The following is a 55,660-nucleotide window of genomic DNA, read 5'->3' on the forward strand; positions in this document are numbered from 1 at the left end:
CGCCGACTGGCCCTCGCCATCCTGCGCCAGGACACCGCCAAGGGCTCCCTGCACACCAAGCGACAGCTCGCCGGATGGGATGACGACTTCCTCGCCGACCTCATCACCCAAATGCGATAGCCCTGCCGCAAGGGGGAGGGGAAAGCGCGCCGCTCAGACCCCGCGCGCGATCTCCAGTTCCCGCACGATCGCGTCGCCCATCTGCGCCGTGCTGATCGTCGCCTGACCCTCGCTGGCGATGTCGCGGGTGCGGGCGCCGGAGGCGAGCGCCTTGGTGATCGCGCCCTCCACGAGGTCGGCGGCCTCGCCCAGCCCGAACGAGTAGCGCAGGCACATGGCGAGCGAGCCGATCATCGCGATCGGGTTCGCATAACCCTTGCCGGCGATGTCCGGGGCCGAGCCGTGGACCGGCTCGTAGAGCGCCTTGCGGGTGCCGCGGGCATCGACCGCGCCGAGGGAGGCCGAGGGCAGCATCCCGAGCGAGCCGGTCAGCATCGCGGCGACATCCGAGAGCACGTCGCCGAACAGGTTGTCGGTCACGAGCACGTCGAACTGCTTCGGGCGCCGCACGAGCTGCATGGCGCAGTTGTCGGCCAGCACGTGCTCCAGTTCCACCTCGGCGTAATGCTCGGCATGGACCTTGGTGACGACCTCCTTCCACAGGACGCCGGTCTTCATCACGTTGTTCTTCTCGGCCGAGGCCACCCGGCCCGAGCGCTTGCGGGCCAGATCGAAGGCGACGTGGGCGATCCGCTCGATCTCGGCCGTGGTGTAGACCTGGGTGTCGACGGCGCGCTTCGAGCCGTCGGGGAGCGTGGTGATCTCCTTCGGCTCGCCGAAATAGACGCCGCCGGTGAGTTCGCGCACGATCATGATGTCGAGGCCCTCGACCAGCTCGCGCTTGAGCGCCGAGGCCTCGGCGAGCGCCGGGTAGCAGATCGCCGGGCGGAGGTTCGCGAACAGGCCGAGATCCTTGCGCAGGCGTAAGAGGCCGGCCTCGGGGCGCAGATCGTAGGCGATGCCGTTCCATTTCGGGCCGCCGACCGCGCCGAGCAGGATCGCGTCCGCGGCGTCGGCCCGGGCCAGGGTCTCGTCGGAGAGCGGCTTGCCGTGGGCGTCGATGGCGGAGCCGCCGACATGGCCGTGCTCGGTCTCGAACGAGGCCAGGCCCGCACGTCCCAACCACGCCACCACCTTCTCGACCTCGGCCATCACCTCGGGGCCGATGCCGTCGCCGGGCAGGAGCAGGAGCTTGTAGGGGGACATGAAGGCCTCGGGTCCGGTTGGCAGGATGCCCCGCGCCTTATCGGTGCGGCGATGCCGCGGCAAGTCGCGCCGGTGAGAGGGCGGCGTTGCCGGCTCGCGGCCCCATCCCCCGCCGTCATTCCGGGGCGCCGTAGGCGAACCCGGAATCCACCCGTGATGCGACGCTGTACGGACCGTCGCGGCCAGTCGTGGATTTCGGGTTCCGCTTCGCGGCCCCGGAATGACGGGGGTGGTGGACGGTCCGTCGTCCTTACCCGGCGAAAATCGCCGCGATCTCGTCCGGACCCAGAATCCGATACGCCCCCGCCGCCAGATCCTCTGGCAGCGCCAACCCGCCGACCCGGTCGCGGTGGAGCGCATCGACGTGGTTGCCCATGGCGGCGAACATCCGGCGGACCTGATGGTAGCGGCCCTCGTGCAGCGTCACCGTGCAGTGGATGGAATCTTGCGCTTCCATCTCGACCGGCAGCAGCGGCCGGTCCTCGCCCTCCAGCATCAGTTCGCCGGACGAAAGAATCGCCGCCTCGTCGCCCTGGAGCGGGCGGGCGAGGCTCACCCGGTAACGCTTGGCGACCTTGGCCTTCGGGGCGATGATCCGGTGTAGCAGGGCGCCGTCGTCGGTGAGCAGCAGGAGGCCGGAGGTTTCCTTGTCGAGGCGGCCCACCGTCGAGAGCGCCGGGTCGCGGCGGCGCCAGCGCTCGGGCAGCAGGCTGTAGACCAGCGGTCCCGCTTCCTTGTGCGAGCAGGTGACGCCCAGCGGCTTGTGCAGCATCAGGCACAGGCCCGGCAGCGGATCGAGCGGCTCGCCCATGACCGTCATGCGGGCGGGCAGGTCGGGATCGAGCGGGATGCGGGCGGAGGCGTCGATGAGCGGGGCGCCGTCGCGCAGGATGCGGCGGGCGCGGGCCAGCCCCTCGATTTCGCGACGCGAGCCGTAGCCGAGGTTGGCCAGCAGCCGGTCGAGGCGCAGGGCCTTCATTTGCGGGCCTCGAACAGCTTGTAGCCGCCTTCCGTCACGGTCAGGTTCACGGTCTTGAAGGCTGCGCGCAACGGCGCCTCGTAGGGCAGGTGGGCGTTGGCCACGAGATGGAGCGTGCCGCCGTTGCGCAAAGCCGCCGCCGCACGACTGATGAACGCCTTGCCGAGTGCCTGATCCTCGGCCCCGCCGTCGTGGAAGGGCGGGTTGGTGACGACGAAGTCGAGGCCGGTCAGCGCCGGCTCGGCGCCGCGCAGGTCGGCCCAATGCGCGCTCGCGCAGGCCTCGCCGACATTGCGCCGGGCCATCTCGATCGCCCGGCGGTCGATGTCGATCATGGCGAGCGACTTCACCTTTTCGGAGTGCAGCACCGCGCGTGAGAGGATGCCGAGGCCGCAGCCGAGATCGGCGCCCTTGCCCGACAGCGCGGGCAGGTGGCGCAGCAGCAGCGCCGTGCCGGGATCGAGCCGGTCCCAGGAGAAGATGCCGGGCTGGGTGCACAGGCCGAGATTGTCGATGTGGCGCGGGCGCCCGGCCTGGATCGCCTCGTCGAGGCCGGCCGGGTCGGCCGGACGCGTCACACTGCAGATGCGGTGATGGCGCTTGGCCTCCTCGGTGATCGCGCAACTGAGACTGCGCAGTTCCTTGGCGAGCCGGGTGCCGCCCTTGTCCTTGGGCGCCAGCACGGTGAGCCGCCCGCCGGGCTTCAGCGCCTTGAGTGCGAGTGCCAGGACGTAGCGGCGCTCGACCGTGCCGGGGGGCGCGAGCAGCACCGCCGTGTCCAGGCTGTCGGGGGCGATGTCCTCGAGCCGCGCCGAGCCGGGAATCAGCGGCGAGACCTGCGCGGCGCCCTCCGGCACGGCGACGAGTTCCGGAAGGGGCAGGCCGTGGACGATGGCGTCAGGGGCGGACATGGATTCGCATCATCTGGCTCTGGTTTTTTTGCGCTTTCCATCCTCCCACCCCCGCCCTCATCCTGAGGTGCGGAGCGAAGCGCAGCCTCGAAGGAGGGCTCCAGGGATCGCTGAGACTTCTGGAGCCCTCCTTCGAGGCTGCTTCGCAGCACCTCAGGATGAGGGGAATGGGTGGGGGAGGGGGATCGAAAAAAAGGAAAAATCAACCCGTGGGGAATTCCAGGCCCATCTCGCGGTAGCGGGCGGGGTCGTCGGCCCAGTTCTCGCGGACCTTCACGTGCAGGAACAGGTGGACCTTGGCCTCGGCGACTTCCGAGATCTCGATGCGCGCGGCCTGACCGATCGCCTTGATGGTCTGGCCGTTCTTGCCGAGCACGATCGAGCGCTGGCTCTCGCGCTCGACGAAGATGGTCTGCTCGATGCGCACCGAGCCGTCGGGCCGGGCCTGCCACTGGTCGGTCTCGACGGTGGAGCGGTAGGGCAACTCCTCGTGCAGCCGGTCATAGATCTTTTCCCGCGTGATCTCGGCCGCCAGCATGCGCAGGGGCGCGTCCGAGACCTGATCCTCGGGGTAGAGCCAGGGGGAGGGCGGCATCCGCTGGGCCAGGGCCTCGCGCAGGCGCGCGATGCCGTCGCCCTTGAGCGCCGAGATCATGAAGGTGTCCTCGAACGGCACCTGCTCGTTGAGCTTGGCGGCGAGTTCCAGCAGGCGCTCGCGGGGAATCAGGTCGATCTTGTTCAGGATCAGGATCTTGGGCCGTTTCACCTCGGGCAGGCGGCGGATGATGGTCTCGACCTCCTCGTCCACGCCCTTGCGGGCATCGACCAGCAGACAGACCGCGTCGGCGTCGGCGGCGCCGCTCCAGGCCGAATGCACCATCGCCCGGTCGAGGCGGCGCTTCGGAGCGAAGATGCCGGGGGTGTCCACGAGGATGATCTGGGCGGCGCCCTCCATGACGATGCCGCGCACGAGCGCCCGCGTCGTCTGCACCTTGCGCGAGACGATCGAGACCTTGGCGCCGACGAGCGCGTTCAGCAGCGTCGACTTGCCCGCGTTCGGCACGCCGATCAGCGCGACGAAGCCGGCGCGTGTCTCTTCCTGATGCTCGGGTGCGTCGTCCACGTCCTCAGCCATGGGTGTTGTCCTGTTCCTGGGTGCCGCCGATGCCCTCGCGGGCCAGCACGGCGCGGGCGGCCTCCTGCTCGGCCACGCGCTTGGAACTGCCCTCGCCGAAGCCCGGCTCGATGCCGTCGACCCGCACGGCGATGCGGAAGACCGGGGCGTGGTCGGGGCCGGAGCGGTCCACCACCTCGTAGAGCGGGATCGGCAGGCTGCGCGCCATCGCCCATTCCTGCAACGACGATTTGGCGTCGCGCCCGCGCGGGGCGCCGGTGACCTCGCCGGGGCGGAAGGCCGCCTGCACGATCGCCTTGGTGGCCGCGTAGCCGGCGTCGAGGAAGACCGCGCCGAGGATCGCCTCGCAGACGTCGGCGAGAATCGTCTGGTTGCGCCGTCCGCCGGTCTGGACCTCGCCGGGGCCGAGATTGAGATGGGGCCCGACCTCCCAGGCCTCGGCCACCGCCGCGCAGGTCTCCCGCCGCACGAGGCCGGCCAGCCGCCGCGACAGCTCGCCCTCCTCGGCCTCGGGGAAGGCGGCGTAGAGGCTCTCGGCGATGGCGAGGCCCAGCACGCGGTCGCCCAGGAATTCGAGGCGCTGGTAGCTGCCGACCCGGCCGGTATGGCCGGCCTTGCTGACATGGGTCAGGGCCAGCGGCAGCAGCGTGGTATCCGAAAAGGTGTGGCCGATGCGGGCTTCGAGCACGTCGAGGCCCGGCCGCGGCCGCTGCGCGCGCCGGGCACGGCTGGAGCGCGGGGCGCCCTCGTCGGGCGCGCTCAACGCCGCTCGCCCGCCGGAGCGGGGGTCTGTATCGGTGCCGCGGTCACGGTGGGGAAGGTAGCGTCTAGTGGATCGTCGTGAAGAGGCGGTTCCAGCGGACATCCGCGGGCCAGCGCCAGAGCTGCCACGCGGGCGTGCGCTCGTCGATCGAGAAGAAGATCATCTCGGCCCGGCCGACGAAGTTCTCGAACGGCACGTAGCCGACGCTGGAGAGATCGCGCGAATCGGTCGAGTTGTCGCGGTTGTCGCCCATCATGAAATAGTGCCCCTCGGGCACCGTGTAGACGGTGGTGTTGTCCCAGAAGCCGCGGTCGCCGTCGCGCTCGATCACCTTGTGGGTCACGCCGCCGGGCAGCGTCTCCATGTACTGCGCGACCTTCACGGTCTGGTCGAAGGCGTCGAGGGTCTCGTAGTCGGCGATGCGCTCGCGCTTGACCGGCTTGCCGTTGATGTTGAGCACGCCCTCGATCATCTGGATCTTGTCACCGGGCAGGCCGATGACGCGCTTGATGTAGTCGGTGGCGTTGTCCTTGGGCAGCTTGAACACGGCGATGTCGCCGCGCTTCGGATCGGCCGCCCAGATCCGCCCATGCGCCTCGAACGGCAGGTACTCCGACAGCGGCAGGGAGTATTTCGAGTAGCCGTAGGTGTATTTCGACACGAACAGGTAGTCGCCGATCAGCAGCGTCGGGATCAGCGAGCCCGAGGGGATGTTGAACGGCTGGAACAGGAGCGTGCGCACCACGAGCGCGATCAGCAGCGCCTGGACGCCGACCTTCACGGTCTCGCGGATGCTCTCCCAGGTGCCGGGTTCCGCCGCCCGGATCTCCGATTTGCTGTCGCGATCCACGCGTGCGGGTTCCATGGTTCGTTGCCTTCGCAGCCCTCGACGCCGATGCCGGTCTGTAAGACCGGCCATCGCACCGTCGTTCTGCTGGGCCGGGGGTCTAGACCATGCGCGGCCCGCCCGCAACGCGAGGATAAGCCGGCTCAGCCCTGTATTCAGTTCAGGGCTTGGCCGCCGGGACCGCCTCGATGATCACGAAGGCTTGCGCCAGGGGCGGTTCGTCGGTGAGCGTGATGTGCAGCCGCGCCTCGTGGCCGTCCGGCACCATGCGCGACAGGTGTTCCTGCGCACCCCCCGTCAGCCGCAGGGTCGGCTTCCCGCCGGGGAGGTTCACCACCTCCATGTCGCGCCAGAACACCCCCTGGCCGATGCCGGTGCCGAGCGCCTTGGCGCAGGCCTCCTTGGCGGCGAAGCGCCGGGCATAGGACGGCGCGCGCGCCGCCCGCCGGTCGCACTTCGCCCGCTCGCCCTCGGTGAAGACCCGGTGGGTGAAACGCTCGCCGTACTTTTCCAGCGAGTTCTCGATCCGGCGGATGTCGCAGAGATCGGTGCCGATGCCGAGGATCATTTTTTTCTGACCTACCGCCGCGCCCGGTCCATCGCCGCGCGCATGTCGTGCACCGCCTGCCGCAGCCCGACGAAAATCGCCTCGGCGATCAGCGCGTGGCCGATGTTCAGTTCGCGCAACTGCGGCACGGCGGCGACGGGGCCGACGCTGTCGAGCGTCAGCCCGTGGCCGGCATGGATCTCGAGGCCGAGCCCGGCGCCGTGGGCGCTCGCGCGCACGATCCGGTCGAGTTCGTGCGCTACGCGCGCGGTATCGCCCGCCACGGCGGCCTCGCAATAGCTGCCGGTGTGCAGCTCGACCACGGGCGCCCCGAGCGCGTGGGCCGCCTCCATCACCGCCTCGTCGGGCTCGACGAACAGCGAGACGCGGATGCCGGCTTCCGTGAGGGTCGCGATGCGCGGCGCCAGATGGTCGCGCCCGCCGATAATGTCGAGCCCGCCCTCGGTGGTGCGCTCCTCGCGCTTCTCCGGCACGAGGCAGGCGGCGTGGGGCCGGGTGTGGAGCGCGATGCCGACCATCTCGTCGGTCGCGGCCATTTCGAGGTTCAGCGGCACCGGCAATACCTTCAGGGCGGCGATGTCGGCATCCCGAATGTGGCGGCGATCCTCGCGCAGATGCGCGGTGATGCCGTCGGCGCCCGCTGCCACGGCCTCTTGGGCGGCGCGCACCGGATCGGGCATGGACCCGCCGCGGGCGTTGCGGACGGTGGCGACGTGATCGATGTTCACGCCCAGGCGCAGGGACGACACGGCTTCTCTTGCCCGTTCGAAAAGGGTGGGGCCGCCGGTTTAGCGCCTGCCGCCGGGGGTTGGAAGCGGCCCCGGCGCGGGGTTTTAGCGCGGTGGGTGCGGTTGCGCGGGCGGCGGAAGTGCCCAGATTGAGGCGCGGCCGTTCCGGCCGGTTGGCGAAGCAATCGAGCGCGCATGCACGGCACGTTGTCCCGGCCGGATTCCCCGTCGCCCCGGCCGGCCGCCTCCCGGCTGCCGCTGACCCTGCGCTTGGCTTTGCGCGAACTGCGCGGCGGGCTCTCGGGCTTTCGCGTCTTCATCGCCTGCATCGCGCTGGGCGTGGCGGCGATCAGCGGCGTCACCTCGATCGCCGCCTCGCTCTCGGGCGGGCTCGGGCGCGAGGGCCGACGGATACTCGGCGGCGACCTCACCTATTCGCTCGTCAACCGCGAGGCGACCCCGGTCGAGCGCGCGGCGCTCGCCGAGCGGGGCCCGCTCTCCGAGGTCGCGACGCTGCGGGCCATGGCGGTGGCGAGCGACGGCGCGGCACTGGTCGAGCTGAAGGCCGTCGATGCCGCCTATCCGGCGGTCGGCACGCTCGAGACCGATCCGCCAAAACCCTTGCCCGAACTGCTCTCCGAGCGCGACGGCGTCTACGGCGCGGTCGCCGATCCGGCGCTGCTGACCCGCCTCGATCTCAAGCCCGGCGACCGGGTGACGCTCGGCGGCTTCCCCGTCCAGATCCGCGCCGCGCTGGTCTCCGAGCCAGACAAGATCGCAGCCGGCGTCGGCTTCGGCCCGCGGCTGATGATCTCGCTGGCGGCATTGCGCACGACCGGCCTGATCCAGCCCGGCAGCCTCAACCAGTGGAGCTACCGCCTCCAACTCCCCGGCCTCGACGACGCGCAACTGACCGCGACCGACGCCGCAATCCAGAAGGCGCTGCCTGAGGCCGGCTTCCAGATGCGGGCGCGCACCAACGCCGATCCGCGCTTCGCCAAGGGCATCGAGCGCTTCACCCAGTTCCTGACGCTGGTCGGGCTCACCGCCCTCATCGTCGGCGGCGTCGGCGTGGCGAACGCCGTGCGGGCCTTCGTCGATGGACGGCGCGGCGCCATCGCGACCTTGAAGAGCGTCGGTGCGCCGGGCTCGCAGGTGGTCGGCCTCTACCTCGTGCAGGTGATGCTGATCGCCTCGCTCAGCACCGTGCTCGGCCTCATGCTCGGCGCCGCCCTGCCGTTCCTCCTCGACTTCGCCCTGCGCGACCAGCTTCCGCTGCCGCTCGATCCCGAGATCGCGCCCGGCCGCCTCGCGCTCGCCGCCGCCTACGGGTTGCTCACCGCGCTCGCCTTCGCGATCCTGCCCTTGGGCCGCGCCCACGACGTGCCGGTGGCGAGCCTGTTTCGCGACGGGGTCGATCCCGAGCGGCGCCGGCCCCGCACCCGCTACCTCGTCGGCCTGGCGCTCGCGCTCCTGGCGCTCGCGGGCCTTGCCCTCGTCACCGCCTTCGACCGCAAGGTCGCGCTCTACTTCATGCTCGCCGCGGGCCTCGCCTTCGGCGGGCTTCGCCTCGTCGCCTCAGGCATCATGGCGCTCGCCGCCCGCCTGCCGCGCCCGCGCGCCATGGCGCCGCGGATGGCGCTGGCCAACCTCTACCGCCCCGGTGCGCTCACCCCCGCCGTCGTGCTGTCTCTCGGCCTCGGCACGACACTCTTGGTGACGCTCGGCGCCATCGACGCCAACATCACCCGCGCGTTGGAGAGTTCGCTGCCGGGCCGCGCCCCGAGCCTGTTCTTCCTCGACGTGCCGTCCCGCGATGCCGAGGCCTTCTCGGCCTTCCTGGGCTCGAAGGCGCCGGACGCCAAGATCGAGCGGGTGCCGATGATGCGCGGCCGCATCACCGCGCTCAACGGCGTGCCCGCCGCCCAGATCAAGCCGCCGGAGGACGCCGCCTGGATCCTCGACGGCGACCGCGGCATCACCTACGCCGAGATCCTGCCCGAGGGCTCGCGCATCCTCGACGGCAAATGGTGGAACGCGGAAGAAGCGCGTCAGCCGCTGGTCTCGTTCGAGTCCGACGCCGCCCACGCGCTCGGCCTCACCGTCGGCTCCAGCGTCACCGTCAACGTGCTCGGCCGCGCCATCACCGCGAAGGTCGCCAATCTCCGCAAGGTCGAGTGGCGCTCCCTCGGCATCAACTTTGTGATGGTCTTCTCCCCCGGCACGTTTCGCGGGGCGCCGCATGCGGACCTCGCCACCCTGACGCTGCCGAACGGCCCCGAGCCCAAGCTGGAGGCCGAGATCGTCCGCGATGCCGCAAAAGCCTTCCCCTCCGTCACCAGCGTGCGGGTGAAGGACGCGCTGGATGCGGTCAACGACCTCGTCCACAAGCTGACGCTCGCGATCCGCGGCGCCAGCGTGGTGGCGATCCTGACGAGCCTCTTGGTGCTGGCTGGCGCGCTCGCCGCCGGCCACCGGGCCCGGCTCTACGACGCCGTCGTGCTCAAAGTGCTCGGCGCGACGCGCAAACGGCTTCTCCTGGCCTATATCCTCGAATACGGTGCGCTGGGTGCCGCCACCGCGGCCTTCGGAATCGTCGCCGGGACGCTGGCCGGCTGGGGCATCGTCGCGCGGGTGATGCGGCTCGACTTCCGGCCCGATCCCGCGGGCGCCCTGATGGTGGCGGCCATCGCCGTCGCCTTCGCGGTGATCGTGGGGCTGGCCGGCACGTGGCGCATCCTCGGCCAGAAGCCGGCACCCTATCTGCGCCAGTTTTGAATTATGTCTCGCCAACGACGCAAGACGAGCTTTAATCCCCGTCCTTGGTTAAAAACTTTCGCGCGCAGAACGACTTGAAATCCGACGCGGAAGCTTCAGCACCCTCTTGTCTGTGACTGTGCGAGCGAACATATTCCGCCATGAGGCGCGCCCGACGCGCCGGGGTTCGCGCGTGGACCTCGTATCGATCCCGCGCCGGGAGCTTCCAAGGGAAACTTTCATGGCATTCGACAACAGCCCGTTCCGCTACGGTGCTCAGCCGCAGGGATACGCCGGCTCCCAGGTCGAGATCGACCAGGGCCTGCGCAGCTTCATGCTGGGCGTCTACAACAACATGGTCATCGGCCTCGGGATCTCCGGTCTCGTGGCTCTGGCGCTCAACATGGCCGCCGTCGCGCAGACCGGCACCGGCCGCGTCGCGCTCACGCCGTTCGGCCAGTTCCTCTACACCAGCCCGTTCAAGTGGGTGCTGATGCTGGCGCCGCTCGCCTTCATCTTCGTCTTCTCGTTCCGGATGGACCGGATGTCGGCCGCCTCGGCGCGGACGATGTTCTGGGCCTTCGCGGCGGTGATGGGCGCCTCCATGTCCACCCTGCTGCTCGTGTTCACGGGCGCCAGCGTGGTGCGGGTGTTCTTCATCACGGCGGCGACCTTCGGCGCGCTCAGCCTCTACGGCTACACGACGAAGCGTAGCCTGTCGGGTATGGGCACGTTCCTGATGATGGGCGTGATCGGCCTCGTGATCGCCTCGCTGGTGAACATCTTCCTGGCGTCCTCCGCGCTGCAGTTCGCGATCTCGGCGCTCGGCGTCCTGATCTTCGCGGGCCTCACCGCCTACGACACGCAGAAGCTCAAGGAGATGTTTCTCTACAGCGGCCTCGACGCCGAGGGCGCGGCCAAGATGTCCATCAACGGCGCCCTGACGCTGTACCTGGACTTCATCAACATGTTCCAGTTCCTGCTCTCGCTCCTCGGCGACCGCCGCTAAGCGACACGCAAGACCGAGACGCGGAAGAGCCCCGGCCGAAAGGCCGGGGCTTTTTCGTTGCCGGGGCCGTCTCCCACTCTTGAACCGCCCGTCATTCCGGGGCTCGCCGAAGGCGAGAACCCGGAATCCACGACTGGCCGCGACGGCCCGATTGCGACCGGGCACCGCGCATCACGGGTGGATTCCGGGTTCCGCTGCGCGGCCCCGGAATGACGGGGGTGGGTCATTCGACGCATCGGCGAATCTCACCCCGCCATCGCCCGCTCCAATTCGGAAAACACCCGCGGTTCGCCGCATTGGCCGACGTTGAAGCGCAGGAAGTCGCCCGCGCCCTGGCTCAGCGAGAACACGTTGCCCGGCGCCAGCACGACGCCGCGGGCCAGCGCCCGGCGGGAGATGTCGGCGGCATCGAGCCCCGCGGGCAGGCGCGCCCACAGGAACATGCCGCCCGTCGGCACGAACGGCACGGTGAGCCCGGCTTGCCCCAATCGTTGCACCACCCGGCCGCGCTGGTCTGCGAGCCGCGTGCGCAGTGCATCAAGGTGATGACGGTAGCTGCCCTCGGCGAGGAAGCGATGGATCGTCGCCGCTGCGAGGTGCCCGTCGCTGAGCGAGACCGCGAGCTTGAGATCGACCAGCCGCTCCACCCAGTCGCCGCGGAGCGCCACGACGCCGGCCCGCACCCCGGTCGAGAGCGTCTTGGAGAAGCCGCCGACATGGATCACCCGGTCGAGTCCGTCGAAGCCCGCGAGCCGCGGCCCCGGCTCGACCTCGAAGTCGGCATAGGCGTCGTCCTCGACGATCAGCGTGCCGTGCACCTCGGCGAGCCGCAGGATGCGGTGGACCACCATCGGGGTCAGCGTCGCGCCGGTCGGGTTGTGCAGGCCGGAATTGGTGACGTAGAGGCGCGGCTTGTGCTCCGCGAGCACCCGCTCGAACGCCGCAAGATCGGGTCCCTCCGGCCCGAACGGCACGCCGACCATCCGCAGGCGGTGGGCGCGGGCGAGCGCCTGGAAGCTGAAATAACAGGGATCGTCGAGGAGCACCGTGTCGCCGGGCTCTGTAAGGAAGCGGAGCGTCAGGTCGAGCGCCTGCGTGGTCGAATCGGTCAGCACGAGCTGGTCCGGGTGGGCGTGGATGCCCCGCTCGGTCAGCCGCCGCGCCATCAGCTGGCGGAGCGGCGCGTGGCCCTGCGGCGTGTCGTAGAACAGCACCGCCTCGCTGCGCCGCGCCACCTGCCGCAGCGCCCGGCGTAACGCTTCCTCGGGCAGCCAGTCGGGGGGAAGCCAGCCGCAGCCGGGTTTCAGGTGGTCGGGGCCCGCCTCCAGCGATTGCCGGGTGATCCAGACCGGGTCCACCGCCCGGTCGAGCCGGGGCCCGAGCGCGGACAGGGACAGCGGTTCGGCGCGGGCCGCGACGTAGAAGCCCGAGCCCGGTCGCGAGACGATCGCTCCTTGCGCCGCCAGCCGGTCGTAGGCTTCGACCACGGTCGATTTCGACACCGCCATGCTCTCGGCGAACGCCCGCACCGAGGGTAGGCGGGCGCCGGGCCCGAGCGCGCGGCTCTGGATGCGCGCCTCGATCGCCCGCATCACCGCCTCGACCCGGCTGAGGCCCGTCTCCCGCGGCAGCTCCGTCATGATCGATCCTCCGAACCGTACTGGCCGATGTCCCGGACAGTTCATCGGAATTGTACTGCAATCGTCCCTGTCGGGACAGAGCCGAGGGCGGCATATCGGGGCCACCTTCAGCCACCGACAGGAGAGACCCATGACCTTCACCGAAGACGTGTCCACGCAGCAGACCGGATCGCTCGCCTTCCTCGCCCGCCGCGTCCGCGACGCGGTGGTCCTCGCCGCCGGCGCTCTGCTTGCCCTGCCGCTGATCGTCCCGTTCGCGTGACCCGGCCCGGCGCCGCGGCGCTCGATGCGCGACCGGACGCGCGCCCGACCGGCGCGCTCCTCGACGGGCTGATCGGCGTGGCGATCTTCAGCGGCTCGCTCCCCGCGACGCGGCTCGCGCTCACCGGGTTCGACCCGCTGTTCCTCACATCGGCCCGCGGGGCGCTGGCCGGCCTCGCCTCCGCGGCCCTGCTCGCCACCGTGCGACCGCGGCTGCCGGAGCGGGGGGACATCGCCGCCTTCGGCGTGCTGTCGCTCTGCGTGGTGCTGGCCTTTCCGCTGCTAACGGCGTTCGCCCTGATGCGGGTCGAATCCGCCCACGCCATCGTTTTCATCGGCCTGCTGCCGCTCGCCACCGCCGGTTTCGGCGCGCTGCGGGCCGGCGAGCGCCCGTCGCGCCGGTTCTGGCTGTTCGCGTGCCTCGGCAGCGCCATCGTCGCCGGCTTCGCGCTGCGCGGCGGCGTCAGCCTGGAACCCGCCGATCTTCTGATGCTCGCCGCCATCGTGGCGGGCGGGCTCGGCTACGCCGAGGGCGGGCGCCTGTCGCGCCGGCTCGGCGGCTGGCCGGTGATCGCCTGGGCGAACGTCGCGGCGCTCCCCGTCACCCTGCCGCTGGCGTGGTGGCTCGCGCCGCCGACCTTCTCCGGGATTCCGGAGGCGGCCTGGGCCGGGCTCGGCTACGTCTCGCTGTTCTCCATGCTGATCGGCTTCGTGTTCTGGAACCGGGGGCTCGCCCGCGGCGGCATCGCGGCGGTGGGCCAGCTCCAGCTGCTCCAGCCCTTCCTCGGGCTGGCGCTCGCCGCGGGGCTGCTCGGCGAGCGGATCGAGCCCGCCATGGTGCTCGCGGCGCTTGCCGTGGTGGCCTGCGTCGCGGGGGCGCGCCGGGCGGCGTGACCCGCGCCGCTCACCCCCGCTTCAGGTCGCGCCCGCGGGTCTCCGGCAGCAGCAGCGCCGCCGCCGTGCCGACGAGGCTGAAGGCGGCCAGATAATAGGCCGGCATCATCCTGTCGCCGGTGGTCGAGATCAGCCAGTTGACGAGGTAGTTCGTCGAGCCGCCGAACACCGAGACCGACACCGCGTAGACGATCGACAGCCCGGCCGAGCGCACGGCCCGCGGGAGTGATTCCGGAATCGCCACGATGATCGCCGCCGCGTTGATCGAGGAGAGCGCCGAGAGCAGGAAGGTGACGGCGTAGACGGCGGGCGCGCCGGGCTCGCGCAGCAGCCACCAGAACGCCGGCACCGCCGCCACGAGGATCAGGGCGCGCGGCCAGATCAGCACCGGGCGCCGCCCGTAGCGGTCCGCGAGCCAGCCGCCGAGCAGCGGGAAGGCGACCGAGGCCAGTCCCAGCGCGATCGGCACCGCGTTGGCGGCGGTCTCCGACAGGCCGAGCGTTGCGCCAGCATAGACCGGCATGTTGGTGCCGATGGCGTTCGAGACGGTGGAGGCCGCGATCACCAGAAAGGTGAGGCCGAGCAGCCGGCCGTGCTCGCGCAGGAGCCGCATCACGACGGCGCCGGTCGAGGCGGCGGCCTCCGGGTCGTGATCGGCGCCCGCGGTCTCGGGGAGATGGCTGCGGATCACGAGGCCGACCGGCACGACGAGGAGGCCGAGGCCGAACATCACCCGCCAGCCCCAATCCGCCATGGCGGCGTCGCCGAGCGCCAGCGTCAGCCCGGTGGCGAACAGGCCGGCGAACAAAGCGGCGCAGCCCTGGCTGGCGATCTGCCAACTCGCGACGAAGCCGCGCTTTTCCGGCGGGGCGGCCTCGACCAGATAGGCGGTGGAGGGCCCGACCTCGCCGCCGAGCGCCAGCCCCTGGATCAGCCGCCCGGCGATCACGATCACCTGCGCCCATCCCCCGATCACGGCGGTGCCGGGGCAGGCCGCCAGCATCAGCATGCCGAGCGCCATCAGGCCGATGGTGAGCAGCATCGCGGGCTTGCGGCCGGCCCGGTCGGCAAATGAGCCGATCAGCACGCCGCCCACGGGGCGCATCACGTAGCCGATGCCGAAGAGCGCCAGCGAGGCGAGCAGGCTGTCGGTGGCGCTGCCGCCGGGGAAGAACGTCTCGCCGATCGCCTTGGCGAAGAAGGCGTAGATGGTGAAGTCGTAGAATTCGAGCGCGTTGCCCAGCACCACGGCGCCCACCGCCTTGCGGTCGAGGCGGGTTTCTTGCGCGGTGTCGTGGGTGGTCATGCCGTGTCCTGATCGTCGTGCCGGGCCGTTCAAGCCGCGGGGCGGCGGGCTGTTCCCGCAGGGCCGCCCCGCAGCTATGAGGGAGCCGGGGGGACGACGAGGCATTGGACGACGCCATGCAGGACGAATCCCGACACGATCGCGCGAGCGCCGAGCCCGGCCGCCGCGCCTTCCTCAAGACCAGCCTCGGCGCGGGCTTCGCGCTGGCCGTGCAGCCGGTCTCCGCCGCCACCGTCACGACGCCCAGCGACGGGCTGACCGTGGGCGAGGTGCGGGTGCCCTCGCTCGGCGTCGAGATCCCGGCCTACCGGGCGATGCCGGCCACCGGCGGGCCGTTCCCGATCATGCTCGTCGTGCAGGAGATCTTCGGGGTCCACGAGCACATCAAGGACGTGTGCCGGCGCTTCGCCAAGCTCGGCTACTACGCCATCGCCCCCGACCTGTTCGCCCGACAGGGCGACGCCACGAAGGCCGACATCGCGACGATCCGGACCCAGATCGTGCCGAAGGTGCCGGACGCGCAGGTGATGGACGACCTCGACGCCACGGTGGCGTTCGCGGGCTTGAGCGGTTCGGCCGACGTGAAGCGGCTCGGCATCACCGGCTTCTGCTGGGGCGGGCGCATCGTCTGGCTCTACGCCGCCCACACCAACACGCTGAAGGCGGGGGTCGCCTTCTACGGCATCCTCGGCGGCGCGGCCTCGCCCCCTTCCGAGCTGAAGCCGCGCAACCCCGTCGATGTCGCGGGCGACCTCCAGGCGCCGATCCTCGGCCTCTACGCCGGCAAGGACGACAACATCCCGATGCCGATCATCGAGCAGATGCAGAAGGGCCTGAAGGACGCCAACAGCTCCTCGCGGATCGAGGTGTTCGCCGACGCCCCCCACGGCTTCCACGCCGATTATCGCCCGACCTACCGCGAGGGTCCGGCGACCGAGGCGTGGGGCAAGGCGCTGGCGTGGTTCAAGGCGAACGGGGTGGGATAGGGCGCTTTCCCCTCCCCCTTGCGGGGAGGGGTCAGGGGTGGGGGTCGGGCAGAAGGCACCGCCTCCGCCTCATCCTGCACCACCCCCACCTCCTACCTCCTCCCCGCAAGGGGGAGGAGAGGCGCCTTGTTTTGCGGCTGTCGCGTTCACTGAACACGGTCATCCCATGCGCGTCTGCCGACGTGTTCACGCCGCCACCGGTACCGCCTCCCGCGGCCGCGTGCCGACGAACAACGCCATCATCGCCGCGGCCAGACACAAAAGCCCCGCCGAGACGAACGCCGAAAAATAATCGCCCGTGCCGGTGCGGACCGCGCCCGCGGCCCAGGCGGCGCTGGCCGCGCCGATCTGGTGGGCGGCGGCGATCCAGCCGAACATCAGCGCGGCGTTCTCCTCGCCGAAGACCTTGCCGGCGAGACTCACGGTCGGCGGCACGGTGGCGATCCAGTCGAGGCCGTAGAACACGGCGAACAGCGACAGGCCGTAGACGCTGAAGTCGAACGAGTAGGGCAGGAACATCAGCGAGAGCCCGCGCAGGCCGTAATACCACGCGAGCAGCCGGCGCGGGTCGTAACGGTCGGTGAGCCAGCCCGAGGCGGTGGTGCCGACGAGGTCGCACAGGCCCATGAGCGCCAGCACGCCCGCGGCCGTCACGGCCGGGATGCCGCGGTCGATGCAGGCCGGGATCAGGTGGGTGCCGATGAGCCCGTTGGTCGAGGCGCCGCAGATGAAGAAGGTGCCCGACAGCAGCCAGAAATCGCGCGAGCGCAGGCCCGTGGCGAGGCCCTGGAGCGCCCGCCGGGCCGGGTTGATCCCGCCCTTCGGGGCCGGCTGCACGGTCGTCTCGCCGAAGCGGGGCAGGCCGAGATCGGCCGGGCGGTCGCGCATCAGCCATGCCACCAGCGGGACGAGGGCGAGCGTGGACAGCGATACGGTGATCGCCACCATGCGCCAGCCCGGCCCCTCGGCGAGGTGGGCCAGCACCGGCAGGAACACGAGCTGCCCCGTGGCGGCGCTCGCGGTGAGCAGCCCGACCACGAGGCCGCGATGGCGCCCGAACCAGCGCGCCGCGACGGTGGCGCCCAGCACGTTGGCGACCATGCCGGTGCCCGCGCCGACGACGAGGCCCCACAGCAGCACCATCTGCCAGACCTCGCGCATCAGCACGGTGGCGGCGGTGCCGATGGCCAGTACGACAAGCGTGGTGCAGACCGAGCGGCGCAGGCCGAACCGCTCGATGATCGCCACCGCGAACGGCCCGATCATGCCGTAGAGGAAGATGTTGAGGGCGATTCCCCCGCTGATCGTCGCGGTGCTCCAGCCGAATTCGCGCTCCCACGGCACGATCAGCACGCCGGGCGTCGCCCGCACCCCCGCGCCGACCAAGAGGACGAGGAAGGTCACGCCCGCGACGATCCAAGCGTAATGCAGACGGGCGGAGGCTGGGGGTGAAAGCATGCCGGGCTCCGGGATGTGGGCCACGTTTACGAATTCGGGAAGCGAACGGGATCGCGCGCTCTCCTTCCCCTTGCGGGGAGGAGTTGGAGGTGGGGGTGGTTCAGGATGAGGCGGCGCGGTGCCTTCTGCCCGACCCCCACCCCCTACCCCCTCCCCGCAAGGAGGAGGGGACCCGCGCCGGACCCCGCACGGGCGTGCGTGTCCGAGACGCCGATCAGGCGTATTGCGCTTCGCCGTTGCCGAAGGACCAGTTCTCCTTGGGCACCTCGACGAGCTGGATCAGCACGTCCTCGCGCCGCAGCCCCAGCCGGTCGTGCAGCCCGTCGGCGACCGCCCGGTAGAACGCCTTCTTCAGCTCGACGCTGCGCCCGGCATTCAGCGTCACCTGGATCATCAGCGCGTCCGGGCCGCGCTCGATCCCGAGATAGGTCGGGTCGATCACGAGCCCGCCCGGCGCGTGCTCGGTGATGACCTGGAAGCGGTCGTTCTCCGGCACGTTCAGCGTCGTGCGCATGGCCTCGTAGACCACGTCGCCGACGCCGTGCCGGTATTCCGGCGGCTTGCCCCGGGGCAGGTCGATGCGAACGAGCGGCATGGTTTTTTTAGCTCCGGTCAGGGGGATTCGAGCCGGGCGAGCCGCCCGGCGAGGTCGGCGACGAGGGCCGGCGGCAGCGCGGTCTCGACGCGCGCCTGCGCCGCCTGCCACAGCGGCAGGGCGGCACCGAGCGCCGCGCGGCCCGCCTCGGTCAGCGCCGCGACGCGCTCGCGCTGGTCGGCGGCGTTGACGGACAGCCGTACGAGGCCGCGCCGCTCCAACGGGTCGAGGTTGCGGCCCATGGTTGAGCGGTCGAGCGCGGCCTCAAGCGCGAGCCGCGTCACGCCGACGGGCCCGAGCCGCTCAAGGATGCGCAGGATCGAGAACTGGGTGATCCGCAGGTCCACCGGCCGCAACGCCGCGTCGTAGGCGGCGGTGACCGCACGGGTGACGCGGCGCAGGTTCGCGCACAGGCAGGGCGAGTCGGCGGGCATGAAGCGGGTATATACCCTTTTATCGGTGCCGCAACCGGATCGCGGTGCGTGTCTTCGCTTGAAGCAAGTCGGCGTTTGCCGGCGTGCAGGGCATCACAACCCAACCACCGCTGTCATTCCGGGGCTCGCCGAAGGCGAGAACCCGGAATCCACCCGTGATGCGCGGCCCTACGAGGCGTCGCGGCCAGTCGTGGATTCCGGGTTCGCTTCGCGCCCCGGAATGACGGCGCGATGGGAGGAACCGCATCTTTCCCCGCCGACAGTGCCCCCGTTCGTGCTATCGGCGCACGACCCGCCCTCTCACAGCCTCAAAACATTGCGCCTCCTCGTCGTCGCCGTCGGACGCCTGAAGAACGGGCCGGAGCGGGATCTCGTCGCCCGCTACCGCGAGCGCGCCGTCGCGCTCGGGCGAAGCCTCGGCGTCACGGGGTGCGATCTCGTCGAACTCCCGGAATCCCGCGCCCGGCGCGCCGCCGACCGGGTGGCGGAGGAGGCCGAGGCGATTCTTTCCCTGGTGCCGACAGACGCCGCGCTGATCGCCTGCGACGAGCGCGGGCGCTCCGACTGGCCGAGCGAGCGCATCGCCGCCCGGGTCGGCGAGTGGCGCGACGGGGGGCGGCCGGCGCTGGCCTTCGTGATCGGCGGGGCGGACGGGCTTCACGAGCGCGTGCGGGCGCGGGCCGACCATATTCTCGCCTTCGGAGCGGCGACACTGCCCCACGGGCTGGTGCGCGTGCTCGTTCTGGAGCAGGCCTACCGGGCCCTCACCATCCTGGCGGGCCACCCCTACCACCGCGGCGATCCCGACGCATGAGGTCTCTGTCCACCCCGGCGGCGCTGCTGCTGGCCTGCCTGGCTGCGGGTCCGGTGCAGGCGCAAGAGATCGGCCAAGGGAACGCCGACGCGATGCGTCAGGCGCAGGAGGAGCGCGACCGCCGCGCCCAGAACCTCAAGCAGATCGAGGAGGCGCTGGCCGCCAGCGCCGGCAACCGCGCCGCACTGGAGGCCGAGATCGCGGCGATCGGCACGGATCGGGCGAAGCTCAGCGCGGCCTTGCTCGATGCCGGGCGGCAGGCCCAGGCCACCGAGGACCGGCTGAGCCGCCTGGAGGAGCGCCTGCGCTCGCTCACCGAGAGCGATGCGGCGATCCGCAAGTCGCTCGATTCGCGCCGCGCCGTCATTGCCGAAATCCTGGCCGCGCTCCAGCGCATGGGTCGGCGCCCGCCGCCCGCGGTGCTGGTGCGGCCCGAGGACGTGCTGGCCGCAATCCGCACCTCCATGCTGCTCGGCGCCGTGGTGCCCGAACTGCGCGGCGAGGCCGAGACGCTGGCGGGCGACCTCGCCGAACTGGTGCGGGTGCGCGGCCTCATCGCGTCCGACCGCGAGACCCTGCGAAAGGATCTCGCCGGCTGGGCCGCCGAGCGCCAGCGCCTCGACGCGCTGGTGGCCGCCCGCCGCACCCGTCAGGTCCAGATCGAATCCGACCTGACGCAGGAGCGCCGGAAGAGCACCGAACTCGGCACACAAGCAAAAACCCTGAAGGATCTCGTGGACCGGATGGAGGGCGAGCTGTCCACCGCCCGCCGCGCGGCGGACGAGGCCAAGGCCGCGGAAGAACGCGAGCAGCGCAAGACGCAGGAAAAATTCGCCGCCGCCGGCGCCCGCGACCCCGCCAAGCTCGCCCCCAAGGTGAAATTCGCCGATGCCCGCGGCGATCTGCCCAGGCCGGTCAGCGGCACGCTGGTGCGCGGCTTCGGCCAGCCCGACGGGCAGAACGGCACCACCCGCGGCATCTCCCTACGGACGCGGGCGAAGGCGGTGGTCTCGGCGCCCGCCGACGGCTGGGTGTCGTTCGCCGGGCCGTTCCGCTCCTACGGCCGTCTCTTGATCATCAACGCGGGCGACGGCTACTATCTCTTGTTGGCGGGCATGGACCAGATCAACGTCGAAGTCGGTCAGTTCGTGCTGGCCGGCGAGCCGGTGGCTACCATGGGCGAGGGCGGCGGCCCGGCCGGCGTGTCGCAGGCGAGTGCGTCGTCGGCTGCGTCACAGAGGGACGATGATCGGAACGATCCCGTCCTGTACGTCGAGTTCAGGAAAGACGGCGGCTCCATCGATCCGGAGCCGTGGTGGGCGAGAAGTTCCAGCGAGAAGGTTCGCGGATAATGCGCAAAGTGTCCCTCGTGTTGCTCGGCGCCGCCCTCGGCATCGGTGCATCGGCCGTGTCGACCCAGACGCAATTGCTGTCCGGCACGAGTGCGGTCGCGGCCTCCGCCGAGACCTACCGGCAGCTCAGCCTGTTCGGCGACGTGTTCGAGAAGGTGCGGACCGACTACGTCGAGAAGCCCGAGGAATCGAAGCTCATCGAGTCGGCGGTCAACGGCATGCTGACCTCGCTCGACCCGCATTCGAGCTACATGGACGCCAAGGCGTTCCGTGACATGCAGACCACCACCAAGGGTGAGTTCGGCGGACTCGGCATCGAGGTCACGATGGAGGACGGCCTGATCAAGGTCGTTTCGCCGATCGACGACACCCCAGCCTCCAAGGCGGGCCTCTTGGCCAACGACATCATCACCCAGATCGACGACGATCAGGTCCAGGGACTGACCCTGAATCAGGCGGTCGACAAGATGCGCGGGCCGGTGAACTCGCCGGTGCGCCTCAAGATCACCCGCAAGGAAGCCAAGGACCCGATCGACGTCACGCTCAACCGCGACATCATCAAGATCCGGCCCGTGCGCTCGAAGGTCGAGGGCGGCGACATCGGCTACGTGCGCCTGACCCAGTTCAACGAGCAGACCTTCGACGGCCTCAAGACCGCGATCGACAAGCTTCAGACCGAGATCGGCAACGACAAGCTGAAGGGCTACGTCGTCGATCTGCGCAACAACCCCGGCGGCCTGCTCGATCAGGCCGTGATGGTCTCCGACGCCTTCCTCGACCGCGGCGAGATCGTCTCGACCCGCGGCCGCAACCCCGACGAGACCCAGCGCTTCTCGGCCAAGGCCGGCGACCTCGCCAAGGGCAAGCCGATCGTGGTGCTGGTGAACGGCGGCGCGGCCTCGGCCTCCGAGATCGTGGCCGGCGCCCTGCAGGATCACAAGCGCGCGACCATCATGGGCACGCGCTCCTTCGGCAAGGGCTCGGTGCAGTCGATCATCCCGCTCGGCGGCCAGGGCGCCCTGCGGCTGACCACCGCCCGCTACTACACGCCGTCCGGCCGCTCGATCCAGGCGAAGGGCATCGAGCCGGATCAGGAGGTGCTGCAGGAGGTGCCCGACGACCTCAAGGGCAAGGACGAGACGAAGGGCGAGGCCGGCCTGAAGGGCCACCTCAAGCAGAAGGACGTCGAGGAGCGCGGCGGTTCCTCGGCCTACATCCCGCCGGACCCGGCCAAGGACAAGCAGCTCATCGCCGCCGTCGACTTCCTGCACGGCATCCAGAAGGGTGCGGCCAACGTGACCAAGCCCGCCACCCAGAACTGATTCTTTTTCCGAATGCCGGGCGCGAAGAGCGCCCCGCGCAGCGGCTTCGGCTCTGCCGAGGCGTCTAGCGAAGCGATAGCCTGAGCCCGCGGATGCGGGCGCCGGCGACTGAGGCCAAACAAGGAAATGAGGCCAATCGCCGCCGGCGATTGGCCTGAATTAGCGAAAGATTAACCATGACGGCCCGCAATGTCGGTGAAGACCGGCGCTGCGGGCCGTTTGCGTTTCGCTTGTGTCCGCGCCGGTTGCGTTGGAAAAAAAGCGCCAAAGGCGGGACGGCGGGTGAGCGAGTCGGCCGACGATATCCTGACGAAGCCCCTCGGGGTCGGGGCCAAGGCCGGCGCGAAGGCCGGCCTTCTCGGCCGGCTGCCGCGTCCGGGCGCGGCGCATGCGGTCGGCGGGGCCGGTCTCGCCCTCGCCCTGCTCGCGGGCGGCGTGGCGCTGACCGGCGACCCGCGCGGCGGCGAGCCCCGTGCCGGCGCCGTCATCGAGCGGCGCGAGCCCGCGGCGCCTGCCGCCGCGCGTGTCGCCGAGGTGACTGCGGAAAAACCGGCGGGCCCGTCGCAATCCGCGCAGGAAATCGAGCAGGCCTCCGGCGTCAGCGTGTTTCGTCCGGCCGGCGCCACGGCGCCCGACGCACCGGTCATCATCCGCGTGCCGAACGCGAGCCAGATCCGCCTCAACCCCGCCCCCGATCCGCGCCTGACCGAGCGCGGGCGCAACGGCCCGCTGCCGAAGCTCGGCGAGGGCAAGCTGCGCCCGCTCGACGTCTACGCCCGCCCCGAGGAGCCGGGCCAGGGCCCGCGCATCGCGATCCTCGTCTCGGGCCTCGGCATCGGGCAGGCGGCGACGCTCGGCGCCATCGCCCGGCTTCCGGCGGCGGTGAGCCTCGCGCTCTCGCCCTACGGCAGCGATCTCGAGAAGACCGCGGCGCGCGCCCGCGAGGCCGGGCACGAGATCCTCGTTCAGCTCCCCATGGAGCCGTTCGATTATCCCGACAGCGATCCGGGCCCCCAGACGCTGCTGACCGGCTCGCGCCCGGCGGAAAACCTCGACCGGACGAGCTGGGCGCTGAGCCGCTTCCCCGGCATCGTCGGCGTGGTCAACCTGATGGGCGCGAAGTTCTCAGGGGAAGCCGGCGCGCTCGATCCGGTGCTGAAGGAGATCGCCGGCCGCGGCCTCGGCTTCATCGACGACGGCACGGTGCAGCGCCCCCTCGTCGCCGCCGCGGCGGGCAAGGCGAAGCTCCCGGCCGCCCGCGCCGATGTCGTGATCGACGCGACCGCGCGGCCCGACGCCATCGACGCGGAGCTGACCCGCCTCGAAGCGCTCGCCCGCCAGAAGGGTTTCGTCTTGGCCTCCGCCAGCGCCGCCCAGCTGACGATCGACCGGCTGTCGCGCTGGACCCGCGATCTGGAGGCCCGCGGCATTCGGCTGGTGCCGGTGAGCGTCGCCCTGCGCCAAGGGCCGTCCCTCGGCAAGCTGTCGAGCGCCGCGCCCTGAAAGTCGGGCGCCGGTTTGCAACATATGACGTGTCACGCCAAACAATCTCTCGCAGCAGTGAGGGTTTCGGTACAATAGTTCGGAATGTCGTAACCAATCGCTCGCCAGAACGAGGAGCGCCGCCGGATCGCGAATCCGCGGCGGACATCCTCGCTGGAGCCGGCCGTGTCGTTTCCGAACCTCTCGATCCGCAACAAGCTGATCGCTTCCTTCGCCCTGTTGACCGGCTTCCTGCTCGGGCTCGGCGTGCTGGGCCTGTTCAGCATGGGGAGCTTGCGCGATCAGGCGCTGGTGATGGAGCGCAATTGGCTGCCGAGCGTGCGGGCTTTGGGCGAGATCGACACCCTGGCGGCGCGCATGAACAGCGTGATGCTGCGCCATACCCAGGCGACCGATCCGCAACTGCTGGCCTCGATCGAGAAGGATTTCGAGCGCTTCGGCGGCAAGGTCGCGGAGCGCCAAGCTCTCTACGAGACCCTGATCGCCTCGCCCGAGGAGCGGGCGCTCTACGACGCCTACCGCAGCAGCCTCGCGACGTTCGAGGCCGAGCGCACCAAGGTGTTCGAGCTGTCCCGCAAGGGGCAGAAGGCGGAGGCCTTCGGCTATTACGAATCGAAGGGCATCGCGCCCCGCCGGGCGATGTCGAACGCGCTCGAGAAGCTGATCGCCTTCAACAACGAGGGCGCCACCCGCGCCATGGAAGAGAGCGAGGCGACCTTCCGCTGGGCCCGCAACGCGGCGCTCGCCGCGGTGGGGCTCGGCTTCCTGCTGTCGGGCGTGCTGGCCTTCCTGATCGTACGCGGCGTCACCCGCGGCATCGCCTCTGTCGTGACGCCGATGCAGGCGCTGGCGGCGGGCGACCACACGGTCGAGGTTCCCCATCGCGGCGCCCGCACCGAGATCGGCACGATCGCCGACGGGGTGCAGGTGTTCAAGGACAGCCTGATCCGCATGCGCCGGCTGGAGGAGGAGACGCAGGCCGCCCGCGCCGGGGCCGAGGCCCAGCGCAAGGCCGCGACCCGCGAGATGGCCGACCGGTTCGAGCGGGCGGTGGGCGGCATCGTCGCCCTCGTCTCCTCCGCCGCGACCGAGTTGCAGGCCACCGCCCAGGGCATGGCCGGCGCCGCGACCCAGACTGCGAGCCAGTCGGTCAGCGTGGCGGCCGCCGCCGAACAGGCCGCGACCAACGTCAACACCGTCGCCGCGGCGGCCGAGGAACTCGGTGCTTCAGTGCAGGAAATCGGCCGCCAGGTCGGCGGCTCGTCGATGCTGGCGAAAGGTGCCGTCGGCGAGGCGGCCCGAACCGAGGGCCATGTGCGCGAGTTGAGCGACGCGGTCGCCAAGATCGGCGACGTCGTCACTCTGATCACCACCATCGCCGGCCAGACCAATCTCCTGGCGCTCAACGCCACGATCGAGGCGGCCCGCGCCGGCGAGGCCGGGCGCGGCTTCGCCGTCGTCGCGGCGGAAGTGAAGGAACTCGCCAACCAGACCGCGCGGGCCACGGAAGAAATCGCCGGCCAGATCGGCCGCATCCAGGGCACCACGGGGGCGGCTGCTGCCGCGATCGCCGGCATCACCGGCCGCATCGAGGAGATCAGCGATGTGGCCGCCTCCATCGCGGCGGCGGTGGAGCAGCAGGGCGCGGCAACGCAGGAAATCGTCCGCAACGTCGCTCAAGCCGCGTCCGGCGCGGGCGAGGTCACCGGCAACATCGCGGGCGTGGCGAGCGCCGCCGAGGAAGCCGGCGCCGCCGCCGATCAGGTGCTCGCCGCCTCGACCGAGCTGTCGCGCCAATCCGAGCATCTGTCTGGCGAGGTCGCCCGCTTCCTGGCGAGCGTGCGGGCGGCCTGACGTTCGCGCCATCCTTGCAGGACGGCGTTGCCGCTCAGGCGCGCGCCGTCCTATGGTCGCGCCGCCATGACCAGCCCCCACGACGACCTCGCGCTGCCCTACCGCCCCTGCGTCGGCGTGGCCCTGTTCAATCCTGCGGGCCTCGTCTTCGTCGGCCGGCGCAAGAGCGACGCGGGGCCGGAGCATATCGCGGACGGCCATGCGTGGCAGATGCCGCAGGGCGGGATCGACGAGGGCGAGGAGCCGCTGGCGGCGGCGCTCCGCGAACTGCACGAGGAGACCAACGTCCCGGCCGACGCCGTGACTCTGCTCGGCGAGACGCGCGACTGGCTCGCCTACGATCTGCCGCCCGACGTGATGAAGCAGGCCTGGAAGGGCCGCTACCGCGGCCAGCGCCAGAAGTGGTTCGCTTTCGGCCTGACCGGTCGCGAGGATGTGATCGATGTCGAGGCGCCGGGCGGCGGGGCCCACAAGGCCGAGTTCGACGCGTGGCGCTGGGAGCGGCTGGAGGCGCTGCCGGGCCTGATCATCCCGTTCAAGCGGCCGGTCTACGAGGGCGTCGTCGCGGCCTTTTCCGGCCTGACCGGCTGGCACGCCGCCCGAGCGGAAGCGTGAGCCTCGTCCGGTCCTGACGATGCGCTGGTGGTCGATTCCCCTCCTGGCGGCGCTGGCTTGGCTCGCCTACACGCTGACGCCGTTCTGGTCGCTCTACGAACTCGCGCGCGCCGTGCAGGCGGGCGACGTGGCCGCGGTCGAGAGCCGAGTCAACTTCCGCACCCTGCGCCTGTCGCTCGCCCGCCAAGTCTCGGCCACGATCCGGGCCGAGGCGGCGGCCGAGCCGCGCGAGCGGCAGCGCCTGACGGATGCCGCCGCCGCGCTGGCGCTGCCCGTGGCCGAGGCGCTGGTGACGCCCAAGACCGTGGTCGATCTCCTCGACGACGGCTGGCCGCAGGCGCTCGACCTGCCCGATGCCACGCAGCGCCACGAGCGCCGGGACGGCCTGCGCATCCCCGACCTATCGCGGGCCTTGCGCTACTACCTCGCCTCCGACATGCGCGGCTTCCGCTCGGTCGTCATCCCGGTGCCGCCGGACCGCCCGCGCGCCGAGCAGTTCCGCCTGCGGCTGCGCCTGCACGATTGGGGCTGGCGCATCGTCGAGATCGAGCTGTCCGAGGATCTGCGCGGGCGCATCGCCGAGAAGATCGCCGCCGGGGTCGCGCGCCTGCGGGAGAAGTCGGGAGAGAAGACGGGACCCGATCCCGCCCCGCCGCGGGGGCGCTGACGGGGATGTCACTGGACGAAGAATCGACGCAACTTAGGTTCGTCTGGCCGCGTTGAGCGCGGTCACGCTTCGCGGAGCGCAGCCTTGAGTGCAGCTTCGGCCTCCACCTCCCCAGACAGTGCCGACGAGGCGGAGCACGGGCCGGAGCGACGGCTCGGGGCCGGGCTGCTGCTGGCGACGCTCGGCGTCGTCTACGGCGATATCGGCACGAGCCCGCTCTACGCCTTCAAGGAGGCGGTGCGGGCGGCAAGCCACGGTCAGCCGCCCTCGGCGGTGGCGGTGACGGGGGCCGTCTCGCTGATCCTGTGGTCGCTGATCCTGATCGTCTCGGTGAAGTACGCCGTGCTGATCCTGCGCGCCGACAACCGGGGCGAGGGCGGCATCGTCGCGATGCTGGCGCTGCTCGGCGCCCGCCACGCCAAGCCCGGCTCGCGGCAAGCCCTGCTCCTCGTCGTCGGCCTCGTCGGCGCGGCGCTGCTCTACGGCGACGGGGCGATCACGCCCGCGATCTCGGTGCTCTCGGCGGTCGAGGGGCTGAAGGTCGATGCCCCCGCCCTCGACCGCTTCGTCGTGCCGATCACGCTCGTCATCCTCGTCGGCATCTTTTTGGTGCAGAGCCGGGGGGCGGCCTTCATCGGCCGCATCTTCGGGCCGGTGATGCTGGTGTGGTTCGTGGTGCTGGCGGCGCTCGGCATCGGCGGCATCGTTCAGGCGCCGCAGATCCTGCGGGCGATCAACCCGCTCGCCGCGGTGGAGTTCGTCGGCCATGCCGGGCTCGGCACCGGCTTTGCCATGCTCGGCGCGGCCTTCCTCGCGGTCACCGGCGGCGAGGCGATGTATGCCGATCTCGGCCATTTCGGTGCCAAGGCGATCCGGGCGGCGTGGTTCGGCCTCGTGCTGCCTGCGCTCATGATCCACTATTTCGGCCAGGGCGCGATCCTGCTCGCCGACCCCTCGGCGGTCGAGAACCCGTTCTACCGCCTCGCGCCGGACTGGGCGCATTACCCGCTGATCGGGCTCGCGACGCTCGCCACCGTCATCGCCTCGCAGGCGATCATCTCCGGCGTGTTCTCGCTGACCCAGCAATCGGTGCAGCTCGGCTTCCTGCCGCCGATGCGGGTGGTCCACACCGCCCCCGACGAGCGCGGCCAGATCTACGTGCCCACCGTCAACTGGCTGCTCGCCGCCGCCACGCTCACCGCTGTGGTGGTCTTCCGCTCCTCCGACGCGTTGGCCGGCGCCTACGGCATCGCCGTGTCGCTGCTCATGGCGATCACCACGCTGCTCGCCGGCTTGGTGGCCCGCAAGTGGGGCTACGCGCTGGCCGCCGTGCTCGCGGTCAACGGGTTCTTCCTCCTGATCGACCTGATCTTCCTCTCGGCCAACAGCGTGAAGATCGTCGAGGGCGGCTGGTTTCCCCTCGTGCTCGCGGGCGCGGTCGCGTTCCTGATGCTGACGTGGCGCAAGGGCACCGCCTGCATGGAGGACGCGCGGATCAACCAGCGCCCGTCCGAGCCCGCCTTCATCGAACGCCTGCGCACCGACCCGCCGATCACGCTGCCGGGCTGCGCCGCCTTCCTGTCCTCGGCCACCCACGGCATCCCGCTGCCGATGGTGCGCGTGGTCGATCGCCTCGGCGCGCTCCACGCCCGCGTCCTCATCGTCACCGCCCTGTTCGAGGAGACCCCGACGGTGCCGCCCGGCGAGCGGGCGGAGGTGAGCGCGATCACCCCCGACATCCGTCGGGTGATCCTGCGCTACGGCTTCATGCAATCGGCCTCGATCCCGGAAGGGCTGCGCTGCGCCGTCGCCTCCGGCCAACTGCCGGAGGACTTCACCCACGACCTCACCGTTTTCGTGGGCCACGAGACCATCATCCCGGTCTCGGACCGGCGCGGCATGTCCGACTGGCGCGAGGCGCTGTTCGCGGTGATGCAGAACAGCGCCGAGCGCACCGGCGCGCATTTCTGCGTGCCGGCCCATCAGGTGATCGAGATCGGAACCGAGATCGAGATTTGAACTTGCAGCCGTCATTCCGGGGCCGCGAAGCGGAACCCGGAATCCACGATTGGCCGCGACGCTTCGTACAGCCGCGCATCACGGGTAGATTCCGGGTTCGCTTCGCGCCCCGGAATGACGCGCGGTGCGCGCGAGCCACGTCGTCAAACTTCCTCCCCCTCAATCGTCCGGCTGGGCCTTCATCCGCAACTGCGACGCCACGCATTCGCGCATCGCGTCCTCGATCCGCGCCTTTTGGGCGTTCGAGTAGCCCGCCACCTCGTCGATGCACTTCACGAAGTAGCCCACGGTGAAGCTCTCGTTGACCGAGACGAACGACTTGCCGAAGCGCGTCGCGAGCTGGAGCCGGTCCATCGCCGAGCTTTCCCGCCACGCCTGGAGCGTGTCGGTCATCGACAGGGCTTGGGCGGCGCCCGGCAGCAGCAGGATCGCGGCGAGGGTGGGGACGATCAGGCGATGCATCGTGCGATTTTCTCCCGAGAGTGTTTTCTAATTTTTCTGCCGCGAGGCAACAGTTATGCCTAAGAGCAGATCGAGTTTTATTATTGAAGCACCGGGATATAGCCCGATTCGACGCAGGCGGAAGCGAGGTTTCGATGCGGATTTCTTAATTTGCTCTGAGGCGATGCTTCCCGATCGCGACGCGATCCACCTCACGCCTTCATTGCGAGGCGAAGCCGAAGCAATCCAGGGTGCGACGTGTTCGGAGAAGGCGAGAGCGCGCCGACGAACCGGTGACCGGTGTGCCTCATCCGGACAATGCGGAGCGCTGGATTGCTTCGGCTTCGCCTCGCAATGACGGTGCGGGTTTATCCGAGGCGTCGGTGCGAACGACAGCGCGGCGATTGAGCCGCGTGAGCCGTCGGTGCGGTGTGTCGCCTACGGCTCCGGTCCCCACAGCCACGCCGCGCCGCGCACGCCCGAGGCGTCGCCGTGCAGGCTCGCCCGGACCGGCGTGTCGAAGGCGTCGGAGAAGACGTGCGGCGCGATTTTTTCCGGCAGCGCCGCCACGACGCTCGCGATGCGCGAGAGCCCGCCGCCCAGCACGATCACGTCGGGATCAATCACGTTGACTACGTGGGCGAGGCCGCGGGCGAGGCGGTCGAGATAACGCGCCATCGTGGCGGCGGCAGCGGGTTCGCTGGCCAAAGCCGCGGCGACGATCTGCTCGCCGGTTCGCGTCTTGCCGGTGCGCAAAGAATGGTCGGCGGCCAGCCCCGGGCCGGAGAGCCAGGTCTCGATGCAGCCGTGGCGACCGCAATAGCAGGCGGGGCCGGGGCGCTCGTCGTCGCGGGGCCAGGGGAGGGGGTTGTGGCCCCACTCGCCCGCGATCGCATTGCGGCCGGTAAGCGCCTGCCCGCGCAGCGCGATGCCGGAGCCGACTCCGGTGCCGAGGATCACCGCCCAGACGATCGTCTGGCCCGCGCCCGCGCCATCGACGGCCTCGGACACCGCGAGGCAGTTGGCGTCGTTCTCGATCCGCACCGGACGACCGAGCCGGGCGGCGATGTCCCCCGCGAACGGCTTCCCGTTGAGCCAGACCGAGTTGGCGTTCTTGATCAGTCCGTTATGGCGCGACACCGCGCCGGGCATGCCGATGCCGACGCTGGCATCTCCTACGCCGGCCTCGGCCTCAAGCCCGGCGACGAGGGTCGCGATGGCGTCCAGCGTGCCCGCGTAATCGCCCCGCGGGGTCGGCACGCGCGCCTCCGCCCGCGTCGTCCCGTCCGGGGCCAGTGCGATCCCGGCGATCTTGGTGCCGCCGAGATCGATCCCAATGCGGATTTTTGGCTCTTTCAAGCCCTTACTGCGCCGCCACGGCCTTCGGGGCGTCCGCCTCGTTGCCGGGGGCGACCGGGTCCTCGTCGGAGATCTCGGTGCCGATCGAGACCGGGTGCGCCATCACCTGGGCGAGCTTTTCCTTGTCCAGCTCGCCCTCCCAGCGGGAGACGACGACGGTGGCCACACCGTTGCCGATGAGGTTGGTCAGCGCGCGGCACTCCGACATGAACTTGTCGACGCCGAGCACCAGCGTCATCGCGGCGACCGGGACGGGATTGCCGGGGATGGCGGCGAGCGTCGCGGCCAGCGTGATGAAGCCCGCACCCGTGACGCCCGAGGCGCCTTTGGAGGTCAGCATGGCGACGAGGAAGATCGTCGCGTACTGGCCGATCGACAGGTCCGCGCCCACCGCCTGCGCCAGGAACAGCGTGGTGAGCGTCATGTAGATGTTGGTGCCGTCGAGGTTGAACGAGTAGCCGGTCGGGATCACGAGGCCGACGACCGAATCCGAGGCGCCGAGGCGCTTCATCTTGGTCATCATGTGCGGCAGCACCGTCTCGGACGACGAGGTGCCGAGCACGATCAGCAACTCGTCCTTGATGTAGGCGAGGAACTTGAGGATCGAGAAGCCGGCGAACGCCGCGATGCCGCCGAGCACCACGAACACGAACAGCAGGGAGGTGGTGTAGAAGGTACCGACGAGCCACGCGAGGTCCACGACCTTGCCGATGCCGTACTGGCCGACCGTGAACGCCATCGCGCCGAAGGCGCCGACGGGCGCGAGCTTCACGATGAGGCCGATGATGCGGAAGAACACTTGCCCCGCCGCGTCGATGCCGTTGGTGATGCTCTCGCCCTTCTTGCCCATGCCGGTCAGCACGACGCCGGTCAGGATCGAGATCAGCAGCACCTGCAGCAGGTCGCCGGTGGCGAAGGCGTCGAAGAAGCTCTTCGGAATGACCGCCATCAGGTGGGCGACGGTCGAATCGGCCGCCGCCTTGCTGGCGTAGCCCTCGACCGCCTTGGCGTCGAGCTTGGTCACGTCGGCGCCGAAGCCCGCGCCGGGCTGGATGATCTCGCCGACGAGGATGCCAACCAGCAGCGCCACCGAGGACACCACCTCGAAGTAGATCAAGGCTTTCAGGCCGACGCGGCCGACCTTTTTCAGGTCGCCGATCGAGGCGATGCCGTGGACGATGGTGCAGAAGATGATCGGCGCGATCATCATCTTGATCAGCGCGATGAAGGCGTCGCCCATCCACTTGAACGACTTGCCCCAGTCCGGCGCGATCCAGCCGACGAAGATGCCGAGCGCGATGGCGATCAAGACTTGGATGTAGAGCACCTTGTACCACGGCGTATGCGCGGCGGGCGCGCTGGCGCCGTGGGGCGCGGCGTGGGCGGAATGGGCCATGGTTCCTCACCGATACCGTCTCGCGCGGCCTCGGCCGGGCGGCTTGGGCGCGACGCTAGTCCGTTTAATCCCGGCCCTCAATCGCGACTCGGTAGTCGGCCGCGGCTTTGTAACCGGACTCCGCTGTCGAGAACTCGAATCCGGCCCTTTCGCAACCGAAACGCGAGCGCGATCAAGGGGAAGCGGTCGAGTCATGCGGCCGCGGAGGTTCGAGCCCCCGTGTCCATCGCCCGCGCCCTCGCCGCCGCCCTCTTCGCCCTGCTGCTCGCGCGGCCCGCTTCGGCCTCCGTCGTCGCGCAGGTCGATCAGACGGCCCAGCGGATGCAGGTCTATGTCAGGGGCGTGCTCGCCTACGACTGGCCGGTCTCGACCGCGCGGCGTGGGTTCGTGACCCCGAACGGCCGCTACCGGGTCGGGCTGATGGCGCCGATGTGGCGCTCGCGCAAGTATCACGGCGCGCCGATGCCCTACGCGATGTTCTACAGCGGCGGCTACGCCATCCACGGCACCTATGCGGTCGGCGCCCTCGGGCGCCGGGCCAGCCACGGCTGCATCCGCCTGCACCCGGCGCACGCACGCGAGCTGTTTCAGCTCACGCGGGCCTACGGCGGCACGCGGGTGGTGATCCGGAACTGAGCCGACGCCTCCAAAGGCGCAGGACAATTGGGTGTATCGTGCGGCAGCACCGTGTGGCCGGGCGCGAAGAGCGCCCCGCGCAGCGGCCTCGGCCCTGCCGAGGCGTCTAGCGGAGCGAGAAGCCTAAGCCCGCGGACGCGGGCGCCGGCGCTTGAGGCCGAGCAAGAACCACTTTCCCTTTTCCAGGCCGCGCTCTAGAAGCGCTCCCATGTTCGGCCTGATCCTCTCGGCGCAGCGAATTACGGGCCCGGCTTCCGCGTAGGCACCGCCTCCTGGCGGCCGCCGGATGCCGGGTGACCTGACTTCGCCCCGTTCCCTTTTTGCCCGTTGAAGACGCCGAACCCGCCATGAGCGACCAGTCTGATGCCGCCCCCGCGGCCGCCCGCGACTATTCCAAGACGCTCTTCCTGCCGAAGACCGAGTTCCCCATGCGCGCCGGCCTGCCGGCCCGCGAGCCGCTCCTCTTGGAGCGCTGGAATCAGATCGGCCTGTACGAAAAAATCCGCGTGGCGGCGAAGAGCCGGCCGCGCTTCGTCCTGCATGACGGCCCGCCCTACGCCAACGGCAACATCCACATCGGGCACGCGCTCAACAAGATCCTCAAGGACGTGATCGTCCGCTCGCAGGGCGCGCTCGGCAACGACGCCGACTACGTGCCGGGCTGGGACTGCCACGGCCTGCCGATCGAGTGGAAGATCGAGGAGCAGTACCGCGCCAAGGGCAAGAACAAGGACGAGGTGCCGGTGCTGGAATTCCGCCAGCAATGCCGGGCCTTCGCCGCCGGCTGGCTCGACGTCCAGCGCGACGAGTTCAAGCGGCTGGGCGTCACCGGCGACTGGGACCGCCCATACTCGACCATGGCCTACCCGGCGGAGGCGCGCATCGCCGCCGAGCTGATGAAGTTCGCGGCCTCCGGCCAGCTCTATCGCGGCTCGAAGCCGGTGATGTGGTCGGTGGTGGAGAAGACCGCGCTCGCCGAGGCCGAGGTCGAGTACGAGGAGCATGTCAGCGACACGGTGTTCGTGGCGTTCCCGATCCGCGACGGCGCGCCCGCTGAGCTGAGTGGCGCTCGCGTCGTCATCTGGACGACGACCCCGTGGACGCTGCCTGGCAACCGCGCCGTCGCCTATTCCAAGAAGGTGGCCTACGGGCTCTACCGCGTCACGGCGGCGGCCGAGGACAACTGGGCCAAGGTCGGCGACAGCTATCTGCTCGCCGACGCGCTCGCCGAGGGCGTGTTCAAGGCCGCCCGCGTCGAGGGGTTCGAGCGCGTCGCCGACGTGCCGAATGCGGCGCTCGCCGGCCTGACGCTCTCGCATCCCTTAGAAAAATTCGACCCCGGCTACGGCTTCGCCGTCCCCATGATGGACGGCGAGCACGTGACCGACGAGGCCGGCACCGGCTTCGTCCACACGGCGCCGGGCCATGGCCGCGAGGACTTCGAGGTCTGGATGGCCAACGGCCGCCGCCTTGCGGAAGCCGGCATCGAGACCCGCATCCCCTACACGGTGGATGCCGACGGCGCGCTGACCAAGGAGGCGCCGGGCTTCACGGGTCGGCGCGTCTTCAACGACAAGGGCGACAAGGGCGACGCCAACAAGGCGGTGATCGCGGCGCTGACCGAGGCCGGCGCGCTCGTGGCGCGCGGCGTGCTGCGCCACCAATACCCGCATTCCTGGCGCTCGAAGAAGCCGGTGATTTTTCGTAATACCCCGCAATGGTTCATCGCGATGGACCGGGCGGTCGACTCCCTCGGGAATCGGACCCTGCGCGAGACGGCCTTGCACGCCATCGAGCAGACGCAGTGGGTCCCGCCCCAAGGAAAAAACCGGATCAACGGCATGGTCTCGGGGCGGCCCGATTGGGTGGTCTCGCGCCAGCGCGCCTGGGGCGTGCCGATCACGGTGTTCGTCCACCGGGAGACCGGCGAGGTGCTGCGGGACGAGGCGGTGAACGCCCGGATCGCAACCGCCTTCGCGGCGGAGGGCGCCGATGCGTGGTTCAAGGACGACGCCACCGCGCGCTTCCTCGCCCCCGAGCACGATCCGGCGGCCTACGAGAAGGTGACCGACGTCCTCGACGTCTGGTTCGATTCCGGCTCGACCCACGCCTTCGTGCTCGACGACAGCCAAGCCTTCCCCGGCCTCGCCGGCATCCGCCGCGCGGTGGACGGCGGCCCGGATCGGGTGATGTATCTGGAGGGCTCCGACCAGCATCGCGGCTGGTTCCAGTCCTCGCTGCTCGAATCCTGCGGTACGCGCGGCCACGCCCCCTACGACGTGGTGCTGACCCACGGCTTCGTCCTCGACCCCAAGGGGGAGAAGATGTCGAAGTCGAAGGGCAACGTCGTCGCCCCGCAGACCGTCATCAAGGAATCGGGCGCCGATATTTTGCGACTTTGGGTCGCCGCCTCCGATTATTCGGACGACCTCCGGATCGGGCCAGAAATCGTAAAAACGTTCGCCGAGACCTACCGCAAGTTGCGCAACTCGCTCCGCTGGATGCTCGGTTCGCTCGCCCACCGCGTGCCGGGCGACGACGTGCCGTTCGAAAAAATGCCGGAGCTGGAGCGGCTGATCCTGCATCGGCTGGCGCAGCTCGACGGCGAGATCCGCGAGGCCTACGCGACCTACGACACCAAGCGGATCGTGGCGCTCCTCAACGGCTTCATGACCGGCGACCTCTCAGCCTTCTACTTCGACGTCCGCAAGGACGCGCTCTACTGCGATCCGATTTCTTCGCCGGTTCGTCGGGCGTCCCTTCAAGTCATCGACGAGGCGTTCCGGCGCGTCACGATCTGGCTCGCGCCGGTCCTGGCCTTCACGGCGGAGGAGGCGTGGCTGGAGCGCTACCCGTCGGAAGCCGGCTCGGTGCATCTCCAGACGCTGCCCGAGACGCCCGCCGAGTGGCGCGACGACGCGCTCGCCGCGCGCTGGCAGAAGATTCGCCGCGTCCGTCGTGTCGTGACCGGGGCGCTGGAGATCGAGCGCGCGGCCAAGCGCATCGGCGCGAGCCTGGAGGCGGCGCCGGTCGTCTTCGTCTCCGATCCCGACCTGCTCGGGGCGCTCGACGGCGTCGATTTCGCCGAGATCTGCATCACCTCGGCCATCACCGTCCGCGACGGCGAGGGGCCGGCGGACGCTTTCCGCCTCGACGAGGTGAAGGGCGTGGCCGTGGTGCCGCAGCGGGCGGAGGGGCGCAAATGCGCCCGCTCGTGGCGGGTGACCGAGACCGTCGGCGCCGATGCCGACTACCCCGACGTGACCCCCCGCGACGCGCAGGCGCTGCGGGAGTGGGACGCGGCGCATGCGGGCGCGGCGTGAGCGCCAGTCGCCTCACCGCTGACCGCGGGTTCTCCCTCCCCCCTCTGCGGGGGAGGGTGGCCCCCGAAGGGGGTCGGGAGAGGGGAACCACGGTTCCGCTTGGCCGCCCTCGACGCGAATTCATCGGAAGCGTCGCTCCCCTCTCCCGCCCCGCATCCGCGGGGCACCCTCCCCCGCGGAGGGGGGAGGGTTCTGCCGGGCTCGCCCCATGACTCCCTTCCGCGCCGGCCTGCTGGCCGCCCTCGTCACCCTCCTGCTCGATCAGGCGACCAAGCTCGGGCTCTATTTCGGCACCGACCTCGTGCTGACCGGGCCGTGGCGGGTGGCGCCGTTCGCCGACCTCGTCGTGGTGTGGAACCGGGGCATCTCCTACGGCCTGTTCCAGCAGGAGGGCGGGCTCGGGCGCTGGCTGCTGGTGGCGCTGTCGCTCGCGGCCTCCGTCGGGCTCTCGGTCTGGATGAGCCGGGCGGCGACGCGGCTGCTCGCGGTGGCGCTCGGCCTCATCGTGGGAGGGGCGCTCGGCAACGCCATCGACCGGGCCGCCTACGGCGCGGTGTTCGACTTCGTGCACCTCCATGCGGGCACGTGGTCGTGGTACGTGTTCAACGTGGCGGACGCCGCGATCGTGGCCGGCGTCGTCGGTCTGATCCTCGACAGCCTGCGCCCCGCCGCGCGGCCCGCCCGATAGGAGAGCGGATGACAGCGCGTTCAGTCCGGATCGATCGAGGCGCCGTGGGATGACCCGGAACGTCTACTTCATGGTCGGTCCCAAGGTCGGGCATTGGGGCTCGGCCTTCCTGCGCGCGCATCAGGTCAAGGACCTCGTGGCGCTGCCGCTCGCCCGGCGCAACGTCTCGGCGTCGGTCACGACGAACTGGCAGGAGCCCCGGAACGCCGTCGTCATCCTCAACAAGACGGCGATCCACGATTACGGCCTGCGGCTGGTCGAGACGCTGCGGGCCAAGGGCAACGTCGTCGCCCTCGATCCGGTCGATGCCAAGATCGGCCCCGACCGGCTCGGGCTCGCCGACGCCGTGATCTCCTGCTCGCGCGAGCAGACCGAGACGCTGCGGGCCGACGCCCCCGGGCTCGAGGTCCACTTCGTCCCGCACCATGTCGATCTGCGCATCACGCCCGAGCCGGCGCAGGCCGAGACCTTCTCCTGCGGTTACTTCGGCGCGCCCGACAACGGCCTGCACGTCCAGCGGATTCCGGGCGAACTCCTCACGGTCGTCTCCGCGTCCGACGCGAAGAACGATGACTGGATGCGCCGTCTCGCGCACCACAATTGCCATTACCTGATCCGCAACGCGCGCCACTGGGACGGCTACAAGCCCTTCACCAAGGGCTACATCGCGGCGGCCAAGGACGCGGTCGTCATCGTCTCCGCCAAGGACCGGGAGGCGCAACTCCATCTCGGCCCGCTCTACCCCTACGTCTACGACGTGACGACGCTCGAACAGGCGATCGAGAGCATCGAGGACGTGAAGGCCTCGTTCGGCTCGTCGCGCTGGGCGACGGCCCGGGACATCATGCAGGACGTCAAGTACGTCGCCGGCCACGACCGGGTCGCGGCCGGCTTCGTCAACGTCATCCTACGGCTCGGCGCGCGGATCGGCTTCTGAGCGTCAGAGATAGAAGTATTTCGACATATCCTCGAAGGTCGCCATCGTCTTAGTCGAGACGATCTCGACGGATTCGAAGAAGCTGCGGAAGTCGCGGTCCGAGATCGCGTGGATCTCCTTGACGAGATCGAAGTAGCTCCGCTCCAGCACCGTCGAGGCGGGATCGAGGCCGGTCACGAACACGAGGCCGGTGGGCGCGGCATCGACGCAGGTGATGGTCAGGTCGGGCCGGTGGCGCTGCAGCAGCAGGACGACCTTCCACACGTCGCCGGTCCACCATTCGGGATGGCGCGGGCTGCGCCGGACGCCGGGGCCGTTCTCGTGCCGCCGGGTCATCTCGATGTCGAGCGGCAGGCAATCGTGGAACGCCACGATCGAATTGCGGCGGCAGTGCTTCTCGGTGTTGATGAAGTCCCGCAGCAGGAACTCGGCGAGGTGGAGCCCGTCGAGGAAGGCGAAGTCGATCGGGCGGCTGAAGATGGCGGTGGGGCTGTAGCTGTCGAAGAAGGTGTCGCTGGGGAGCTGGAACAGCAGGCAGGCGGGCTTTTGGCCGAGATAGTTCCTGCCCAGCTTGAACACCGGATCAATGGCGATCGACGGGCAGGCCGAGAGCGCGAGCGAGGTTCCGGACCGGCTGCCGATCTCGAGATAGGTCTTCGGCTTCAGCATCGTGTGAATGCGCCGGAGGATCTCGTGATAGTGGTCCCCCTTGTGATCGGGGATCGCGTCCGTGAGCGTGGCGGCGTCGGCCATGTCGAGCATCATCCTCCCAATGGGGCTCCCCGGCCCCCAACGGTGTCGGGGCGTCCCGCCGGTCCCGGGCGCCTCGCCCTCGGGACCGGGCGGCCGGGACGAGGGAAAGCGCGCGGGCCGTGCGCCCCGAGAGTTGCGCGCCTGTACTACGCCGGATCGAACGGGGACAGCCCCGCACCGTCGGGTTCCGCGAACGCGTTTGCGGCGGACCGAACGCATTTGCGTGTTCGATCCTGTGTTCGATCCTGTGTTCGATCCCTGCCGCGCGCGCGGCAAAGCGGCGCCCCGCCATACGATCGCCCGAAACCCGGCCCACCCCAGCCGCGGGGATCGGGCGAAACGCCCGGAACGGTGTCCGGCCGACCGGCTCCCGCCAGGGAGAGCCGGGCCGAAGGCGGGAGAGGGCGAGATGAGCGGTCGGCGCGGTGTGTCTGGAAACCGGACTTCTCCGGTCCTCCGTTCGTTGATCGTCGGAGCGGCCCTGTCCGCGGGCCTCGCCGCCCCATCCGCCCGCGCCGAGGGCGAGCTGATGCGCGACGCGCTCAGCGGCATGGGGCTGATCGAGCCCGAGCGCCCGGCCATCAATTACCGCGAGCGCGCGCCGCTCGCCATGCCGCCCAAGCTCGGCGGCCAGCAGGACCTCACCGCCGGCCTGCCCGTGCCCCGCGCCCGCCAAGCGGACCCCGCCTGGCCGAAGGACCCGGAGGTGATCGCCCGCGAGCGCGCCGCGGTCGAGGCCAAGAAGCCGATCGTGCGCGGCGCCCAAGGCCGCATGAACGACAACAACGAGACGCTCTCGATCTACGAGATGGAGGCCGGCCGCCGCGCGGGCGCGGGCGCGGTCACCGGCCCGGCGGGCAGCCCCGGCCAGGGCGACACCCGCGATTCCACGTGGCTCAACCCGTTCGAGATGTTGATGGGCAAGAGCGAGAAGACCGAGCCGGCGATGGCCGAGCCCGACCGCGACATGCTCACCGACCCGCCGACCGGCTACCGCAAGGCCCCGGTCAAGGTCGCCAAGCCCGGGGGCACGCCCGTGGGCGGGCCGATCAGCGACCGTGAAGAAGCCGATCCGCGTGCCTATCTGAAGAATCCGGGACGCTACTGACGCACGCGTCCCGCTGCGGGATGCGAATCCCGCAGTCGTTCACCGGGTTCCACATCGGGAGTGGCCGCGCGGACACGCCGCGCGGTACGGTATTTGCGCCCGGCACGCATTCTCGGGAGAATGCCGGGCATATCGGGACGGAAAGCGCGGACGGGCGGAAGAGCCCCCGCACAGGGACAGACAATGCACCTCTACCGGAAGGCCACCCCCCCTCTGGGACCGCAGCGCGGCTTCGCGCATGCCGGCCGGGTGGAGGCGGCCCCGTTCGGGCGATCGGAGGCGGGCGGGCCGGAAGTTTCGGCCTTCGCCCTCGACAACGGCCTCGACGTGGTGGTGGTGCCCGATCACCGCGCCCCCGTCGCGACCCACATGATCTGGTACCGCAACGGCTCGGCCGACGATCCGCTCGGCCAGTCGGGCATCGCCCACTTCCTCGAACACCTGATGTTCAAGGGCACCGACCGGCACCCGGCCGGCGCCTTCTCCAAGGCGGTCTCGGGCCTGGGCGGCCAGGAGAACGCCTTCACCAGCTACGACTACACCGCCTACTTCCAGCGCGTCGCCCGCGACCATCTCGGCACGATGATGGGCTTCGAGGCCGACCGGATGAGCGGCCTCGTCCTCGACGACGCCGTGGTGGCGCCCGAGCGCGACGTGGTGCTGGAGGAGCGCCGCATGCGGGTCGAGACCGACCCGTCGGCCCAGCTCTCCGAGGCGATGGCGGCCTCGCTGTTCGTGCACCATCCCTACGGTATCCCGATCATCGGCTGGATGCACGAGATCGAGGAGCTGAACCGCACCCACGCGATCGATTACTACAAGCGGTTCTACACCCCCGAGAACGCGATTCTCGTGGTCGCCGGCGACGTGACCCCCGACGAGGTGCGGCGCTTGGCCGAGGACAGCTACGGCCGGGTGACGCCGCAGGGCGCGCGGCCCAAGCGCCTGCGCCCGCGCGAGCCGGAGCCGCGGGCGATGCGGCGCATCGCGGTGGCCGACCCGAAGGTCGAGCAGCCGACGCTGCAGCGGCTCTACCTCACCCCCTCCTGCATGACCGCCCGCGACGGCGAGGGCCACGCGCTCGAACTGCTGGCGGAAGTGATCGGTGGCGGCGCGACCTCGTTCCTCTACCGCCAGCTCGTGCTCGAACTCGGCGTCGCGGTGAACGCGGGCGCTTGGTACATGGGCTCGGCGATGGACGACACGCGGTTTGCCGTCTACGCCGTGCCCGCCGAGGGCGTGAGCCTGGAGGCGCTGGAGGAGCATGTCGACCGCGTGCTGCGCCGCGCCGCCGAGGCGCTGGAGCCCGAGGCGATCGAGCGGGCCAAGATCCGGCTCGTGGCCGAGACGGTCTATTCCTCCGACTCGCAATCCTCGCTCGCCCGCATCTACGGCTCGGCGCTCGCCATCGGCGAGAGCGTGGACGAGGTGCGCCGCTGGCCGACCGACATCGAGGCCGTGACCCGCGACCGGCTCGCCGCGGTGGCCGCCCGCTACCTCGTGCTTGCCCGCTCGGTGACCGGCTACCTCACCAAGGCCCGCGACCCCGACGTTTCGGTCGCCTGACGCCGGACCATAGAGCATCGGCCCGAAAGGTGGTTTCCGGCTTTCGGAAAAAAGCCGATGCGGCACAACAACCGAGACCATCGTCCTGGATCCGATATCCATGACGATGGTCTAGCCCTCTGACGGCGCGACCCAAGGGGGCCGGCGCCGATTCGTTGAAGTATTAGGAACCATCCGATGAACCTTGCCGAGACTGGCACCCGCACCGCGACCTCGCCGACCCAGGCGCTGCCGGTCGCGGCCGCCCCCGGCATCGAGGCCTGGCACGTCGCCTCGCCCGTGGTGCCGATGATCGCCCTGTCCTTCACCTTCGAGGGCGGCGCGGCGCAGGACCCCGAGGGCAAGGCCGGCACCGCGCAGATGCTGAGCCGCCTGCTCGACGAGGGCGCGGGCGACCTCGATTCCAACGCGTTCCAGGAGGCGCTGGCCGCGCGCGCGATCGAGCTGAGCTTCCACACCGGCCCCGATTCCATCGGCGGCTCGCTCAAGACCCTGCTGACGCATGCCGACGAGGCGATCCGCCTGCTCGCGCTCGCGCTCGCCGAGCCGCGCTTCGATGCGCCCGCCATCGAGCGGGTGCGGGCGCAGATGATCGCGAGCCTGCGCTACCAGCAGAACGATCCGGGCGTGCTGGCCTCGCGCCGCTACTTCCGCACCGCCTTCCCCGACCATCCCTACGGCCGCCCGTCCTCGGGCACGATCGAGAGCGTCTCGGCCATCACCCGCGACGACCTCGTGGCGATGCACCGCGCCCTGATCGGCCGCGGCGGGCTCAAGGTCGCCGCCGTCGGCGCCTTCGATGCCGACGGCATCGCCGCCATGATCCAGCGCGCCTTCGGCGGCCTGCCCGAGGCCGGGCCGCTCAAGCCCGTGCCTCCGACCAGCATCCGCGAACTCGGCAGCCGCATCGTCGTCGATCTCGACGTGCCGCAATCGGTGATCCGCTTCGGCCTGCCGGGCATCGCGTGGCGCGATCCCGACTTCATCCCGGCCTACGTGCTGAACCACATCCTGGGCGGCGGCGCCTTCACCTCGCGCCTGTTCCAGGAGGTGCGCGAGAAGCGGGGGCTCGCCTACTCGGTGGGCACCTCGCTGACCTCGCACCGCGCGGTCGCCATGACCTGGGGCTACACCGCCACCAAGAACGAGCGCGTCACGGAAGCCCTCGACGTGATCGGCGACGAGATCACCCGCCTCATCACCGACGGCCCCTGCGACGAGGAACTACAGAAAGCCAAGGACTACCTCACCGGCTCCTACGCGCTCGGCTTCGACACCTCGACCAAGATCGCCGGCCAGCTCGTGCAGATCGCCTTCGAGGGCCTCGGCATGGACTACATCGCCCGGCGCAACGACATGGTGGCCAACGTCACCCAAGCCGACATCCGCCGCGCCGGGGCGCGGACGCTGGGCAACGGCAAGATGCTGGTGGTCGCCGCCGGACGGCCGACGGGGATGTGACGACGCGCTGATCGAGCGTTCGAGGCCGGCCCGCGGAAAGACGCGGTGCCGGCCTTTTTCATGCGCGCCGTCATCGCGAGGCGGAGCCGAAGCGATCCAGAGCGCGACCTTTCCGGAGGGTGCGGAGCGCTGGATTGCGCCAGTTCCGCCTCGCAATGACGGTGCGGGTCTCGGCGGAGCCGTGAAAGCATCTGAGGCGCCGACCTTTGGGCTCCCGCCCAAAACACCTATCTGCAAGCCTCCCGGCCAATCCCCGCGAGGACCGCGATGCAGCTCACCGGACTCCACCACGTCACCGCCGTCACGGCGCGCGCGGCCGACAACCTCGCCTTCTACACCCGCGTGCTGGGCCTGCGGCTCGTCAAGAAGACGGTCAATCAGGACGACGTCTCGGCCTACCACCTGTTCTACGCCGACGGGCGCGCCTCGCCGGGCTCGGACCTCACCTTCTTCGACTGGCCGGCCCCGCCGGAGCGCCGTGGCACGAACAGCATCGCGCGCACGGCCTTCCGCGTGTCGGGGGAGGGGATGTTCGACTGGTGGCGCGAGCATCTCGGCCGCCAGGGCGTGAGCCACCATCCGGCCACCGAACGGGATGGGCGCCTCACCCTCGATTTCGAGGACGGCGAGGGCCAGCGCCTCAGCCTGATCGAAGACGGCGGCGCGGGCGAAGCCCATCCCTGGGAGGGCAGCCCAGTGCCGGCCGCTCACCAGATCCGCGGCCTCGGCCCGATCCGCCTCGCGGTGGCGGCCCCCGAGCGGACGGAAGCCGTACTGACCGAGGTCATGGGTTTTACCCGCGCCCGCTCCTTCGCGCTGCCCGAGGGCGAGGTGAGCGTGTTCGAGACCGGCCCCGGCGGCCCGGCGGCGGAAGTGCATCTCTTGAAGGACTCCTCTGCGCCTGCGCGGCAGGGCGCGGGCGGCGTCCACCACGTCGCCTTCCGGGTGCCGGACGCCGATTACGCGGCCTGGGCCGACCGCCTGAAGCAGCGCCGCGTGCCCTCCAGCGGCCCGGTGGACCGCTACTACTTCCGCAGCCTGTATTTCCGCGAGCCCAACGGCATCCTGTTCGAGATCGCCACCGACGGCCCCGGCTTCGCCACCGACGAGCCGATGGAACGCTTGGGCGAACGCCTCGCCCTGCCGCCGTTCCTGGAGCCGCGCCGGGCCGAGATCGAGGCGGGGTTGAAGCCGCTGTGAGCCGGGCAGGCGAAGCCCTGCGGAGCGTAACGGCGGCGGCGCTCCTCCTCGCGGGATCGACCGCCGCCGTGAGCGCGGCGGAGGCCTGCCTGTCGTACACGAACCGGATCGGCCTCACCGGCCGTTTGGTCCAGCGAACCTATCCGGGACCACCCGATTACGAGAGCGTCGCCCGCGGCGACCGCCCGGAGAAGGTCTGGGTCCTCGTCCTCGCCGAGCCCGTCTGCATAGCGCAGGACAAGGCGGATCGCGACGGGATGAGCCCGGCCATCGCCCGCATCGCGGAGGTCCAGCTCGCGGCGACCAAGCGCGATCTCGGTGGGACGAAGCCGGGTCGGACGCTGCGCGTCACCGGCAAGGCGTTCGCGGCCCATACCGGCCACCACCATACGCCGATCGTCCTCGCCGACGTGCGGGTCGAGCCGGGGCCCTGACGCCGGAATCGGCTCGCCGCCGATGCATCCGGCCGGGGGCAGACATGCATCGGTATCAAGAACAGTTCCAGACAATCGCATAATCCCGCCTCTGTGGCACCCTTGCGTCTTGACGCGGATGCTGCGGTTGCGAGATGACCCCGCGTTGAACGCTGAAGATTCGGGAAGCCCGCGGCCGATGAGCAAGTACAACGAGGAGCGCGTCCTCTCCGTCCACCACTGGACCGACACCCTGTTTTCCTTCCGCACGACGCGCGATCCGGCGTTCCGCTTCCGCAACGGCGAGTTCACGATGATCGGCATCGAGGTCGAGGGGCGCCCGCTCCTGCGCGCCTACTCGGTGGTGTCGGCCAATTACGAGGAGGAGCTGGAGTTCTTCTCGATCAAGGTGCCGAACGGCCCGCTGACCAGCAAGCTCCAGCATCTCAAGGTCGGCGACCCGATCATGGTCGGCAAGAAGCCGACCGGCACCCTGGTGCTCGACAACCTGCTGCCGGGCAAGCACCTGTATCTGCTCGGCACCGGCACCGGGCTCGCGCCGTTCCTGTCGATCATCAAGGACCCGGAGACCTACGACCGCTTCGAGAAGGTCGTGCTGGTCCACGGCTGCCGTCAGGTGCAGGAGCTGGCCTACGGCGAGACCATCACCGAGACGCTGCCCAAGCACGAATTCCTGGGCGAGATGATCTCGAACCAGCTCATCTACTACCCGACCGTCACCCGCGAGCCGTTCCGCAACCGCGGCCGGATCACCGACCTGATGACCTCGGGCAAGCTGTTCGAGGATATCGGCCTGCCGCCGATGTCGATCGAGAACGACCGCTTCATGCTCTGCGGCTCGCCGGAGATGATCAAGGACACCCGCGAGATGCTGACGGGCCTCGGCTACGAGGAAGGCAACCACGGCGAGGCGGCCCATTACGTGATCGAGAAGGCCTTCGTCGAGAAGTGATTTTTTGGGAGTGGGGCGGCCCGCCGCCCCCTCCATCCATCCCACCCACCCCCCCATCCTGACGTGCCGGAGCGAAGCGGAGGCCTCGAAGGAGGGCTCCAGGGATCGCGCGATACACGGGAGCCCTCCTTCGAGGCTGCTGCGCAGCACCTCAGGATGAGGGGGTGGGTGGGATGGCCGTCGTCAGTCCGTGTCCCGTCGAGCCGCCATGCCGCTTCCGCCCGCCCTGTTCATCGCCGGCGCCGGCACCGAGATCGGCAAGACCTACGTCACCGCCGCCCTCGTCCGGCACCTGCGCGCTTCAGGGGGCCGCGTCCGGGCCCTGAAGCCGCTGGCGAGCGGCGTACCCTCGCTCGACGATCCAGCGTTCGCCGAGAGCGACACCGGCCGGCTGCTCGCCGCGCAGGGTCTCGCGATCACGCCGGAGGCTGTTGCGGCCTGCTCGCCCTGGCGTTTCACCGCCCCGCTCGCCCCCGATCTCGCCGCCGCGCGCGAGGGGCGCAGCCTCGCGCTCGACGACCTCGTCGGCTGGTGCCGGGCGCGAGTGGTGGAAGCGGACGGCGACCAGACGGTGCTGATCGAGGGCGTCGGCGGGCTGATGAGCCCGGTGACGGAGGCCGCGACCGGCCTGGACTGGCTCAAGGCGCTGGGCCTGCCCGCGCTGCTGGTCTCGGGCAGCTATCTCGGCGCGATCAGCCACGCGCTGACCGCGGTCGAGACGCTGCGGGCCCACGGCGTGGCCCTGATCGGCGTCGCGGTCAGCGAGAGCGAAGGCGCCCCGACCCTGCCGGAGACGGTGGCAGACGCCATCGCCCGGCACGGCGGCGTGCAGGTCGGGATCGTCCCCCGCGGCGGCGACTTCCCGAAAGACCTCGTCTGAGCGGAGCCTACCGCGCCCGCGGCTCCTTCGGCCCCACCTTCGGTTCGCGGGATTCCTGGATCTCCTCCGCCTTCTCCTCGTCGGTGTCGCCGCTGCGCTTGATCGTGGCCTCGGGCTTGGCGGTCAACTCCTTGAGGATGGCGACCAGCTCCTTGCACTCCTTCGGGAAGCCGTAGGAGTCGAGCACGATGGCGGCGTCGCGCAGGGTCCGCAGGTCGCGCACGATCTGGGCGTTCTTGGCCTCCTGCAACTCCTTCTTCTCGGCGATGGCCGGCTCCAGCCCGGCATCCTCGACGGCGCAGGCGGCCTGCGCCGCGGGGCTGAAGGCGAGCAGAAGGAGGGCGCAGGCGAGGGTGCGGCGCATCGGACAGGCTCGTGGTTGGGTGGGCGCGAAAAAAATCAGCCGCGGTCGCGCAGCAGGTCGTGGGTCACGGCCACGATCTGGGCGGTGCGGTAGGGCTTGGGCACGAACACCGAGCGGGACACGGCCTCGTTCGGCGACAGGCCGTCGCGACCGCCCGAGGTGTAGACCACCGGCAGGCGCGGCAGGGCGCGGCGGGCGCGGTGAGCGAGCGCGATCCCGTTCGTGTTGCGGGCGAGATCGATATCGGTGAAGAGCAGATCGACCTGTTCGCTCGACAGGATCGCCTCGGCCTCGTCGGCATCCGCGGCGGTCAGCACGCGAAAACCCTCGTCGAGCAGGGCCTCGGCGGCGAGCTCGCAGACGAAGGCCTCGTCCTCGACGACCAGGATCGTGCCGGCATGCGGCGCGAACGGGAAGGCGGGAAGGGCGGCGGGGAGGCTGGCGAAGGGGATCATGGCAGAACTCCAACTCACCCGGGCTCGGGCAACGGCCGAGCTTGCGGATCGCCGGACCAACGGGGCCGTGGAGGGCCGCGTTCACCGTGATTGCTTCGATTTGCGCGCAATTGGTAACCGAACGGTTAACCTTGACGGGACGGCCGAAACGGTCGTGGCCGCTTCGTGACGCGCCGCTGGCAGATCGGCTTCGGCCTCGTGCTCACCGCGCTCGCGGGCTTCGTCGATGCGCTCGGATTCATTCGGCTCGGCGGCCTCTACACCTCGCTGATGAGCGGGAACACGACGCAGCTCGCCGTCGCGCTCGGCCACGGCGAGCCGGTCCACGCGGTGCTGCCCGCGCTCCTGATCGCGGCCTTCATGGTCGGCGCGGTGACCGGCGGGGCGCTGGCCGCGCTCACGCCCGCGCGCTGGGTGACGCCGGCCGTGCTGGCCTTCGAGGCGATCGCGGTCACGGCCGCCCTCGTCACCGCTCTGGAAGGGGCGCGGCTCGGCATCGCCGCCCTGTTCCTGGCGCTCGCCATGGGCGGGCAGAACGCGGTGCTGGCCCACGTGCAGGGGTTTCGCGCCGGCACCACCTTCATCACCGGGGCGCTGTTCTCGTTCGGGCAGAAGGCGGCGCTGGCGCTCGCCGGCCGCGGCCCCCGCTTCGGCTGGTTCGGCGACGCCGCGGTCTGGATCGCCCTGTTGGTCGGGGCGGTTTCCGGCACGCTCGCGCACGCCTATCTCGGCGTCGCGGCGCTCGCGATCCCGGCCGCCATCGCCGGGGCGCTCTGCCTCGGCGCTGGCCTCTTCACCCTGGCGAACCGGCCCGCCGCCGGCCCCGCCCGTTCATGAAGTTCACGAAGGAAGGTCGATCCGAATGAGCGTCTCCGCCCCAACGCTGGCCGAGCACGTCGTGGGTTTCGAAACGGACGCCCACGTCACCGCCGCCCACTGGCTCGGCGACGCCCTCACCCTCGCGCTGGGCGACGGGCGGGTGCTGCTCGTGCGCGAAGCCGATCCCGAGGCGGTGGCGGCGCATCCGGAGGGCGCGATCCTGTCCGCGCTCGGCGACGGCAAGCGCCTCGTCAGCGGCGGTGACGACGGGCGCGTCGTCACGACCGATGCAAAAGGCGCATCGATGGAAGTCGCCAGCGTCAAGGGTTGGATCGATGCGCTGGCGCTCCATTCCGACGGGGCGGTCGCCTATGCGAGCGGGCGCAACGTCGTCGCCCGCGACGCCAAGGGCCGCGAGAAGATTTTTGCCGCCCCCTCGACCGCGCGGGGCCTCGCCTTCGCCCCGAAGGGCTACCGACTGGCGGTCGCCCACTACAACGGCGTCAGCCTCTGGTACCCCAACCTCGAGACCCCGCCGGAATTCATCGAGTGGAAGGGCTCGCATCTCGACGTGACGTGGTCGCTCGACGGGCGCTTCGTCGTCTCGACCATGCAGGAGAACGCGCTGCACGGCTGGCGCCTCCAGCCCGACAAGGGCCACATGCGGATGTCGGGCTATCCCGCCAAGGTGCGCTCGCTGTCGTGGTCGTCCGACGGCAAGTGGCTCGCCACCAGCGGGGCGGAGGCGGCCATCGTCTGGCCGTTCGACTCGAAGGAGGGGCCGACCGGCAAGGCCCCCCGGGAATGCGGCGTGCGCCCGGCCCGGGTCTCGCAGGTGGCGTTCCATCCGAAATCCCCCGTGCTCGCCATCGGCTACGAGGACGGCTGCGTGCTGCTCGTGCGCTTCACCGACGCCGCCGAGCTGCTGGTGCGCCCGGCCGCGAAAGGCGGGGCGATCTCGGCGCTCGCCTGGGACGCGGCCGGGCGCCGCCTCGCCTTCGGCACCGCCGGCGGGCAGGCCGGGCGCCTGACGCTGCCGGGCTGAGCATGGCCCTGTTCGGACGCCGCGCGCCCCCCGATGCGTCGGCTCGCCGCCGGGTCGAGGCCTGGGCGCGGGCGGCGGGCGGCTTTCCCCCGGACACGGCGATGACGGTGAGCGAGATCGTCTGCGCCGACCCGGCCTGCCCCGGCTTCGAGACCGTGATCCTGATCCTGGCGCCGGGGCAACCGACGCGGGCCGTGAAGGTGACGGGCGCGGTGGACGCGCTGGACGAGGCGGCGGTGGCGGCGGCGGTTGTTTCCGCAGGCGGGTGAGGGGCGCGCTCCCCGTCGAGGGCGGGGGGCGGCGAGCGAGGCCAACCCAAAGGGTGTTGCACGGGGCCTACAGCCGCCCAACCGTGGCTGCTCTAGGTAGGGGCAGGGCGGGTGCATCGCGCGCCGTCGCCGGACCCGTCACATGCCGCGCTCAGCCAACACGACCGTGGACCCCGCCCTCGACGCGGCGGCGCTGCTGCGCCGCATGGGCTTCTTCGGCCTGTTCGTGGCCCTGCCGGTGGCCGCCCAGGTGTCGCGCCGCGCCGCCGTGGTGCTGGCCCCCATCGCCGTCGTGCTGCTCATCACCGCCAGCGCCATCGACCGGCGCCAGCGCGCGGTCCAGCCGTCCCTGCGGCGGCTGCTGACCGCGCCCTCGTTCCTGGCCGGGCTGCTGGTGGTGTTCTGGTGCGGCCTCAGCCTCGTCTGGACGCCGTTCCCCGGTCAGGCGAGCGAGCGCTTCGGCAACCTCATCGCCACCGTGGTGATGACGCTGCTGGCCTACCTCTCGCTGCCGGACCGGATGCGCTCGGCCAACCTCTACCTGCTGCCGCTGGGCGTCGGCGCGGCCTCGGTCGTCGCGATCCTGATCGGGCTCGGCGGCGCCGCGATGCTCCAGGGCAACCCGGATGGCGACAGCGCGCTGGAGCGCGGCGGCGTGGTGCTGGCGCTCCTCGTCTGGCCGGCGGTCGCGTGGCTGCGCTCGCGGCGGCGCGACACCGAATCCCTGGTGGTGGCGGTGCTGGCCGCGGGCGCCTTGCTGACGGCGCCGGGCAAGACGCCGCTCTTCGCGCTCGCCATCGGCGCGCTCGCCTTCGCGCTGACGAACTGGCGCCTGTCGCTCGGGGTGAAGGTCACGGCGCTCGGCGCCGCGGGCCTGCTCGCGATCGCGCCGCTGCTGCCGTTCCTGGCCCGCCCGGTGGGGGCTGCGCTGTTCGGACCCGTGGCGCCCGGCGTGCTGGCGCTCAAGGCGTGGCAGAAGCTCGTGACGTCGGAGCCGCTGCGGCTCATCACCGGCCACGGCCTGGAGACGGCGGCCCGCGGGCGCATCTTCGGCATCGTGCCGGCCAACGCGCCGACCACGATGCTGTTCGAGTTCTGGTACGAACTCGGCATCGTCGGCGCCTTCGCCGCCGCCTTCGCGCTGCACCGGGCGGTCCAGCGGGCCGGCCGCGACGCCACCGCGCTGGTGCCCTGCGCCATGGCCGCCTTCGCCGCCGCCTTCGCGGTCGGCTGCGTCGGCGTCGGCCTCACCGTGGTGTGGTGGCTGACGACCCTGGCGCTGACGATCCTCACCTTCGTCGCCGTCGAGCGCGGCCAGTTCCGCCACAGCCGGCCGAAGGTCGGGCTGATCCCGCGCCTGCCCGCGCGGAATTGATTCAGGGTTTCATCCCACCCCATCCCCTCATCCTGAGGTGCGGAGCGTAAGCGAAGCCTCGAAGGAGGGCTCCAGGGATCGCCGAGCGAACTGGAGCCCTCCTTCGAGGCCGCGTCGCGGCACCTCAGGATGAGGGCGGTGGAGGGGAGGGGCCGGTCAGACGGCCTGCGGATCGTCCGTGATCGCGTCCGCGGCGGCCTCGATGCCGGCCATGTCGTCGTCGGACAGGCCGAAATGGTGGCCGATCTCGTGGACGAGGACGTGGGTGACGAGGTGGCCCAGGCTCTCGTCGTGCTCGGCCCAGTAGTCGAGCAGCGGCCGGCGATAGAGCCAGACGGCGTTGGGCATCTGCCCGGTGGCGACCTCGCCGGATTGCGCGAGGCCAACGCCGCGGAACAGCCCGAGCAGGTCGAACTCGGACTCGCACGCCATCTCGGTCAGCGTCTCCTCGTCGGGGAAGTCGTCGACATGGATGCGGATGCCGTCGCAGAGGCGGCGGAACTCCTCCGGCAGCGCGGCGAAGGCGGCGTCGGCCAGGGCCTCGATCTCGGCGAGGCTCGGGGCGCGCAAGTCCGCCCAATCGGTCGGCGCGCTCACGGCGCCGCCGCCTCGGCCACCGGCAGCACGCAGGACCGGAGGAAACCCGCGAGATCGTTGGTGATGTGGTCGATATGCGGCTCCTTCACCGCCTCCTGCTCGAACCGCTCGCGGAACGGGTCCGGCGTCGGCGGCACGACGAGCACGGTGCCCATGCCGAGATCGTGCGGCACCACGAGGTTGCGGGCGATGTCCTCGAACAGCACCGCCCGGCGGGGATCGACCCCGTGGCGGTCGAGGAAGCGCTCGTAGGTGATCTTTTCGGGCTTCGGGATGAAGTCGGCCGCCGCGATGTCGAACACGTCCTCGAAATGGTGAAAGATGCCGAGCTTTTCCGCCACCCGCTCGGCGTGGCGGCGCGAGCCGTTGGTGAGGATCAGCTTGCGCCCCGGCAACCGTTCGATCGCGTCGCCCAGAGCCTCGTCGAGCAGGATGGTCGAGTGGTCGATGTCGTGGGCGAAGTCGAGGAAGGCGTGCGGATCGATCCGATCCTCGACCATCAGCGCCTTCAGGGTCGTGCCGTAGCGGTGATAGAAATACTTCTGCAGCGCGCGGGCCGAGAGCCCGTCGAGCCCGTACAGCCCCATCACGAACAGGGTGATGCGCTCATCGACCTGCGGCCAGACCCGCGCGTCGCTCGGATAGAGCGTGTTGTCGAGGTCGAACACCCAGGTATCGACATGGGCGAATCCCGGCGCGTCGGGGGCGGTGAGGTGGATCTCTTGAGACAGAAGCACGAGGCGGAGCCTGCTGGAGAACGGGGGCGAAGGGCGCCCCCGTCCATGATGTAGGAGACCGAGCGCGGCCGAACACCGCCGCGCTTGTCGCGTGGCGAAACTCAGGTCCGCCGGATCAGGGTGCCGGCACCGAAATCGGTGAACAGCTCCAGCAGCGTGGCATGCGCCACCTTGCCGTTGAGGATGACCACCGCCTCCACGCCCTGCTCGATGGCGTAGATGCAGGTCTCGACCTTCGGGATCATGCCCGCCGTGATGGTGCCGTCGGCGATCAGCCGGCGGCAATCCTCGATCGAGAGTTCGGGGATCAGGTTCTTGTCCTTGTCGAGCACGCCCGGCACGTCGGTGAGCAGCAGCAGGCGCTTGGCCCGCAAGGCGCCTGCGATGGCGCCGGCGAAGGTGTCGGCGTTGACGTTGTAGGTCTTGCCGTCGGCGCCGTAGGCCACGGGGGCGAGCACCGGGATCAGCTCGGCCTTCAGCACAGCGTCGAGCACGCCGCGCTCGACATGCTCGGGCTCGCCGACGAGGCCGAGATCGACCTCCTGCTCGGTGTTGCTCTCGGGGTCGCGGATGGTGCGCAGGGCCCGCTTGGCCCGGACCATGTTGCCGTCCTTGCCGCACAGGCCGATGGCGCGCCCACCCTCGGCGGCGATCCAGCCGACGATCTGCTTGTTGATCGAGCCGGCCAAGACCATCTCGACCACCTCGACGGTGGCCTCGTCGGTGACGCGCAAGCCGCCCTTGAACTCGGACTCGATGCCGAGCCGCGCCAGCATCCGGCCGATCTGCGGCCCGCCGCCGTGCACGACGACCGGCTTCAGGCCGGATTGCTCGAGGAGCACGATGTCCTCGGCGAAATCCTCGGCCGCCGCCGGGTCGCCCATGGCGTGGCCGCCGTACTTAATGACGACGATCTCCTGATCGTAGCGCTGCATGTGGGGCAGCGCCTGGGTCAGGATCTCGGCGCGCACGTGCACGTTCGGCAGCGGATCGGTCATCGGCTCGCTCGTTCGCCCTTGTTCTGGTGTCCCGTCGGGAGCACGCCCCATCGGATTCGCGCCCGGCTTCTAGCCCAGCCCGCCCGCGACGCGAAGCCACCGGGTTGAGCCGGTTGCAGGCCACGAAGTCGTGAACGCCTAAGGGGCGATTGCAACAATTCGTTAACCACGCCGCCCCGATGATCGACCCGTCACCAGGGGGCGACACGTCATGCTCAACGCCGACCTTCCGGAACCCCGTCCCAGCCTCACCCATCCCGGCCTGATCGCCCGCGCCGTCGAGCGCATCGGCCAGGGCGCGGGCTCCTCGGCGGACATCTGGCGCAAGCTGACCGATTCCTACGCCGTCGATCTCGACGCGGTGGCCGCGCTTCTGCCCTGCGCCGAGCCCGAGCCACTCTGGCTCACCGCCCGCGCCGGCCAGCGCCGCCGGGGCTGACCAGCGGACGGGACGGACGTGCCTTTCCTGATCGCAGCGGCGTTCGGACTGATCCTCGCGCTCGGCCCGGCCGAGGCGCGAGAGGGGCGGCCCGCCGAGACTCCAGCCTTCGCGGCTTACAAGGCCCGGATCGCGCTGGACATCCTGGGCCGGATGCATCGCATCCGCTATCGCAGCCAGACCGGCGGCATCGCGCGGGTACGGTTTCGGATCGACCGGACCGGCAAGGTCGCGGCGTCCGAGATCCACACCTCCTCGGGCAACCCCTATATCGACCGCCTGGCCATGGAAGCGGTTCCGCTCGGCTCCGAGCTGCCGCCGATCCCTGCCGAACTCGGCATCCCGTCGATTGGGGTCACCGTGCCGCTGCATTTCCCGCCCCGATATTACTGAGGGCCGGTCCGATGCTGCGCTTCGTCCACCCCTCACCCTCATCCTGAGGTGCGGAGCGAAGCGGAGCCTCGAAGGAGGGCTCCAGGGATCGCTGAGCGAACTGGAGCCCTCCTTCGAGGCTGCTTCGCAACACCTCAGGATGAGGGTGAGGATGGGAGGGGCGTCGCGTCGGACAGGCTCTCAACCCACGACGCGTAAAACCTCGTCCGCCCGCACGGTGCCGCCGGCCAGCACCTCGGCGTAGACGCCGCAATCGCTGTGGCCGAGGCCCTTCGACAGCGCCGACGGGATCGCCAGATCGCGGATGCCGGTCTCGGGATCGACGTTGACCGCCGCACACCGCACCGTGCGCCGCGCCAGCTTCAGCCGCACCCCGCCCGGCGTCTCGAAAACCTTGCCGAGCAGGTCGTTCTCCGCCCAGGGCCCCAGCCCGTCGAGATAGAGGTTGGCGCGAAAGCGCAACGGATCGACGGGGGCACCGACCAGATCCTCGACCGCCTGCACGCTCGCCCGGTTGACGAGCGAGACGTAGCCGTCGCGGGCATCGGTGAAGCGGTAGCCGGGCGGGGAGGCCAGCACCCGCGGCGCGCCGCGCAACTCGTGCGGCACGAACCCCTTCATGAAGGCGGCGACCGCCTCCCGGCCCTCCTCCGTGCTCAGGTCGGCCGAAACCGCCTCCGCGCCGTTCTCCTCGATGGTCAGGCGATGGGTCGTCTCGTCGAAGCGGGTGCGCAGCCGCGCCAGCGCCTCGTTGCGCATCAGCATCAGGTAGGCGACCTTGGGCAGATGGCGCGGCGCCACCTCGTTGAAGCCGGAAGGGCCGTTCTCGATGGCGTAGAGCCGGTCGCCGGGAAAGTAGCCGCTCGTCTCCAGCTCGGCGCTCTCCAGCGCCTCCGGCGACAGGCCCTTCACGGGGTAGCGGTAGAGGGCGGCGATGCGCGGCGTGTCGGTGGTCATGCGCCCTGGCTAGAGCCCCGCGCCGGGGCTTGGCAAGCGCGCCCGACCTACGACGAACTGCGGATGGCGCGCGCGCCGCACTTCCACGAGCCTGCACCCTTCTCAAGGGATCCGTCCGCATGGCTCACGTCACCGCTCTGTACCGCTATCCCGTGAAGGGGCTCTCGGCCGAGCCGCTGCCCGCGCTCGGTCTCAGCCATACGGCCGGTCTCGCCCACGACCGCGAATACGCGCTCGCGCTCGGCACCACGGCGTTCGATCCGCAGGCGCCGGAGCCGCTCGACAAAGGCTATTTTCTGATGCTGCGGGGCAATGCGCCCCTGGCGGCGCTCAGTACTCGCTTCGATCCGGAGACGGGCCGGCTCACCATCGTGCAGGACGGGCGGGACGTGCTGCGGGAAGACCTTTCGACGGAGCCCGGCCGCGAGGCAGTCGAGCGGTTCTTCGAGGCCTATATCGGTCCCGCCGCCAAGGGGCGTCCCCGGCTGGTGCGGGCCGAGGGGCACAAGTTCACCGACGGCAGCGTGATCTCGCCGGCCTTCATGCGGGCGGTCTCGTTCGTCAACCTCGCCTCCGTGCGGGCGCTCGAGGAGCGGGTCGGCCGACCGCTCGATCCCTTGCGCTTCCGCGCCAACATCTACGTCGACGGCCTCGCGCCCTGGGTCGAGCTGGACTGGGTCGGGCAGGAGGTCGGCATCGGCGCCGTCCGCTTCCGGGGTCTCGCTCGCACGCCGCGCTGCGCCGCGGTCGATGTCGATCCCACGACCGCCGCGCGGGACACCACGCTCCCGCGCGACCTCAAGCGCCATTTCGGCCATGTCGATCTCGGCATCTATCTCGAAGTGCTGGCCGACGGCGAGGTGAGCCAGGGCGATGCCGTGACCGCCCCGGCGCCCCTCTCCGGCGCCGCCTGAGACCGGAAAGTCCCGCCCGCCTGCCGTGCGCGCAGACCCGCCCCGTGCGGCCCTTTCGGTCGGCCGCCGCCCCTTGTGTTACGAAAAGGCAACACCCACTTCAGCCCCTGCCGACGGCTGCCACAGCGTCGGTGCTCCGGCGGGGCCGACCCCGCGGGGCAACGCATCGACCGATCCGTGCCGCGAGAAGGCGGGCGGAAACCGTTCGATCCGGGGAAGGACACGCGAATGAATTTCGAAAAATACACCGAGCGCGCCCGCGGCTTCGTCCAGGCGGCGCAGAACCTCGCCCTCCGCGAGGGCAACCCGCAGCTCGCGCCCGGCCATCTCCTCAAGGTCCTGCTCGACGATTCCGAAGGGCTCTGCGCCGGCCTGATCGACCGCGCCGGCGGCCAGTCGCGCGTCGCGCTGGCGCAGGCCGAGCAGTGGCTCGCCAAGCAGCCGAAGGTGTCGGGCAACTCCGCGCAGCCGCAGGCGACGC

At 70.5% G+C, this 55,660-nt stretch carries 55 protein-coding genes (1 of these 55 cut by a window edge); 32 read left to right on the forward strand and 23 right to left on the reverse strand.

All coding sequences use genetic code 11. From position 1 onward, the window contains the following. Positions 1-153: 153 nt before the first annotated feature. The 8 genes from leuB to AAHG03_RS15920 all read right to left on the reverse strand — a co-directional run bounded on the left by leuB (position 154) and on the right by AAHG03_RS15920 (position 7,218). Complete coding sequence (leuB, locus tag AAHG03_RS15885; protein WP_342151661.1) at positions 154-1,266, reverse strand: 3-isopropylmalate dehydrogenase; 1,113 nt, start codon at positions 1,264-1,266, stop codon at positions 154-156. Between the two features lie 250 nt (positions 1,267-1,516). After that, complete coding sequence (locus AAHG03_RS15890) at positions 1,517-2,245, reverse strand: pseudouridine synthase (protein ID WP_342151662.1); 729 nt, start codon at positions 2,243-2,245, stop codon at positions 1,517-1,519. Further along, positions 2,242-3,156, reverse strand: a complete 915-nt coding sequence (locus AAHG03_RS15895; protein ID WP_342151663.1) for a class I SAM-dependent methyltransferase — start codon at positions 3,154-3,156, stop codon at positions 2,242-2,244. The genes AAHG03_RS15890 and AAHG03_RS15895 overlap by 4 nt, the downstream gene beginning before the upstream one ends. A 202-nt stretch (positions 3,157-3,358) precedes the next feature. Then, positions 3,359-4,291: a GTPase Era gene (gene era, locus AAHG03_RS15900; RefSeq protein WP_342151664.1), complete on the reverse strand. Its 933-nt coding sequence runs from the start codon at positions 4,289-4,291 to the stop codon at positions 3,359-3,361. Then, positions 4,284-5,054: a ribonuclease III gene (gene rnc / locus AAHG03_RS15905; RefSeq protein WP_342151665.1), complete on the reverse strand. Its 771-nt coding sequence runs from the start codon at positions 5,052-5,054 to the stop codon at positions 4,284-4,286. The genes era and rnc overlap by 8 nt, the downstream gene beginning before the upstream one ends. 64 nt (positions 5,055-5,118) lie before the next feature. Further along, positions 5,119-5,919 carry a signal peptidase I gene (gene lepB, locus AAHG03_RS15910; RefSeq protein ID WP_342151666.1) on the reverse strand — a complete coding sequence of 267 codons (801 nt, stop codon included), beginning with the start codon at positions 5,917-5,919 and terminating at the stop codon, positions 5,119-5,121. 142 nt (positions 5,920-6,061) lie between these two features. Beyond that, positions 6,062-6,469, reverse strand: a complete 408-nt coding sequence (acpS, locus tag AAHG03_RS15915; protein WP_342151667.1) for a holo-ACP synthase — start codon at positions 6,467-6,469, stop codon at positions 6,062-6,064. Between the two features lie 11 nt (positions 6,470-6,480). Beyond that, positions 6,481-7,218 (reverse strand): pyridoxine 5'-phosphate synthase, encoded by a 738-nt coding sequence (locus tag AAHG03_RS15920; RefSeq protein ID WP_342151668.1) that lies wholly within the window; start codon positions 7,216-7,218, stop codon positions 6,481-6,483. Positions 7,219-7,392: 174 nt separating this feature from the next. Between AAHG03_RS15920 and AAHG03_RS15925 the strand changes: the two genes are divergently transcribed. Both AAHG03_RS15925 and AAHG03_RS15930 read left to right on the forward strand, forming a co-directional pair. Next, on the forward strand, positions 7,393-9,975 hold the full coding sequence (locus AAHG03_RS15925) for an ABC transporter permease (RefSeq protein ID WP_342151669.1): 2,583 nt from the start codon (positions 7,393-7,395) through the stop codon (positions 9,973-9,975). A 220-nt stretch (positions 9,976-10,195) separates the two neighbouring features. Next, positions 10,196-10,963, forward strand: a complete 768-nt coding sequence (locus tag AAHG03_RS15930; protein ID WP_342151670.1) for a Bax inhibitor-1/YccA family protein — start codon at positions 10,196-10,198, stop codon at positions 10,961-10,963. Positions 10,964-11,208: 245 nt separating this feature from the next. Here the strand turns inward: AAHG03_RS15930 and AAHG03_RS15935 are convergent, their stop codons facing one another. After that, positions 11,209-12,603, reverse strand: a complete 1,395-nt coding sequence (locus AAHG03_RS15935; RefSeq protein ID WP_342151671.1) for an aminotransferase-like domain-containing protein — start codon at positions 12,601-12,603, stop codon at positions 11,209-11,211. A gap of 130 nt (positions 12,604-12,733) precedes the next feature. Between AAHG03_RS15935 and AAHG03_RS15940 the strand changes: the two genes are divergently transcribed. Both AAHG03_RS15940 and AAHG03_RS15945 read left to right on the forward strand, forming a co-directional pair. Beyond that, positions 12,734-12,865: a hypothetical protein gene (locus AAHG03_RS15940; protein ID WP_342151672.1), complete on the forward strand. Its 132-nt coding sequence runs from the start codon at positions 12,734-12,736 to the stop codon at positions 12,863-12,865. Continuing rightward, positions 12,862-13,758: a DMT family transporter gene (locus tag AAHG03_RS15945; RefSeq protein ID WP_412759756.1), complete on the forward strand. Its 897-nt coding sequence runs from the start codon at positions 12,862-12,864 to the stop codon at positions 13,756-13,758. Before AAHG03_RS15940 ends, AAHG03_RS15945 begins: the two co-directional genes overlap by 4 nt. Before the next feature lie 10 nt (positions 13,759-13,768). On the opposite strand, the gene AAHG03_RS15950 is transcribed toward AAHG03_RS15945, so the two are convergent. After that, complete coding sequence (locus AAHG03_RS15950; protein WP_342151673.1) at positions 13,769-15,064, reverse strand: MFS transporter; 1,296 nt, start codon at positions 15,062-15,064, stop codon at positions 13,769-13,771. Positions 15,065-15,180: 116 nt separating this feature from the next. Here AAHG03_RS15950 and AAHG03_RS15955 point away from each other — a divergent pair, with 116 nt between their 5' ends. Then, positions 15,181-16,050: a dienelactone hydrolase family protein gene (locus AAHG03_RS15955; protein WP_342151674.1), complete on the forward strand. Its 870-nt coding sequence runs from the start codon at positions 15,181-15,183 to the stop codon at positions 16,048-16,050. A gap of 186 nt (positions 16,051-16,236) precedes the next feature. On the opposite strand, the gene AAHG03_RS15960 is transcribed toward AAHG03_RS15955, so the two are convergent. The 3 genes from AAHG03_RS15960 to AAHG03_RS15970 form a co-directional block, all read right to left on the reverse strand. Continuing rightward, a complete protein-coding gene (locus AAHG03_RS15960) occupies positions 16,237-17,508 on the reverse strand; it encodes an MFS transporter (protein WP_342151675.1) in 1,272 nt (423 codons plus the stop codon). A 214-nt stretch (positions 17,509-17,722) separates the two neighbouring features. Beyond that, the gene (locus tag AAHG03_RS15965; protein ID WP_342151676.1) at positions 17,723-18,103 is read right to left on the reverse strand and encodes a tautomerase family protein; all 381 of its coding nucleotides are present in this window, start codon (positions 18,101-18,103) and stop codon (positions 17,723-17,725) included. Positions 18,104-18,120: 17 nt separating this feature from the next. Next, positions 18,121-18,537: a MarR family winged helix-turn-helix transcriptional regulator gene (locus AAHG03_RS15970; RefSeq protein ID WP_342151677.1), complete on the reverse strand. Its 417-nt coding sequence runs from the start codon at positions 18,535-18,537 to the stop codon at positions 18,121-18,123. Between the two features lie 316 nt (positions 18,538-18,853). On the opposite strand from AAHG03_RS15970, the gene rlmH reads away from it, so the two are divergent. From rlmH to AAHG03_RS16010, 8 genes are all read left to right on the forward strand, one after another. Continuing rightward, positions 18,854-19,351 (forward strand): 23S rRNA (pseudouridine(1915)-N(3))-methyltransferase RlmH, encoded by a 498-nt coding sequence (rlmH, locus tag AAHG03_RS15975; RefSeq protein WP_342151678.1) that lies wholly within the window; start codon positions 18,854-18,856, stop codon positions 19,349-19,351. Further along, positions 19,348-20,703, forward strand: coding sequence for a murein hydrolase activator EnvC family protein (locus AAHG03_RS15980; protein ID WP_342151679.1), 1,356 nt, complete (start codon positions 19,348-19,350; stop codon positions 20,701-20,703). The genes rlmH and AAHG03_RS15980 overlap by 4 nt, the downstream gene beginning before the upstream one ends. Continuing rightward, positions 20,703-22,025: a S41 family peptidase gene (locus tag AAHG03_RS15985; protein WP_342151680.1), complete on the forward strand. Its 1,323-nt coding sequence runs from the start codon at positions 20,703-20,705 to the stop codon at positions 22,023-22,025. Before AAHG03_RS15980 ends, AAHG03_RS15985 begins: the two co-directional genes overlap by 1 nt. A gap of 282 nt (positions 22,026-22,307) precedes the next feature. Further along, complete coding sequence (locus tag AAHG03_RS15990) at positions 22,308-23,528, forward strand: divergent polysaccharide deacetylase family protein (RefSeq protein ID WP_342151681.1); 1,221 nt, start codon at positions 22,308-22,310, stop codon at positions 23,526-23,528. A gap of 165 nt (positions 23,529-23,693) precedes the next feature. After that, entirely contained in the window at positions 23,694-25,382 is a 1,689-nt protein-coding gene (locus AAHG03_RS15995; protein WP_342151682.1) for a methyl-accepting chemotaxis protein, read from the forward strand. A 66-nt stretch (positions 25,383-25,448) separates the two neighbouring features. Next, on the forward strand, positions 25,449-25,997 hold the full coding sequence (locus tag AAHG03_RS16000; protein ID WP_342151683.1) for an RNA pyrophosphohydrolase: 549 nt from the start codon (positions 25,449-25,451) through the stop codon (positions 25,995-25,997). Positions 25,998-26,016: 19 nt separating this feature from the next. After that, positions 26,017-26,664: a DUF2939 domain-containing protein gene (locus AAHG03_RS16005; protein ID WP_342151684.1), complete on the forward strand. Its 648-nt coding sequence runs from the start codon at positions 26,017-26,019 to the stop codon at positions 26,662-26,664. 84 nt (positions 26,665-26,748) lie between these two features. After that, positions 26,749-28,683 carry a potassium transporter Kup gene (locus tag AAHG03_RS16010; RefSeq protein WP_412759757.1) on the forward strand — a complete coding sequence of 645 codons (1,935 nt, stop codon included), beginning with the start codon at positions 26,749-26,751 and terminating at the stop codon, positions 28,681-28,683. Positions 28,684-28,842: 159 nt separating this feature from the next. Here the strand turns inward: AAHG03_RS16010 and AAHG03_RS16015 are convergent, their stop codons facing one another. From AAHG03_RS16015 to AAHG03_RS16025, 3 genes are all read right to left on the reverse strand, one after another. After that, positions 28,843-29,145: a hypothetical protein gene (locus tag AAHG03_RS16015; protein ID WP_342151685.1), complete on the reverse strand. Its 303-nt coding sequence runs from the start codon at positions 29,143-29,145 to the stop codon at positions 28,843-28,845. Between the two features lie 417 nt (positions 29,146-29,562). Continuing rightward, a complete protein-coding gene (locus tag AAHG03_RS16020) occupies positions 29,563-30,468 on the reverse strand; it encodes an ROK family protein (protein WP_412759759.1) in 906 nt (301 codons plus the stop codon). 19 nt (positions 30,469-30,487) lie between these two features. Then, positions 30,488-31,879 (reverse strand): dicarboxylate/amino acid:cation symporter, encoded by a 1,392-nt coding sequence (locus tag AAHG03_RS16025; RefSeq protein ID WP_342151687.1) that lies wholly within the window; start codon positions 31,877-31,879, stop codon positions 30,488-30,490. 219 nt (positions 31,880-32,098) lie between these two features. Here AAHG03_RS16025 and AAHG03_RS16030 point away from each other — a divergent pair, with 219 nt between their 5' ends. From AAHG03_RS16030 to AAHG03_RS16045, 4 genes are all read left to right on the forward strand, one after another. Beyond that, positions 32,099-32,515 carry a L,D-transpeptidase gene (locus AAHG03_RS16030; RefSeq protein WP_342151688.1) on the forward strand — a complete coding sequence of 139 codons (417 nt, stop codon included), beginning with the start codon at positions 32,099-32,101 and terminating at the stop codon, positions 32,513-32,515. A 347-nt stretch (positions 32,516-32,862) separates the two neighbouring features. Beyond that, positions 32,863-35,838 (forward strand): isoleucine--tRNA ligase, encoded by a 2,976-nt coding sequence (gene ileS, locus AAHG03_RS16035; protein ID WP_342151689.1) that lies wholly within the window; start codon positions 32,863-32,865, stop codon positions 35,836-35,838. A 208-nt stretch (positions 35,839-36,046) separates the two neighbouring features. Beyond that, positions 36,047-36,526 (forward strand): signal peptidase II, encoded by a 480-nt coding sequence (gene lspA / locus AAHG03_RS16040; protein WP_342151690.1) that lies wholly within the window; start codon positions 36,047-36,049, stop codon positions 36,524-36,526. Between the two features lie 49 nt (positions 36,527-36,575). Then, entirely contained in the window at positions 36,576-37,463 is an 888-nt protein-coding gene (locus tag AAHG03_RS16045; RefSeq protein ID WP_342151691.1) for a hypothetical protein, read from the forward strand. A gap of 3 nt (positions 37,464-37,466) precedes the next feature. Here AAHG03_RS16045 and AAHG03_RS16050 read toward each other — a convergent pair whose 3' ends face one another. Then, complete coding sequence (locus tag AAHG03_RS16050) at positions 37,467-38,216, reverse strand: class I SAM-dependent methyltransferase (RefSeq protein WP_342151692.1); 750 nt, start codon at positions 38,214-38,216, stop codon at positions 37,467-37,469. A gap of 409 nt (positions 38,217-38,625) precedes the next feature. Between AAHG03_RS16050 and AAHG03_RS16055 the strand changes: the two genes are divergently transcribed. From AAHG03_RS16055 to bioD, 7 genes are all read left to right on the forward strand, one after another. Beyond that, positions 38,626-39,324, forward strand: coding sequence for a hypothetical protein (locus AAHG03_RS16055; RefSeq protein WP_342151693.1), 699 nt, complete (start codon positions 38,626-38,628; stop codon positions 39,322-39,324). 183 nt (positions 39,325-39,507) lie between these two features. Beyond that, on the forward strand, positions 39,508-40,890 hold the full coding sequence (locus tag AAHG03_RS16060) for a M16 family metallopeptidase (protein WP_342151694.1): 1,383 nt from the start codon (positions 39,508-39,510) through the stop codon (positions 40,888-40,890). Positions 40,891-41,067: 177 nt separating this feature from the next. Further along, complete coding sequence (locus AAHG03_RS16065) at positions 41,068-42,351, forward strand: M16 family metallopeptidase (protein ID WP_342151695.1); 1,284 nt, start codon at positions 41,068-41,070, stop codon at positions 42,349-42,351. Between the two features lie 267 nt (positions 42,352-42,618). Beyond that, positions 42,619-43,551, forward strand: a complete 933-nt coding sequence (locus AAHG03_RS16070) for a ring-cleaving dioxygenase (RefSeq protein ID WP_342151696.1) — start codon at positions 42,619-42,621, stop codon at positions 43,549-43,551. Continuing rightward, positions 43,548-43,985: a DUF4431 domain-containing protein gene (locus AAHG03_RS16075; protein ID WP_342151697.1), complete on the forward strand. Its 438-nt coding sequence runs from the start codon at positions 43,548-43,550 to the stop codon at positions 43,983-43,985. The genes AAHG03_RS16070 and AAHG03_RS16075 overlap by 4 nt, the downstream gene beginning before the upstream one ends. A gap of 178 nt (positions 43,986-44,163) precedes the next feature. Beyond that, positions 44,164-44,937 (forward strand): ferredoxin--NADP reductase, encoded by a 774-nt coding sequence (locus AAHG03_RS16080; RefSeq protein ID WP_342151698.1) that lies wholly within the window; start codon positions 44,164-44,166, stop codon positions 44,935-44,937. A 208-nt stretch (positions 44,938-45,145) separates the two neighbouring features. Beyond that, entirely contained in the window at positions 45,146-45,817 is a 672-nt protein-coding gene (bioD, locus tag AAHG03_RS16085) for a dethiobiotin synthase (protein ID WP_342151699.1), read from the forward strand. 7 nt (positions 45,818-45,824) lie between these two features. On the opposite strand, the gene AAHG03_RS16090 is transcribed toward bioD, so the two are convergent. After that, the gene (locus tag AAHG03_RS16090) at positions 45,825-46,181 is read right to left on the reverse strand and encodes a photosystem reaction center subunit H (protein ID WP_342151700.1); all 357 of its coding nucleotides are present in this window, start codon (positions 46,179-46,181) and stop codon (positions 45,825-45,827) included. A 35-nt stretch (positions 46,182-46,216) separates the two neighbouring features. Next, a complete protein-coding gene (locus AAHG03_RS16095; protein ID WP_342151701.1) occupies positions 46,217-46,636 on the reverse strand; it encodes a response regulator in 420 nt (139 codons plus the stop codon). Between the two features lie 165 nt (positions 46,637-46,801). On the opposite strand from AAHG03_RS16095, the gene AAHG03_RS16100 reads away from it, so the two are divergent. From AAHG03_RS16100 to AAHG03_RS16115, 4 genes are all read left to right on the forward strand, one after another. Beyond that, complete coding sequence (locus AAHG03_RS16100; protein ID WP_342151702.1) at positions 46,802-47,473, forward strand: YoaK family protein; 672 nt, start codon at positions 46,802-46,804, stop codon at positions 47,471-47,473. A 25-nt stretch (positions 47,474-47,498) separates the two neighbouring features. Beyond that, positions 47,499-48,500: a WD40 repeat domain-containing protein gene (locus AAHG03_RS16105; protein WP_342151703.1), complete on the forward strand. Its 1,002-nt coding sequence runs from the start codon at positions 47,499-47,501 to the stop codon at positions 48,498-48,500. A 2-nt stretch (positions 48,501-48,502) separates the two neighbouring features. Further along, positions 48,503-48,769, forward strand: coding sequence for a hypothetical protein (locus tag AAHG03_RS16110; RefSeq protein WP_342151704.1), 267 nt, complete (start codon positions 48,503-48,505; stop codon positions 48,767-48,769). 142 nt (positions 48,770-48,911) lie between these two features. Next, a complete protein-coding gene (locus AAHG03_RS16115; RefSeq protein WP_342151705.1) occupies positions 48,912-50,144 on the forward strand; it encodes a peptide ABC transporter permease in 1,233 nt (410 codons plus the stop codon). Between the two features lie 156 nt (positions 50,145-50,300). Here the strand turns inward: AAHG03_RS16115 and AAHG03_RS16120 are convergent, their stop codons facing one another. The 3 genes from AAHG03_RS16120 to argB all read right to left on the reverse strand — a co-directional run bounded on the left by AAHG03_RS16120 (position 50,301) and on the right by argB (position 52,476). Beyond that, complete coding sequence (locus tag AAHG03_RS16120) at positions 50,301-50,741, reverse strand: metallopeptidase family protein (protein ID WP_342151706.1); 441 nt, start codon at positions 50,739-50,741, stop codon at positions 50,301-50,303. Next, positions 50,738-51,478, reverse strand: coding sequence for a pyrimidine 5'-nucleotidase (locus AAHG03_RS16125; RefSeq protein ID WP_342151707.1), 741 nt, complete (start codon positions 51,476-51,478; stop codon positions 50,738-50,740). Before AAHG03_RS16125 ends, AAHG03_RS16120 begins: the two co-directional genes overlap by 4 nt. 101 nt (positions 51,479-51,579) lie before the next feature. Continuing rightward, positions 51,580-52,476 carry an acetylglutamate kinase gene (argB, locus tag AAHG03_RS16130; protein WP_342151708.1) on the reverse strand — a complete coding sequence of 299 codons (897 nt, stop codon included), beginning with the start codon at positions 52,474-52,476 and terminating at the stop codon, positions 51,580-51,582. Between the two features lie 211 nt (positions 52,477-52,687). On the opposite strand from argB, the gene AAHG03_RS16135 reads away from it, so the two are divergent. Next, on the forward strand, positions 52,688-52,915 hold the full coding sequence (locus AAHG03_RS16135) for a hypothetical protein (RefSeq protein WP_342151709.1): 228 nt from the start codon (positions 52,688-52,690) through the stop codon (positions 52,913-52,915). Positions 52,916-52,933: 18 nt separating this feature from the next. Beyond that, a complete protein-coding gene (locus AAHG03_RS16140) occupies positions 52,934-53,308 on the forward strand; it encodes an energy transducer TonB family protein (protein WP_342151710.1) in 375 nt (124 codons plus the stop codon). Positions 53,309-53,488: 180 nt separating this feature from the next. Here AAHG03_RS16140 and AAHG03_RS16145 read toward each other — a convergent pair whose 3' ends face one another. Then, positions 53,489-54,265 (reverse strand): MOSC domain-containing protein, encoded by a 777-nt coding sequence (locus tag AAHG03_RS16145; RefSeq protein WP_342151711.1) that lies wholly within the window; start codon positions 54,263-54,265, stop codon positions 53,489-53,491. Positions 54,266-54,384: 119 nt separating this feature from the next. Between AAHG03_RS16145 and AAHG03_RS16150 the strand changes: the two genes are divergently transcribed. Both AAHG03_RS16150 and clpB read left to right on the forward strand, forming a co-directional pair. Then, positions 54,385-55,179: an MOSC domain-containing protein gene (locus AAHG03_RS16150; RefSeq protein ID WP_342151712.1), complete on the forward strand. Its 795-nt coding sequence runs from the start codon at positions 54,385-54,387 to the stop codon at positions 55,177-55,179. Between the two features lie 228 nt (positions 55,180-55,407). Then, a protein-coding gene (clpB, locus tag AAHG03_RS16155) for an ATP-dependent chaperone ClpB (RefSeq protein WP_342151713.1) crosses the window boundary here: on the forward strand, positions 55,408-55,660 show its beginning. It continues 2,372 nt past the right edge of the window; the window shows 253 of its 2,625 coding nt (coding positions 1-253); it begins with the start codon at positions 55,408-55,410; the stop codon falls past the right edge of the window.

The sequence above is a fragment of the Methylorubrum subtropicum genome (assembly GCF_038442325.1).
In the GTDB taxonomy this organism is placed as follows: domain Bacteria; phylum Pseudomonadota; class Alphaproteobacteria; order Rhizobiales; family Beijerinckiaceae; genus Methylobacterium; species Methylobacterium subtropicum.

Bases quoted from the DNA above. Each gene is read 5' to 3' on its own strand.
- AAHG03_RS15980 (WP_342151679.1), top strand. From the start codon at position 19,348: ATGAGGTCTCTGTCCACCCCGGCGGCGCTGCTGCTGGCCTGCCTGGCT.
- AAHG03_RS16105 (WP_342151703.1), top strand. From the start codon at position 47,499: ATGAGCGTCTCCGCCCCAACGCTGGCCGAGCACGTCGTGGGTTTCGAA.
- AAHG03_RS16095 (WP_342151701.1), bottom strand. From the start codon at position 46,636: ATGATCCCCTTCGCCAGCCTCCCCGCCGCCCTTCCCGCCTTCCCGTTC.
- AAHG03_RS16135 (WP_342151709.1), top strand. From the start codon at position 52,688: ATGCTCAACGCCGACCTTCCGGAACCCCGTCCCAGCCTCACCCATCCC.
- AAHG03_RS16110 (WP_342151704.1), top strand. From the start codon at position 48,503: ATGGCCCTGTTCGGACGCCGCGCGCCCCCCGATGCGTCGGCTCGCCGC.
- AAHG03_RS16115 (WP_342151705.1), top strand. From the start codon at position 48,912: ATGCCGCGCTCAGCCAACACGACCGTGGACCCCGCCCTCGACGCGGCG.
- ileS (WP_342151689.1), top strand. From the start codon at position 32,863: ATGAGCGACCAGTCTGATGCCGCCCCCGCGGCCGCCCGCGACTATTCC.
- AAHG03_RS15955 (WP_342151674.1), top strand. From the start codon at position 15,181: ATGCAGGACGAATCCCGACACGATCGCGCGAGCGCCGAGCCCGGCCGC.
- AAHG03_RS15935 (WP_342151671.1), bottom strand. From the start codon at position 12,603: ATGACGGAGCTGCCGCGGGAGACGGGCCTCAGCCGGGTCGAGGCGGTG.
- AAHG03_RS16025 (WP_342151687.1), bottom strand. From the start codon at position 31,879: ATGGCCCATTCCGCCCACGCCGCGCCCCACGGCGCCAGCGCGCCCGCC.
- lspA (WP_342151690.1), top strand. From the start codon at position 36,047: ATGACTCCCTTCCGCGCCGGCCTGCTGGCCGCCCTCGTCACCCTCCTG.
- AAHG03_RS16065 (WP_342151695.1), top strand. From the start codon at position 41,068: ATGAACCTTGCCGAGACTGGCACCCGCACCGCGACCTCGCCGACCCAG.
- AAHG03_RS16045 (WP_342151691.1), top strand. From the start codon at position 36,576: ATGACCCGGAACGTCTACTTCATGGTCGGTCCCAAGGTCGGGCATTGG.
- AAHG03_RS15960 (WP_342151675.1), bottom strand. From the start codon at position 17,508: ATGCTTTCACCCCCAGCCTCCGCCCGTCTGCATTACGCTTGGATCGTC.
- AAHG03_RS16145 (WP_342151711.1), bottom strand. From the start codon at position 54,265: ATGACCACCGACACGCCGCGCATCGCCGCCCTCTACCGCTACCCCGTG.
- AAHG03_RS15940 (WP_342151672.1), top strand. From the start codon at position 12,734: ATGACCTTCACCGAAGACGTGTCCACGCAGCAGACCGGATCGCTCGCC.
- AAHG03_RS15950 (WP_342151673.1), bottom strand. From the start codon at position 15,064: ATGACCACCCACGACACCGCGCAAGAAACCCGCCTCGACCGCAAGGCG.
- AAHG03_RS16080 (WP_342151698.1), top strand. From the start codon at position 44,164: ATGAGCAAGTACAACGAGGAGCGCGTCCTCTCCGTCCACCACTGGACC.
- argB (WP_342151708.1), bottom strand. From the start codon at position 52,476: ATGACCGATCCGCTGCCGAACGTGCACGTGCGCGCCGAGATCCTGACC.
- AAHG03_RS16090 (WP_342151700.1), bottom strand. From the start codon at position 46,181: ATGCGCCGCACCCTCGCCTGCGCCCTCCTTCTGCTCGCCTTCAGCCCC.
- AAHG03_RS15895 (WP_342151663.1), bottom strand. From the start codon at position 3,156: ATGTCCGCCCCTGACGCCATCGTCCACGGCCTGCCCCTTCCGGAACTC.
- AAHG03_RS16005 (WP_342151684.1), top strand. From the start codon at position 26,017: ATGCGCTGGTGGTCGATTCCCCTCCTGGCGGCGCTGGCTTGGCTCGCC.
- AAHG03_RS16015 (WP_342151685.1), bottom strand. From the start codon at position 29,145: ATGCATCGCCTGATCGTCCCCACCCTCGCCGCGATCCTGCTGCTGCCG.
- AAHG03_RS15930 (WP_342151670.1), top strand. From the start codon at position 10,196: ATGGCATTCGACAACAGCCCGTTCCGCTACGGTGCTCAGCCGCAGGGA.
- lepB (WP_342151666.1), bottom strand. From the start codon at position 5,919: ATGGAACCCGCACGCGTGGATCGCGACAGCAAATCGGAGATCCGGGCG.
- AAHG03_RS15925 (WP_342151669.1), top strand. From the start codon at position 7,393: ATGCACGGCACGTTGTCCCGGCCGGATTCCCCGTCGCCCCGGCCGGCC.
- acpS (WP_342151667.1), bottom strand. From the start codon at position 6,469: ATGATCCTCGGCATCGGCACCGATCTCTGCGACATCCGCCGGATCGAG.
- AAHG03_RS15985 (WP_342151680.1), top strand. From the start codon at position 20,703: ATGCGCAAAGTGTCCCTCGTGTTGCTCGGCGCCGCCCTCGGCATCGGT.
- AAHG03_RS16150 (WP_342151712.1), top strand. From the start codon at position 54,385: ATGGCTCACGTCACCGCTCTGTACCGCTATCCCGTGAAGGGGCTCTCG.
- AAHG03_RS16050 (WP_342151692.1), bottom strand. From the start codon at position 38,216: ATGGCCGACGCCGCCACGCTCACGGACGCGATCCCCGATCACAAGGGG.
- leuB (WP_342151661.1), bottom strand. From the start codon at position 1,266: ATGTCCCCCTACAAGCTCCTGCTCCTGCCCGGCGACGGCATCGGCCCC.
- AAHG03_RS16055 (WP_342151693.1), top strand. From the start codon at position 38,626: ATGAGCGGTCGGCGCGGTGTGTCTGGAAACCGGACTTCTCCGGTCCTC.
- AAHG03_RS15965 (WP_342151676.1), bottom strand. From the start codon at position 18,103: ATGCCGCTCGTTCGCATCGACCTGCCCCGGGGCAAGCCGCCGGAATAC.
- era (WP_342151664.1), bottom strand. From the start codon at position 4,291: ATGGCTGAGGACGTGGACGACGCACCCGAGCATCAGGAAGAGACACGC.
- AAHG03_RS16000 (WP_342151683.1), top strand. From the start codon at position 25,449: ATGACCAGCCCCCACGACGACCTCGCGCTGCCCTACCGCCCCTGCGTC.
- AAHG03_RS15970 (WP_342151677.1), bottom strand. From the start codon at position 18,537: ATGCCCGCCGACTCGCCCTGCCTGTGCGCGAACCTGCGCCGCGTCACC.
- bioD (WP_342151699.1), top strand. From the start codon at position 45,146: ATGCCGCTTCCGCCCGCCCTGTTCATCGCCGGCGCCGGCACCGAGATC.
- AAHG03_RS16070 (WP_342151696.1), top strand. From the start codon at position 42,619: ATGCAGCTCACCGGACTCCACCACGTCACCGCCGTCACGGCGCGCGCG.
- AAHG03_RS15890 (WP_342151662.1), bottom strand. From the start codon at position 2,245: ATGAAGGCCCTGCGCCTCGACCGGCTGCTGGCCAACCTCGGCTACGGC.
- AAHG03_RS16060 (WP_342151694.1), top strand. From the start codon at position 39,508: ATGCACCTCTACCGGAAGGCCACCCCCCCTCTGGGACCGCAGCGCGGC.